At 57.7% G+C, this 56,936-nt stretch carries 53 protein-coding genes and 1 tRNA gene (2 of these 54 running past the window's edge); 31 read left to right on the forward strand and 23 right to left on the reverse strand.

The window, feature by feature from the left end; genetic code table 11:
* The 11 genes from ACXM2N_RS00510 to ACXM2N_RS00560 all read left to right on the forward strand — a co-directional run.
* Positions 1-5: the final stretch of a glycosyltransferase gene (locus tag ACXM2N_RS00510; RefSeq protein ID WP_458489000.1), read on the forward strand. 364 nt of this gene lie to the left of the window's left edge; 5 of the gene's 369 nt are visible here — the last part of the coding sequence; its start codon lies off the left edge, out of view; it ends in the stop codon at positions 3-5.
* 3 nt (positions 6-8) lie between these two features.
* Positions 9-1,106 carry a glycosyltransferase family 4 protein gene (locus ACXM2N_RS00515; protein WP_458489002.1) on the forward strand — a complete coding sequence of 366 codons (1,098 nt, stop codon included), beginning with the start codon at positions 9-11 and terminating at the stop codon, positions 1,104-1,106.
* Complete coding sequence (locus tag ACXM2N_RS00520) at positions 1,099-2,898, forward strand: ABC transporter ATP-binding protein (RefSeq protein WP_458489004.1); 1,800 nt, start codon at positions 1,099-1,101, stop codon at positions 2,896-2,898. Before ACXM2N_RS00515 ends, ACXM2N_RS00520 begins: the two co-directional genes overlap by 8 nt.
* On the forward strand, positions 2,895-3,962 hold the full coding sequence (locus ACXM2N_RS00525; RefSeq protein ID WP_458489006.1) for an aminoglycoside phosphotransferase family protein: 1,068 nt from the start codon (positions 2,895-2,897) through the stop codon (positions 3,960-3,962). Before ACXM2N_RS00520 ends, ACXM2N_RS00525 begins: the two co-directional genes overlap by 4 nt.
* Positions 3,959-4,885, forward strand: a complete 927-nt coding sequence (locus ACXM2N_RS00530; RefSeq protein ID WP_458489008.1) for a phosphotransferase — start codon at positions 3,959-3,961, stop codon at positions 4,883-4,885. Before ACXM2N_RS00525 ends, ACXM2N_RS00530 begins: the two co-directional genes overlap by 4 nt.
* A complete protein-coding gene (locus ACXM2N_RS00535; RefSeq protein WP_458489010.1) occupies positions 4,882-6,162 on the forward strand; it encodes a UDP-glucose dehydrogenase family protein in 1,281 nt (426 codons plus the stop codon). The genes ACXM2N_RS00530 and ACXM2N_RS00535 overlap by 4 nt, the downstream gene beginning before the upstream one ends.
* Positions 6,163-6,234: 72 nt before the next feature.
* A complete protein-coding gene (locus tag ACXM2N_RS00540; RefSeq protein WP_458489012.1) occupies positions 6,235-6,945 on the forward strand; it encodes an SDR family oxidoreductase in 711 nt (236 codons plus the stop codon).
* Between the two features lie 22 nt (positions 6,946-6,967).
* Positions 6,968-7,567 carry a LysE family translocator gene (locus ACXM2N_RS00545; protein ID WP_458491166.1) on the forward strand — a complete coding sequence of 200 codons (600 nt, stop codon included), beginning with the start codon at positions 6,968-6,970 and terminating at the stop codon, positions 7,565-7,567.
* 29 nt (positions 7,568-7,596) lie between these two features.
* Positions 7,597-7,920, forward strand: coding sequence for a heavy metal-binding domain-containing protein (locus ACXM2N_RS00550; protein WP_458489014.1), 324 nt, complete (start codon positions 7,597-7,599; stop codon positions 7,918-7,920).
* Between the two features lie 18 nt (positions 7,921-7,938).
* Positions 7,939-8,229: an RNA-binding S4 domain-containing protein gene (locus ACXM2N_RS00555; RefSeq protein ID WP_458489019.1), complete on the forward strand. Its 291-nt coding sequence runs from the start codon at positions 7,939-7,941 to the stop codon at positions 8,227-8,229.
* Positions 8,229-9,047: a VOC family protein gene (locus ACXM2N_RS00560; RefSeq protein WP_458489021.1), complete on the forward strand. Its 819-nt coding sequence runs from the start codon at positions 8,229-8,231 to the stop codon at positions 9,045-9,047. The genes ACXM2N_RS00555 and ACXM2N_RS00560 overlap by 1 nt, the downstream gene beginning before the upstream one ends.
* Positions 9,048-9,230: 183 nt before the next feature.
* Here the strand turns inward: ACXM2N_RS00560 and ACXM2N_RS00565 are convergent, their stop codons facing one another.
* Positions 9,231-10,109 (reverse strand): alpha/beta hydrolase, encoded by an 879-nt coding sequence (locus tag ACXM2N_RS00565; RefSeq protein ID WP_458489023.1) that lies wholly within the window; start codon positions 10,107-10,109, stop codon positions 9,231-9,233.
* 97 nt (positions 10,110-10,206) lie between these two features.
* On the opposite strand from ACXM2N_RS00565, the gene ACXM2N_RS00570 reads away from it, so the two are divergent.
* Complete coding sequence (locus tag ACXM2N_RS00570; RefSeq protein ID WP_458489025.1) at positions 10,207-10,821, forward strand: CG0192 family protein; 615 nt, start codon at positions 10,207-10,209, stop codon at positions 10,819-10,821.
* Here the strand turns inward: ACXM2N_RS00570 and ACXM2N_RS00575 are convergent, their stop codons facing one another.
* A complete protein-coding gene (locus ACXM2N_RS00575; RefSeq protein WP_458491168.1) occupies positions 10,822-12,741 on the reverse strand; it encodes a M13 family metallopeptidase in 1,920 nt (639 codons plus the stop codon).
* Between the two features lie 78 nt (positions 12,742-12,819).
* Between ACXM2N_RS00575 and ACXM2N_RS00580 the strand changes: the two genes are divergently transcribed.
* The 3 genes from ACXM2N_RS00580 (at position 12,820) to ACXM2N_RS00590 (ending at position 15,805) form a co-directional block, all read left to right on the forward strand.
* Positions 12,820-13,344, forward strand: coding sequence for a hypothetical protein (locus ACXM2N_RS00580; protein ID WP_458489027.1), 525 nt, complete (start codon positions 12,820-12,822; stop codon positions 13,342-13,344).
* The gene (locus tag ACXM2N_RS00585) at positions 13,331-14,212 is read left to right on the forward strand and encodes a PrsW family intramembrane metalloprotease (protein ID WP_458489029.1); all 882 of its coding nucleotides are present in this window, start codon (positions 13,331-13,333) and stop codon (positions 14,210-14,212) included. Before ACXM2N_RS00580 ends, ACXM2N_RS00585 begins: the two co-directional genes overlap by 14 nt.
* A gap of 267 nt (positions 14,213-14,479) precedes the next feature.
* Positions 14,480-15,805, forward strand: a complete 1,326-nt coding sequence (locus tag ACXM2N_RS00590) for an ISL3 family transposase (protein ID WP_458488980.1) — start codon at positions 14,480-14,482, stop codon at positions 15,803-15,805.
* Positions 15,806-15,909: 104 nt separating this feature from the next.
* Here the strand turns inward: ACXM2N_RS00590 and ACXM2N_RS00595 are convergent, their stop codons facing one another.
* From ACXM2N_RS00595 to ACXM2N_RS00615, 5 genes are all read right to left on the reverse strand, one after another.
* Positions 15,910-19,152, reverse strand: a complete 3,243-nt coding sequence (locus ACXM2N_RS00595) for an arabinosyltransferase domain-containing protein (protein WP_458491170.1) — start codon at positions 19,150-19,152, stop codon at positions 15,910-15,912.
* 151 nt (positions 19,153-19,303) lie between these two features.
* Positions 19,304-21,337 carry a galactan 5-O-arabinofuranosyltransferase gene (locus ACXM2N_RS00600; RefSeq protein ID WP_458489031.1) on the reverse strand — a complete coding sequence of 678 codons (2,034 nt, stop codon included), beginning with the start codon at positions 21,335-21,337 and terminating at the stop codon, positions 19,304-19,306.
* Positions 21,338-21,561: 224 nt separating this feature from the next.
* Positions 21,562-22,323, reverse strand: a complete 762-nt coding sequence (locus tag ACXM2N_RS00605; RefSeq protein WP_458489033.1) for a decaprenylphospho-beta-D-erythro-pentofuranosid-2-ulose 2-reductase — start codon at positions 22,321-22,323, stop codon at positions 21,562-21,564.
* Positions 22,324-22,336: 13 nt separating this feature from the next.
* Positions 22,337-23,752, reverse strand: coding sequence for an FAD-binding protein (locus tag ACXM2N_RS00610; RefSeq protein ID WP_458489035.1), 1,416 nt, complete (start codon positions 23,750-23,752; stop codon positions 22,337-22,339).
* Positions 23,753-23,768: 16 nt separating this feature from the next.
* Complete coding sequence (locus ACXM2N_RS00615) at positions 23,769-23,993, reverse strand: hypothetical protein (RefSeq protein WP_458489037.1); 225 nt, start codon at positions 23,991-23,993, stop codon at positions 23,769-23,771.
* 422 nt (positions 23,994-24,415) lie between these two features.
* Here ACXM2N_RS00615 and ACXM2N_RS00620 point away from each other — a divergent pair, with 422 nt between their 5' ends.
* From ACXM2N_RS00620 to ACXM2N_RS00630, 3 genes are read left to right on the forward strand one after another with little or no spacing between them, the layout of a single operon-like run.
* Positions 24,416-24,892 (forward strand): hypothetical protein, encoded by a 477-nt coding sequence (locus ACXM2N_RS00620; protein WP_458489039.1) that lies wholly within the window; start codon positions 24,416-24,418, stop codon positions 24,890-24,892.
* Positions 24,893-24,914: 22 nt separating this feature from the next.
* Positions 24,915-25,823 carry a hypothetical protein gene (locus tag ACXM2N_RS00625; RefSeq protein WP_458489041.1) on the forward strand — a complete coding sequence of 303 codons (909 nt, stop codon included), beginning with the start codon at positions 24,915-24,917 and terminating at the stop codon, positions 25,821-25,823.
* A gap of 14 nt (positions 25,824-25,837) precedes the next feature.
* Positions 25,838-26,293, forward strand: coding sequence for a GtrA family protein (locus ACXM2N_RS00630; protein WP_458489043.1), 456 nt, complete (start codon positions 25,838-25,840; stop codon positions 26,291-26,293).
* A 150-nt stretch (positions 26,294-26,443) separates the two neighbouring features.
* Here the strand turns inward: ACXM2N_RS00630 and ACXM2N_RS00635 are convergent, their stop codons facing one another.
* Both ACXM2N_RS00635 and glfT1 read right to left on the reverse strand, forming a co-directional pair.
* The gene (locus ACXM2N_RS00635) at positions 26,444-27,604 is read right to left on the reverse strand and encodes a tyramine oxidase subunit B (protein ID WP_458489044.1); all 1,161 of its coding nucleotides are present in this window, start codon (positions 27,602-27,604) and stop codon (positions 26,444-26,446) included.
* A 603-nt stretch (positions 27,605-28,207) separates the two neighbouring features.
* Positions 28,208-29,119: a galactofuranosyltransferase GlfT1 gene (gene glfT1 / locus ACXM2N_RS00640; RefSeq protein WP_458489046.1), complete on the reverse strand. Its 912-nt coding sequence runs from the start codon at positions 29,117-29,119 to the stop codon at positions 28,208-28,210.
* 133 nt (positions 29,120-29,252) lie between these two features.
* Between glfT1 and ACXM2N_RS00645 the strand changes: the two genes are divergently transcribed.
* The 4 genes from ACXM2N_RS00645 to ACXM2N_RS00660 all read left to right on the forward strand — a co-directional run bounded on the left by ACXM2N_RS00645 (position 29,253) and on the right by ACXM2N_RS00660 (position 33,003).
* Positions 29,253-30,422 (forward strand): metal ABC transporter substrate-binding protein, encoded by a 1,170-nt coding sequence (locus ACXM2N_RS00645; RefSeq protein WP_458489048.1) that lies wholly within the window; start codon positions 29,253-29,255, stop codon positions 30,420-30,422.
* 150 nt (positions 30,423-30,572) lie between these two features.
* Positions 30,573-31,292 (forward strand): metal ABC transporter ATP-binding protein, encoded by a 720-nt coding sequence (locus ACXM2N_RS00650; RefSeq protein ID WP_458489050.1) that lies wholly within the window; start codon positions 30,573-30,575, stop codon positions 31,290-31,292.
* Positions 31,289-32,152 (forward strand): metal ABC transporter permease, encoded by an 864-nt coding sequence (locus tag ACXM2N_RS00655; RefSeq protein WP_458489052.1) that lies wholly within the window; start codon positions 31,289-31,291, stop codon positions 32,150-32,152. The genes ACXM2N_RS00650 and ACXM2N_RS00655 overlap by 4 nt, the downstream gene beginning before the upstream one ends.
* The gene (locus tag ACXM2N_RS00660) at positions 32,149-33,003 is read left to right on the forward strand and encodes a metal ABC transporter permease (protein ID WP_458489054.1); all 855 of its coding nucleotides are present in this window, start codon (positions 32,149-32,151) and stop codon (positions 33,001-33,003) included. The genes ACXM2N_RS00655 and ACXM2N_RS00660 overlap by 4 nt, the downstream gene beginning before the upstream one ends.
* A 70-nt stretch (positions 33,004-33,073) precedes the next feature.
* On the opposite strand, the gene wzt is transcribed toward ACXM2N_RS00660, so the two are convergent.
* Together wzt and wzm are read right to left on the reverse strand one after the other, a co-directional pair.
* Complete coding sequence (wzt, locus tag ACXM2N_RS00665; RefSeq protein WP_458489056.1) at positions 33,074-33,871, reverse strand: galactan export ABC transporter ATP-binding subunit Wzt/RfbE; 798 nt, start codon at positions 33,869-33,871, stop codon at positions 33,074-33,076.
* A gap of 58 nt (positions 33,872-33,929) precedes the next feature.
* Complete coding sequence (gene wzm, locus ACXM2N_RS00670) at positions 33,930-34,799, reverse strand: galactan export ABC transporter permease subunit Wzm/RfbD (RefSeq protein WP_458491172.1); 870 nt, start codon at positions 34,797-34,799, stop codon at positions 33,930-33,932.
* 114 nt (positions 34,800-34,913) lie between these two features.
* Here wzm and ACXM2N_RS00675 point away from each other — a divergent pair, with 114 nt between their 5' ends.
* Complete coding sequence (locus ACXM2N_RS00675; protein ID WP_458489058.1) at positions 34,914-36,119, forward strand: aminotransferase class V-fold PLP-dependent enzyme; 1,206 nt, start codon at positions 34,914-34,916, stop codon at positions 36,117-36,119.
* A 19-nt stretch (positions 36,120-36,138) separates the two neighbouring features.
* Positions 36,139-36,462, forward strand: a complete 324-nt coding sequence (locus ACXM2N_RS00680) for a hypothetical protein (RefSeq protein ID WP_458489060.1) — start codon at positions 36,139-36,141, stop codon at positions 36,460-36,462.
* Positions 36,463-36,836: 374 nt separating this feature from the next.
* Here ACXM2N_RS00680 and ACXM2N_RS00685 read toward each other — a convergent pair whose 3' ends face one another.
* On the reverse strand, positions 36,837-37,073 hold the full coding sequence (locus ACXM2N_RS00685) for a hypothetical protein (protein ID WP_458489062.1): 237 nt from the start codon (positions 37,071-37,073) through the stop codon (positions 36,837-36,839).
* Between the two features lie 558 nt (positions 37,074-37,631).
* A complete protein-coding gene (locus ACXM2N_RS00690) occupies positions 37,632-38,582 on the reverse strand; it encodes an NAD(P)H-quinone oxidoreductase (protein ID WP_458489064.1) in 951 nt (316 codons plus the stop codon).
* 70 nt (positions 38,583-38,652) lie between these two features.
* Here ACXM2N_RS00690 and ACXM2N_RS00695 point away from each other — a divergent pair.
* A tRNA-Ser gene (locus tag ACXM2N_RS00695) sits at positions 38,653-38,740 on the forward strand.
* Between the two features lie 169 nt (positions 38,741-38,909).
* Here the strand turns inward: ACXM2N_RS00695 and ACXM2N_RS00700 are convergent.
* The 4 genes from ACXM2N_RS00700 to cobT all read right to left on the reverse strand — a co-directional run bounded on the left by ACXM2N_RS00700 (position 38,910) and on the right by cobT (position 43,452).
* Positions 38,910-40,727, reverse strand: coding sequence for an ABC transporter ATP-binding protein (locus tag ACXM2N_RS00700; RefSeq protein ID WP_458489066.1), 1,818 nt, complete (start codon positions 40,725-40,727; stop codon positions 38,910-38,912).
* A 299-nt stretch (positions 40,728-41,026) separates the two neighbouring features.
* Complete coding sequence (locus ACXM2N_RS00705) at positions 41,027-41,809, reverse strand: adenosylcobinamide-GDP ribazoletransferase (RefSeq protein ID WP_458489068.1); 783 nt, start codon at positions 41,807-41,809, stop codon at positions 41,027-41,029.
* A gap of 3 nt (positions 41,810-41,812) precedes the next feature.
* Entirely contained in the window at positions 41,813-42,367 is a 555-nt protein-coding gene (gene cobU / locus ACXM2N_RS00710) for a bifunctional adenosylcobinamide kinase/adenosylcobinamide-phosphate guanylyltransferase (protein ID WP_458489070.1), read from the reverse strand.
* Complete coding sequence (gene cobT / locus ACXM2N_RS00715; RefSeq protein ID WP_458489072.1) at positions 42,364-43,452, reverse strand: nicotinate-nucleotide--dimethylbenzimidazole phosphoribosyltransferase; 1,089 nt, start codon at positions 43,450-43,452, stop codon at positions 42,364-42,366. The genes cobU and cobT overlap by 4 nt, the downstream gene beginning before the upstream one ends.
* Positions 43,453-43,575: 123 nt before the next feature.
* Between cobT and ACXM2N_RS00720 the strand changes: the two genes are divergently transcribed.
* Positions 43,576-43,986, forward strand: coding sequence for a MarR family winged helix-turn-helix transcriptional regulator (locus ACXM2N_RS00720; protein ID WP_458489074.1), 411 nt, complete (start codon positions 43,576-43,578; stop codon positions 43,984-43,986).
* 280 nt (positions 43,987-44,266) lie between these two features.
* On the opposite strand, the gene ACXM2N_RS00725 is transcribed toward ACXM2N_RS00720, so the two are convergent.
* The 6 genes from ACXM2N_RS00725 to pdxR form a co-directional block, all read right to left on the reverse strand.
* Positions 44,267-44,857 (reverse strand): ABC transporter ATP-binding protein, encoded by a 591-nt coding sequence (locus ACXM2N_RS00725; RefSeq protein WP_458489076.1) that lies wholly within the window; start codon positions 44,855-44,857, stop codon positions 44,267-44,269.
* Positions 44,854-45,636 carry an ATP-binding cassette domain-containing protein gene (locus tag ACXM2N_RS00730; protein WP_458489078.1) on the reverse strand — a complete coding sequence of 261 codons (783 nt, stop codon included), beginning with the start codon at positions 45,634-45,636 and terminating at the stop codon, positions 44,854-44,856. The genes ACXM2N_RS00725 and ACXM2N_RS00730 overlap by 4 nt, the downstream gene beginning before the upstream one ends.
* Positions 45,629-46,435, reverse strand: coding sequence for an ABC transporter permease (locus ACXM2N_RS00735; RefSeq protein WP_458489080.1), 807 nt, complete (start codon positions 46,433-46,435; stop codon positions 45,629-45,631). Before ACXM2N_RS00735 ends, ACXM2N_RS00730 begins: the two co-directional genes overlap by 8 nt.
* Positions 46,432-47,424 (reverse strand): ABC transporter permease, encoded by a 993-nt coding sequence (locus ACXM2N_RS00740; protein ID WP_458489082.1) that lies wholly within the window; start codon positions 47,422-47,424, stop codon positions 46,432-46,434. Before ACXM2N_RS00740 ends, ACXM2N_RS00735 begins: the two co-directional genes overlap by 4 nt.
* A gap of 2 nt (positions 47,425-47,426) precedes the next feature.
* Positions 47,427-49,025: an ABC transporter substrate-binding protein gene (locus tag ACXM2N_RS00745; protein WP_458489084.1), complete on the reverse strand. Its 1,599-nt coding sequence runs from the start codon at positions 49,023-49,025 to the stop codon at positions 47,427-47,429.
* A gap of 251 nt (positions 49,026-49,276) precedes the next feature.
* On the reverse strand, positions 49,277-50,623 hold the full coding sequence (gene pdxR, locus ACXM2N_RS00750) for a MocR-like pyridoxine biosynthesis transcription factor PdxR (protein ID WP_458489085.1): 1,347 nt from the start codon (positions 50,621-50,623) through the stop codon (positions 49,277-49,279).
* 87 nt (positions 50,624-50,710) lie between these two features.
* Between pdxR and pdxS the strand changes: the two genes are divergently transcribed.
* The 5 genes from pdxS to ACXM2N_RS00775 form a co-directional block, all read left to right on the forward strand.
* Positions 50,711-51,604, forward strand: coding sequence for a pyridoxal 5'-phosphate synthase lyase subunit PdxS (pdxS, locus tag ACXM2N_RS00755; RefSeq protein ID WP_458489087.1), 894 nt, complete (start codon positions 50,711-50,713; stop codon positions 51,602-51,604).
* Positions 51,598-52,179: a pyridoxal 5'-phosphate synthase glutaminase subunit PdxT gene (pdxT, locus tag ACXM2N_RS00760; protein WP_458489089.1), complete on the forward strand. Its 582-nt coding sequence runs from the start codon at positions 51,598-51,600 to the stop codon at positions 52,177-52,179. The genes pdxS and pdxT overlap by 7 nt, the downstream gene beginning before the upstream one ends.
* A gap of 42 nt (positions 52,180-52,221) precedes the next feature.
* A complete protein-coding gene (locus tag ACXM2N_RS00765) occupies positions 52,222-53,727 on the forward strand; it encodes a succinic semialdehyde dehydrogenase (protein WP_458491174.1) in 1,506 nt (501 codons plus the stop codon).
* A gap of 207 nt (positions 53,728-53,934) precedes the next feature.
* Complete coding sequence (locus ACXM2N_RS00770; protein ID WP_458489091.1) at positions 53,935-55,689, forward strand: IS1096 element passenger TnpR family protein; 1,755 nt, start codon at positions 53,935-53,937, stop codon at positions 55,687-55,689.
* A gap of 87 nt (positions 55,690-55,776) precedes the next feature.
* Positions 55,777-56,936 carry the 5' portion of a plasmid pRiA4b ORF-3 family protein gene (locus ACXM2N_RS00775; protein WP_458489093.1) on the forward strand. The gene runs 646 nt beyond the window's last position, so the window shows 1,160 of its 1,806 coding nt (coding positions 1-1,160); its start codon is at positions 55,777-55,779; its stop codon lies beyond the right edge, outside the window.

The raw sequence follows: 56,936 nt of genomic DNA on the forward strand, positions 1-56,936 counted from the left end.
ACTAAAACATGCGCGTAGCTTATGTATGCATCGATCCGGGCATTCCAGTGTTTGGCACCAAGGGTGCCAGCGTGCACGTCCAGGAAATTATCCGCGAGTTCCTCGCCGCAGGACATGACGTCACGGTCTACGCCACCCGCGTAGGCGAGGATATTCCGGAGGATCTCAAGGATCTTCCCGTCAAGCGTTTCACAATCAAGGAGAAGGAACCAGCGGCACGCGAGCAGGCTCAGCGAGATACCTCATATGCCATTGCGGCACAGGTGCTTGCCGATGATCAGGAGTTTGTATACGAGCGCTACTCACTTTTCAGCACGGTGATCGCGAACACCGGCTTGCCAGCCATTTTGGAGGTCAACGCGCCTTTAATTGATGAGCAGGCAACGCACCGCGTGTTGGTGGACCGTGAGTACCCAGTCCATGCGTTGAAACTTCAAGTACAGTCCGCCAAGGCCACCATTTGTGTGTCTGAGCAGGTTGCACGCTGGGTGGAGCACACCACCGGGGTGTCTCATACGGTTCATGCCGTTGCTAACGGCGTGAACGTCAATCGCATTACCCCGCAGCCGGAGGCAGAGGGACTCCCCGTTGTCACCTTCGTGGGAACGCTCAAACCATGGCATGGAACCCACGACCTCCTCTCCGCAAAGTCGCTGGCGAAAACTGACTGGCACCTCCGCATCATTGGTGACGGGCCAGAACGGGAAAATCTTCTTAACCAAGCCAAGGACCTAGGCATTGATGTGGACTTCCGCGGTGCCGTGGCACCGGCAGATGTTCCTCAGCACTTGGCGGGGTCCGCCATCGGGGTGGCGCCGTACCCTAAGTCAGACGATCACTACTTCTCACCGCTGAAGGTGTATGAGTACATGGCAGCTGGCCTTCCGGTGGTAGCCACGTCTATTGGCCAGGTACCAGCCACTATTGATGGCTGTGGCCTGCTTGTACCAGGTTCCGATCCACAGTCTCTGGCTGACGCGATCGATAGGTTGGTAGCTGACCCAGCACTGAGAAAGCACCTGGCCGGTAGCGCCCGCGAACGCGCGGTGACCCACCATAGCTGGGAGTCCGTGCTGGCTCGCGCGTTGGAGCTCGCCTATGGCTAAGAAGATTGAAAAGCGCGCGGTGCAGCGCACGGTAGGGCTAGTTGCCCCGCACGTTACGCCCCACAAGAAGCTAGCCGCAGGTGGCATTATCGCGCTGCTTTTTGAGGTAGTGTTCCGCGTGTTGGAGCCATGGCCATTGAAGTTCGTGGTGGACGCGGTGTCCGTATCCCTAGGTGCGCAGCAAGGTGGTTCACCGGCGACAATGAGTTTGTTGATCTGGTGCGCCATCGCCCTGATTCTGATTGTGGGCCTGCGTGCGTTCACCAATTACTTGGCTACGGTTGCGTTTGCACTGGTTGGATCCCGCGCATCCACTTTGTTGCGCGCGCAGGTGTTTAACCACGTGCAAAGCCTGTCGCAGCAGTTCCACGCCCGTAATCGTTCTGCTGACACGGTGCAACGCATCGTGGGTGATGTAGCCAAACTACAAGAAGTTGCCGTCACCGCAGGCCTACCGCTTATCGCTAACATGATCACGCTGGCAGTCATGCTCGTTGTGATGCTGGTGATGGACTGGGTGCTGGCCATGGTCGTAGTGGTAGCGCTGATCGTCTTCCCGCTGATTTCGCGGGCCACCACGAGCAAAATTACTTCGGCATCTCGGAAGACCCGTAAGGCAGAAGGCCAGCTTGCCAATACTGCGCAGGAGTCCTTGTCTTCTATCCAGGTGGTTCAGGCCTATGGTTTGGAGGAGCATATTGCCCAGCGTTTCCTTGGCGCAAATGAGAAGTCTCTGAAGGACGGTGTGAAGGCGCGTCGTTTGGCGGCGCGGCTCGAGCGCGGCACTGACGTCATTGTGGGTGTTGCCACCGCGGCCGTCATGTTGGGTGGTGCCTACCGCGTGATGGAAGGCGCCATGACCATTGGTGATTTGGTTCTTTTCACCACCTATTTGAAGACCACCATGAAACCACTGCGCGATATGGCCAAGTACACTGGCCGCATCGCCCGCGCCGCCGCATCTGGTGAGCGAGTTGCTGATCTGCTTGATCAGGTCAATGACGTCACTAATCCGTCCAGTCCGCGTTCACTTAATGAGATCCACGGCTACGTGGAATTCAATGACGTGGAGACCATGTATGGCAAGCGCAAGATCCTGCGCGGACTGAATCTGTTTATCAAACCAGGTGAACAGGTGGCCGTGATTGGGCCGTCCGGGGCTGGCAAATCCACACTGGTGTCGCTGTTGGTTCGCTCGCAGGACCCAACGTGGGGCACCGTCAACATTGATGGGCATCCGCTCACCTCAGTCGAGTTGAGTGAGCTGCGCAGCAGCGTTTCACTCCTCCACCAGGAGGCGGTGCTATTCACCGGAACCATCATGGAGAACATCCGCATGGGGCGTTTCGACGCCACCGATGAAGAGATCATCGCCGCAGCCAAGGCCGCTAATGCTCACGACTATATCCTTGAGCTTCCCGACGGTTACAACACCGTGGTGGGCGAGCGCGGCGGCACCCTGTCCGGTGGGCAACGCCAGCGCATCGCTATCGCTCGCGCACTGCTGCGCGATGCGCCGATCGTGGTTCTGGATGAGCCAACCACCGGCCTTGATCCTCACGCCGCCAAGAAGGTGCTCGAGGCCATCGATAACCTCGTTAAAGGCAAGACCACCCTTGCGGTGACACACGATGCGGAGGTCGCTCTCCGCTCCACGCGCGTCGCGTGGTTGGAAGACGGCGCTGTGAAATTCCATGGCTGCCCATCTGAACTGCTCAAGAACAATGAGACCTTCGCTCGGTGGGTCAGCGCTAACACGAATGAGAAAGTAGAAGTAGGTGAGCCTAGATGAACACTCAAGATGTTGTCAGTAACCTCATCAATCCTGACTATCTCAGCAACGTCATCGGTACCGAAGTGCGTCCAACGAGCGTGCGTATCAAGCCAGAGACCTCCGTGGTAGCAGGTTACGAGGACGAACACCATCAACACGGCTGGGTCCGAGTGCTCTGGCCAGGATCAGCGGGCAAAGCACACAAGACCGCTTTGAGCGCGGGGAAAATCGGGCTTTCCACCACGGAGCTCGATATCGCCGGTGGAATGGTGCTGCAGTATGGGCCGGCGCTAGCGGACCCAAAGATGCTCACCTACATCAGTGGAGCCGCTATCAGCCCGCACGCCCGCGTCCTGCGCTACAACCCACAGCGCCGCTTGGTGGTGAAAAGCGGTGACCGCGTCATAAGAATCACGCAGCGCGCTGCACACTTCTCACGGCAGTCATACGACACTATCGCCCAACACGTGCCCGTCCCGGCCCAGTTAGACTCTGGTAGTCAGTCGCACCGCAGTGATCTCGAATTCTTGGGCAAGGGGGATCTCACCGACGCCCAAGCCCAGGAGGACTTCTCCTTTGCTGCCGGAGTCATCGCGTATCAGTTGCACAGCGTATCCACTTCCTGCGCACCTGAGCACAACCCTGCGGACGCGCACGTGCAGATAACGTCCCACGCTGAGCTCCTTGGCATCATGGCACCGGAATTCCTGACTCGGCTTAAGCACATCGGCCAGAATCTTCGACCACTACAAGGCCCACACGTCGTGCTTCACGGTGACCTGTCACCGGATCAGTACCTCTACGCGGATACGCTGTGGCTGACAGACTTTGACCGACTCCATCGCGGGCCAGCCGTCAAGGACCTCGGCTCTTACCTAGCCACCAGCACCCCAACCGCTGGCGCAGAATTCCTCCGTGGATACAGCTCCGTGGCGCACACCATGCCAAGCGATGAAGATATCCGCATCGCCACAGCACACTCCATGGTGCTACGCCTCATGGATCCGCTCAGGAAAGCACGGCCAACGTGGCACGAAGATATCGAAAGCAACCTCACGCAGATTGAGAAGGTCCTGTCATGAGAATGTGGCCCAGCAAAAACCACACCTTGGTTTTTGAAGACTTTGATGAGCAAGGACGCCTGCGCGCCGGGCGCATTCTTGCTGACGGCTCCAAGGAGTACGCGGAGTATTCCCGTGATAAGAAGCTCCCCGAATTAGCTCCTTCGGACGCAACTTTGCTGGTTCATCGCTACGGCAAACGCGCGGTGGTGCACCATGGTGAAGCCATTACCAAGTACACGCGACCAGGTAAGGCAGTGGACATTGCTCGCAAGTCCACCATCATTCGCAATGCCTGCCGCAACGTGGGACTAGGCGCCGCCGCCGTGACTGCAACGACGGACGGGTCTGTCACCTTCTCACTGCTGCCTGGTGCCACCTTGCACACTCTGGGTGACTGCTATGAGGGGTGGGATGAGTTCTTCCGCCTCTGGCCACAGCTTATGCACCAAGAGGTGGACGTTCCTGCCTTCACCGCGGCCGATGAGGCCGCCACCCTGCGCGACTGGATGGCCAAGGCCAGGCAGTTCGGCCGGCTGCCGGACATCGAGGCGGAGTCGGAAAGCGTGATCGAACGCCTCCACCAGGCTCCTGACCCATCTGTGCTGCTGCACCGCGATCTCTACGACAAGCAGCTGATGTGGGACGGCACAACCCTATCCGTGTTGGATCTTGACACCGCCGCGCGCGGTGAGGGCGCCCTAGACATCGGCAACGTCTTGGCTCACGTGTACTTGCGGCGCATGCAAGGCGTGATTTCACCCGAGTTCGCTGAATACCTCATCAACCGCCTTGAGAATTTCCCAGGCGTGAGTGATCACCGCCTGAATACATACTTCCTCTCTTCTGCGCTTCGACTGAGTTGCGTCTACGCTTTTAGACCGAACAGCTCATCGTGGCTAGTACGCTGGATCGACTTCACAAAAGAAAGAGCATCATCATGAAAATTACCGTAATCGGCTGTGGCTACCTAGGCGCTGTTCACGCTGCATGCATGGCAAAACTTGGTCACGACGTGCTGGGCGTGGACGTTGACTCAACCCGCGTAGATATGCTCAACAACGCCACCCCACCGTTCTACGAGCCCGGTTTTCCTGAGCTACTGGAGGAATCCATAGCCTCCGGTCGCCTACGCTTTGCCACTGAGCTGGAGCCCGCAGACGTGCACTTCATTGCCGTGGGCACCCCGCAGTCCGCGGACGGTACTGCAGCGGATATGAGTTATGTGAACTCCGCGGTGGATTCTATTGTGGCGGTGCAACCAGCAGGTTCCGTGGTGGTGGGTAAGTCCACTGTTCCTGTGGGTACCGCCCAGGGGTTGCACGCTCGCCTGGCCGAGCACGGCGCGACGTTAGTATGGAACCCTGAATTCCTCCGCGAGGGAACTGCAGTTCAAGACACCATCGCCCCTGATCGGATTGTCTATGGTGTTCCGGCTGGTGATGATCGTGGCCGCCAGGCACTTGATCAGGTTTACGCTCAGCTACTTGAGGCCAATATTCCGCAGGTCATCACTGACTTCGCCACTGCGGAGTTGGTCAAGGTGGCTGCTAATTCCTTCCTCGCAACCAAGATCAGCTTCATTAACGCCATGAGCGAGTTGTGCGAGGCGACCGGCGGAGACGTCACCCAGCTGGCGGAGGCAATTGGTTACGACGAGCGCATTGGCAACAAATTCCTCAAGGCCGGAATTGGTTTTGGCGGTGGTTGCCTGCCAAAGGACATCCGCGCGTTCTCCGCGCGTGCGGAGGAGCTGGGCGTGGGTAACGCGGTGAGCTTCCTTACGGAAATTGACGCCATCAACATGCGTCGTCGTGAACGCGTGGTGGGCCAAGTGCAACAACGTATCAGGCCTGGCCACAAGGTTGCGGTACTGGGCGCAGCGTTTAAGGCGAACTCTGACGATATCCGTGATTCGCCGGCGCTGTTTATTGCTAACCAGCTGGACCAGGCCGGTGTGGAGGTGGTTGTTTATGACCCGCAGGCCATGCCTAACATCCACCGTTTCTACCCGCACCTGACCACGGCATCCTCTGCCGAGGATGCGCTGCGTGATGCTGAAATGACCCTTGTCCTTACGGAGTGGAAGCAGTTTAAGGAGCTGGATCCCGCTGCTACCGCACAGTTGGTGGCGGGCAAGACGATCTTGGATGGGCGCAATATTCTGGATCCTGCGGAGTGGAAGGGTGCCGGCTGGGATTACATTGGCATGGGTAGGTAACGGCGCCTGATCTGCCACGTTGCCTCTCAGAAGCGGCAACGCGCGGGTGGTGGATCGCTAGAATGCTGAAGTATGACTACGGCAAAGACAGCAATTGTGACCGGTGCTTCTGCCGGTATTGGTGAGGCTACAGCAAGGGCCCTTGCGACGGACGGCTGGCACGTGATCGTGGCAGCACGCCGCAAGGAGCGGGTGGAACAGATCGCGCAGGAGATTGGCGGTACGGCCGTGACTCTTGACGTAACGGATGACGCCAGCGTGGCCGCACTAGTGGACCGCGTGGAACACTGCCACTTGTTGGTGAACAACGCCGGTGGCGCCAAGGGGCTTGACCCCATTGAGGATGCAGACCTTGAGGATTGGCAGTGGATGTATGACACCAACGTGCTGGGCACCTTACGCATGACAAAGGCACTGCTGCCTAAGCTTGTTGCTGACGAGGGGCACATCATCAACATTGCCTCCATAGCGGGCTTTAACCCATACGCTGGCGGTGCTGGCTACAATGCCGCCAAGTTTGGGCAGAGCGCAATAAACAAGGTAATGCGCATCGAGTTTGTTGACCGCCCAATTCGCATCACGGAGATCGATCCCGGCCGCGTAAAGACAGACTTCTCCCTGAATCGCTTCAAGGGTGATCAAGAGCGTGCCGACGAAGTCTATGCGGACAAGCTCAACCTCACCGCTGAAGACATCGCCGAATCCGTGCGCTGGGTGGCTTCGATGCCTGCGCACATGAATGTTGACCGCATGGTGATTACCCCGCGCGATCAGGTTGTTTAGCGGACTAGGAACCCTGCTGGTGGTGTGGTGCGCGGCTATCGCCACTCCAGGTCCTGATCTCCTGCAAATCATCCGCACTGGCACTAAGAACCGTAGTGCGGGTGTCTTCTGTGCCCTAGGTGTGATGAGCGCGCTGACCATCTGGATTAGTGCCTCACTGCTAGGTCTATCAGCGTTGATGGCTGCGAATCCGCTTATTCTTCACGCGATCCAGCTCATTGGTGGCGTATACATCGCGTGGATGGGTTTTTCGTCCGCGCGCAGCGGCTACTCCAGGCTAGGTGAACCGCCGCAGTCGCTGGAAGCAGCGGATGTGGGAAAGAAGAAAGCCTACGTGTTGGGCCTTGGAACTAATTTGTCCAACCCCAAAGCGGTGGTTTTCTTCGGGGCGATCTTTGCGCAGTTTGTACGCCCTGACGCCTCCCTGTGGTGGAACCTAGTGATCGCGGTAGTGCTGATCATTACGGGGCTGATCTGGTTCATCAGCTTTGCTATAGCTGTGCGCACAATGGCCAGAACCATTGTGAGAAATGGCGCGCTCATTGATCTGGTAGCTGGGCTGATCTTTGTAGCTATTGCTTGCGTAATGATTTATGAAGGTGTTACCGGTATCACTGCGTAACAGGCATTTACGCTCCTAGAATGAGGGCCATGATCGTAACAACAACAAACACGGTAGACGGCAAAGAGATCTCAGAATACCTACGTGTGGTCGCGGGAGAGAACATTGTTGGTATCAACATGTTCAAGGACATCGGAGCGTCATTCCGTAACCTTGTGGGCGGCCGTAGTCAGTCCTATGAGGCCGAGGTATTCAAGGCTCGTGAGACTGCGCTGAAGGAAATGGTGGATCGGGCCATTGAACTAGGAGCGCACGGTGTAGTGGGCGTGAACTTGGCATATGAGTCTATGGGTGCTGATAACGGCATGATGATGGTCACCGCCACGGGCACGGCTGTTAGGTTTGCGTCCTAGCCAGTTACACTAGTGGGCATGCAACCTACAGACGTCACTATTCGCGACCAAGAAATCAAGCTTGGTCAGTTCATTAAACTCGCCAGCCTGGTGGAAACCGGCGGTGCCGCCAAGGAAGTAATCGCAGCTGGTGACGTCACTGTTAACGGTGAAGTAGATACCCGTCGCGGTAAGAAGCTGCGCGACGGGGATGTGGTCTGCGTAGGAAATCTGTGCGCGCGAGTTGTGACGGGCGCGGATGATGATGACTACTTTGATGAGGCAACCGCAGACGATGACTTTGATCCAGAAGTATGGAGGAACATGTAATGCCAGCGTTTCAGGCTGAACAGGGTATGCCGTTTTGGATTGACCTGACCACCTCTGACATCCGTAAGTCCTCCAAGTTCTACTCTGACGTGCTTGGTTGGGAAGTAGAGGAGATCTCTGAAACGTACCGCCTGTGCCGCATCCAAGGGTTGCCAGTAGCTGGCTTGGTTGCACGCCCGGAAGACGATAACCAGCCAGACACCTGGGTTACCTACTTCCTGTCGTGGGATCTGGAGGCTGCGTGCGCCAAGGTGGAGGAGCTCGGCGGTCGTGTCCTAGTTCCTGCTACTGAGGTGGCGCTGGGTGAGATGGCCGTTGCCGTTGACACCAGTGGCGCTATGTTCGGATTGATGAAGCCGCAGGGCGAGGAATCATTCATTGCGGCCGGTGAACCAGGCACCCCTGTGTGGCATGAGCTCACTGCGGTCGCTGCGTATGACAAGGTTTCCTCCTTCTACGCTGAGCTTTTTGAGTGGGTCACGGCTGAGCTCGAGGGGCCAGCGAAGTACACCACCGCGCTTGTCGACGGCGCGGCGTTCGCAGGCATCTACGATGCCCACGGCCAGTTCCCGCCGCAGGTGCCAAGTTTCTGGCAGTCCTACCTAGGCGTGCTCTCCGTGGATGAGGCAGTGGCCAAGGTCCCAGAACTAGGGGGCGATGTTATCCGTGAGCCGTGGGAATCTGAGTTTGGTCGCCTTGCCATTATTGGCGATTCCACCGGTGCTACCGTCACCCTATGTGAAGTAGCAGAACCCGTAGAGGAAGGCAGCGAGTCTGATCCTCTGGAGGGCATTGACCTGAGCCAGTTTGGTCTTTAGCGCTTACCCCACCTCGTACTGACCTGCACCCCACTAGTTGGACTGAGCAATCGAACACCAACTAGCGGGGTTTTGTTCCACCCACAGCAGTCCGCCCTGCACTAGGGATCGTGCATGCCAGGTGGGCAAAGTAATGACCTGCGATGATGTATTATCGCAGGTCACAAGTTATTGTGGGGAGGGTTACTTGAGGTACTCCGCGATGTCTTTTACCCGCTCGCGCGCCACTTTCGGAGTGGAAATGCGGTGCTCTGACACGTACTCTTTGACGGACACACCTTCCAAAGATTCAAAGTCTGGGTAGTGGCCAGCGATGGCATCGTTGGAGGCCACCTGCATGAAGGTGGGTGGCACCGATGCCGGGAAGTCATTATCCCCACGTAGGTCTGCAGGAAGCATGGACAGATCCAAGTGCGGGAAGGTCAGCGCAAGTGAGTCAAAGTGCTCAGATGCCAGCACCGCCAACGCGCCACCGGAGGAATATCCCCACGCAGCCAGGGAAGATGGGTTCTTGTTTTCACGCACCCAAGCCGCAGCATCTGCCACGAAAGCGATGACCTCATCCAGCGTTGCCTCAGGCAGGAGAGGATAATCGAGATCCACGATGGTGGTGCCGGACAGTTCAGCGGCGCCAGCGACCTCGGGGCGCCACGCAATGTTCATTGGCTTGCCCGCGCCCTTCCACCAGCCACCTGGATGCAGGGAAATGGCCCACTTGCCGTTTGGGTTGGAGGGGATGAACACCTGAGCGTTCAGCTCTGGGATGTCTTCCACCGTGATGTTGCCAGGGTACTTAACGCCAGGCATTGCGTGATCGACCGCTGATCCCAGCATCACCATGGCGGTGTGAGTAAGACGATCCGGAAGCAGTGCATCCCACTGGTCAATCTCATTCGGATCGGATGGATCATCGGACCACGGGGGATTCTTGCCGGGGGCAGGGTAGTGCGCCTCAATGTAGGTAGACACTTGTGTGAGCTGCTGCTCTGGACTTAGCTTGCGCTCGTGTCCACCAACTTGGAAATCTTCGCGTTCACGTGCTTCAACGGTGTCGTCAGTCATGGCAACTATGGTACCCCCAAACAAAGTAGCTTTAGTCACAAAGACGGAAAGAACAACGCACGGCCACTGAGAATGAGAAAAAGAGAAAGGGGCCATTATGGCTGGTATTGCAGAAATTCAGCAGGCAACCATCACTCCTACCAAGAGCGAGTTGGCTAACAAGTGGCTGGGTAGCTACCGCGAGCTTGGTTCGTACCGTTTTGTAGACCCGCAGAATGAGGTGGGTATTGAGGTGCTGGTGGGCTATGACCTTGATGATCGCCTAGTCCAGCTTCCTGTCTCTTACCGCAGTGAGGAACTGGATCCCGCCCACACACTAGCCACGATGGAGCACTCGGTGCTGGGTACCCGCTACGTCTCCAACGCTTTGGGTGACCCGGTGGCAGTGCGCGAGTTCATCCGCACCATTGTTGAGGCTGACACCGGCGCGCAGCGTTCCGACGGCAAACCGGCCGCACTGGAGGTACAGGGCTCCGGTATCTCAGACGAGGTCACCTTAGGTGAGGTTGTTCTTCAGGAGGTCACGCGCCAGCGCGCGGTGGGCGAAGTGGAAATAGACTTCCAACCCCACCGCTTTGTTCTTCGCGTGCCACACCTGTTGGTACCGGTGGGCAACCCAGGAACAGGGCACCAAATTTCGCGTCTGCGTATCACAGGCAAGAAAGATGAAAGAGAGCTCCTCGTAGCGGAGCTCTCCTGGCTGGACGGCTAATTACCAGATGGTGACGCGGTCCTTCTCATCGATCCACATCGGGGAGTCCTCGTCCACGTCGAAGGCATCATAGAACTCGGCGATGTTACCCGCGATCACATTGCAGCGGAACTCCGCTGGAGAGTGCGGATCAATGGCCAAGTACTGAGAGGCAAGCTCAGCGCGGATCTTGGTGCGCCACACACGTGCCCACGACAGGAACAGGCGCTGAAGTCCGTTGTACTGGTGCTCAGCCAGCTCGGGATCAGAGTCCTCTGCGTCGAATGGGAGGACAGGGGAGGTCTCGAAGGTAAGGCCCTTGTCTGCTAGGTAGTTACGGTAAGCAATCACGGCGATACCTAGGCCGCCTAGGTCACCGATGTTCTCACCGAGTGTGAATTCACCGTTCACTCCGCTGGATTCCATGTTGTTGTCCTTCAACACCTGAGGGACAAGTCCATTGAACTGAGCTACCAATTTTGCGGTGAGCTCAGAGAACGCAGCACGATCCGCATCGGTCCACCAAGAGTTCAAGTTGCCGTCGCCGTCATACTGGGAGCCTTGGTCATCAAATCCGTGGCCAATTTCGTGACCAATAACCGCGCCGATTGCGCCGAAGTTCTCCGCGGCATCAGCCTCAGGGGAGTAGAACGGCTCCCGGAGGATGGCCGCTGGGAAGGTGATGTCATTGACCACTGGGTTGTAGAACGCGTTCACGGTCTGGGGAGTACAGAACCATTCGTTCTTGCGAGCTGGCTTTCCAATCTTTGCCAGCTCATAGTCATGCACGTACTCAGAACCAGCGCGGGCATTGGCAACCAAGTCCTCACCCTTGGCGGAGAACTCTAGTGAACCGTAATCGCGCCACGAGTCTGGGTAACCAATCTTGGTGCCAAACTTATCCAGCTTCTCCAGCGCGCGGCCGCGTGTTTCCTGGCTCATCCACTCAAGGTTGGTGATGCGCTCGCGGTAGGCCTCGGTGAGGTAGGAAACAAGTTCCAGCATGTCCTGCTTGGATGATGGTGGGAAGTGCTTGTCCACGAACAACTGGCCGATCTCTTCACCAACAAAAGACTCAGCCAGTGCGAGTGCGCGCTTCCAGCGGTCACGCTGCTCGGTGGCGCCGGTGAGGGTGGTGCCATAAAACTCAAAGTTGGCCCGGCCAATCTCTGGGGCAAGAAGGCCCGCGCGGGAGTTGAGGATGTGCCACTTAGCCCACAGGATGAAATCCTCTAATGGCTCAGACTCCAGCAGCCTAGAAATATGGTCTAGGTAGTCAGGCATCATGACCACGAGGCGCTGCTCTGGCAGCTTGGCGGCCGTGAGGAATGACTGAATCTGTGCTGGGAGATCGGAAAACTCCGTAGGGTTAAAGGTCTTCATTGCATCGCGTGAAGCCACAACATCCCAGTGCCCCTTGGCGATCTTCTTCTCTAGCTCCACGATGCGCGTGGCTTCCTCTGCGCCGTAGCCGATGTAACCCAGCATGCGGGCTACGTGGTCGTGGTACTTCTTCAGAGTCTCAGCGTGGGACTCCTCGCGGTAGTAGGCCTCATCTGGCAGCCCCAAACCACCCTGGTGGACGTATGCAATAGCATCATCACCAGCGGAATCCTTCTCCACCCAGAATCCAACGATGCTGCCTACACCCGTGCGGTCTAGCTGGCCTAGGCCAGCTAGGAAATCTTCGGTCGTGGTGACGTCGACAAGTGCAAAGTCAGGATCCAACACTGCGGTGCCGGCCTTTTCCACCCCCTCAACATCCATGAAGGAAGCGTAGAGCGCACCCGCGCGCGAATCCTGCGCTTCTTGCACGATCTCGTGCACATTCTCCTCGGAGAGGTCGCGCAGACCGTGGAAAGTACCATCAACACCACGATCATCGGGGATGATGTGCTTATCCAGCCACGGTCCATTTACAAAGCGGTACAGGTCAGTCATCTTCATGCACACCACAGTAGTTGCGCGGACAACCGCTGGCCACGACGTTCGCTCACAGAAAAACTTAAGATGTAACTCATGCATACCATCCGCCCCACAGCGAGAGTTGTCATCACTGTCTGCGCGATCGCCGTTGCGTTGCTGCTTGTGCCCCTGGTTGGCCGTCTCATCGTGGAGCCTAAGGATACGCAACAAGAAACAATGATCCTTGGCGGGCCGCACCAAGACGGCGGGATTAGTACGGCTCTCACCTGCTCATACGCACAGGATCTGACAAAGCCGGGCATGTACACCTGCGACGGTGTTCAAGTGGATTCCCGCATTGATCGCACCGGCAAGGACATGCGCACCACCCTCCGTAGGATAGTGCGCTCAGATCCCACAGTCGTGGGTTATCAGGCCGGAAGATTTTCGGTGGAGGACGGCATTTCTCGGCTTGAGGGAACATCGGCCTTGGGCGAGAAAATCATAGTACTCAGCCGCCCATACGGCGGTGACTTACAAGGCATGAGCATGTACGTGATGCTGAAGGGCTCAGGACTAGGACGCACAGAGGACCTCGTGCTTAGCGCGTTGAAGGAGGCGGGCGTTGACCAAGTTTAACTACTTTCTGTGGACTCTCATTGCGCTTGCACTTCCCGTTACGGCCTACTTTCTCATGAGCAGTGCAATCATGAGCCCCATTGCAACCGCCATTGGCCTAGTGTTTGCGGTGCCATATGCGGCCTTCTACTTATGGCTGTTCAAACGTAACAGTGCGTGGCTCGAGGGTAAGGCGTGGCTGTGGGCTAGCCTCCTGTGGGGTGCCGGGATCTCCCTGGTTATTGCTTTGGCCGCGGGCGCTCCGTGGGTTGGGTTGACGCAAGACCTTGGGTGGGAAATGTTCATGGCCTCGTTCGGCGGTGGCTACCCAGAGGAAATTGCTAAAGCCGTGGGCGTATTTTTCTTGCTCATGAGTTATGGATCTAGACCGTGGCACGGGTTCATCTTGGGTGCCATGGTGGGCCTAGGTTTCGAGGTAATTGAAAACATCATGTACGGCGCAACCGGAGCCGTCATGCACGTAGACAGTGACATCCACGGTGCTGTGAGCACGTGGGCACTGCGCACATTCATCGGGCCTGGATTACACGTGATGTTCTCCGCTATCGCGGGCTTCGGTATCGGATGGGCAGTCTTTGGCCAGTTCAGGGGCGGAAAGAGGATACTGATTGGTGCGGGCAGCGTACTCACAGCTTTCCTTCTCCACTTTGGCTGGAATACTCTGCATTCATCCGTAGTCGCGCAGATCATCAGTTACCTCGTGGTGGGCGGGATCGGTTACCCGCTAGTGATCTGGATGTACATCCGCACCAACCAAGAGGCTAAGAACCATGAACTCCTGCCATCAGCACCTATCCAATCGCTCAAGGATCTACAGCAGTTTAGGGCGCGGGCGTATCCGGTGAAACCGAAGCAGCAGTTACGTTGATGGGGCAAGCCGTAACAACGGCGGCGCCCTCAGGCATTCTCCGCTCCACCTGAAGTCCTTCGTTGCCACGCAATGCTTGGAGTGGGGCGGGGACAAAAAGCTAAACTCTGTGCCGTTTTTTACTAGCCTGAGCCCAATAAATGGGGTCAAAGTGGCTCTTCCGGTTTTAGAGTGCATTCAGTAGCGCGGCATACATTAGTAAACGAGCCTCTTGCGAGTAAAGATTAAGGGTGTCGAATCCAACCTCTACCGCAAGGGGCTCTACTGATGCAGTCTACTGGCAACCTCATCGCTGACACCATCTGCCGCACCGCAGAACTCGGATTAACCATCACCGGCGCAGCAGACGCAGGGTCTAGAACCATCATTGAGTGCCAAGCCCTCGACCCGATCAACGCCTGCCCACAATGCCGCCACGCCGGCGTATTCCGCGACCACACCATACGCACCCTTACCGACCTGCCAATTGTGGGTTTTCCCACCACATTAAAAGTCCGCCTGCCGCGCTACCGGTGCACCAACGACTGCTGTGACCAGAAGTACTTCCAGGCAGGACTAGCCTGTGCCTGCGACCACACTAAAGTTACTGACCGAGTCACCCGCTGGATACTCCAACGCCTGGCTATTGATCGCATGAGCATCTCAGCGACCGCCAAATCTTTAGGTATCGGTTGGGACTTGACCTGCCAGCTAGCCCTAGAGATGTGCCACGAATTGATCTACAACGATCCCCAACACCTGGCAGGGGTCAGTGTTATTGGTGTCGATGAACACAAGTGGTCTCATAACCGGCGCACACACGGCGACGGGTATGTCACCATCATCGTTGATATGACCGGGCACAACCCCCACGAGTCCACCGCAGACAAAGCACCGGCCCGATTGCTTGATGTTGTCCCAGGCCGTAGCGCTACCGCTTTAAAGCAATGGCTTTATGCTCGTGGCCAAGACTTTCGTGACAAGGTGAAAATCATCAGCATGGACGGCTTCCAAGGCTATGCCAGTGCTGCTGATGAAGTCATCCCCAAAGCCACCAAAGTCATGGACCCGTTCCATGTGGTGCGTCTTGCTGGTGACAAGGTCACTAAGTGTCGCCAGCGGCTGCAGCGTGAAACTACTGGCCGGCGTGGAATATCGACAGATCCGCTGTATCGGAATCGTAAATCCTTGTTGACCCGCACAGCGTTTCTCACCGACAAACAAAAAGACAGGCTAGAGGCACTGTTCACGTTTGATGATGATTATGCGCCGCTGCAGGAAACGTGGAAGATATACCAGCAGGTCATTGATTGTTATCAAGACGGTGATAAAAGGCGGGGAAAGAAAAACATGCGTGAGCTCATCACCACCCTGGCCAGATATACCAACACCGGGCTGCCAGAGCTGGCTCAACTCGGGCGAACCCTAGCCAAACGTAGCAAGGACATCCTGGCGTATTTCGACAAAGGCGTATCCAACGGGCCGGTAGAAGCTATCAACGGACGCTTAGAACACCTGCGCGGAATCGCCCTAGGATTCCGTAACCTCACCCACTACATCCTGCGCTGCCTGATCCACTCCGGCCAACTCGCGGACAAGATCAATGCACTCTAAAACCGGAAGAGCCGTCAAAGTTTAGAAAATTGTTCCTCTTCCTCTAAGAAACTAAAAGGTGCACCTGGTTGAAGTTCAACTAGGTGCACCTTTGGCTGTACGGGCTATTCAGTGTCGATATTCATTGGCCCTGGGTACCAGAGTCCCGAACGCGTGATGGTTTCAGTATCAATGTCTGCTACCTGTGGGACGTTGCCCTCGGAGTCACGGCGAGTAACCAGTTTCTCCAGTGAACCCCAGTCGCGGTTCCAGTCATCCTTAGAGTAGGTGGACATGAGAACTCGGTAGTTCACTGCCTCAGCCGTGCCCATGACACCGCCGCCAGCAAAGTCCTGGAATGCAGTGCCTGTAGCCTTGCCGCCGGTATCTGGGGAGATGCGGTACTCAGGGACTTCCGCAACGCCTGCGTAGTGGCCAAATGGCTGCTGGCATGGGAACTGCAGTGGAACGGACCAGTCTAGGACGGATGGGGAAGTGCCCACCACGTTGTTCAAAGTATCCAGCTGTGGCACGCGTGGTGGGGTGAAGGCCACCCAGATGTCTGGGTTCAGGTTGGCATCCACAACGTTCAGGCGCACAACGTCTGCTTCTTCTGGAATATCAGAAAGCGGAATGCGGAGGTTACGCCATGTTGGTGCTGGGCCGATGTCGTACATCTGCAACTCGCCAAGCTCCTCAACGTTGTTGCCGTTGCGCTTGCCGTACTGGAGGTTAACTTGATTGCCTTCTTCCTCAATGCCGTTGATGTCGACGTGCTCTACGCGTCCCGCTACGGATACAACCAGCAGTGGCGCATCATCGGAAGATTCAGGCAGTTCGTACCAAGAGCTGGTGGTCTCAGCGTAGTCCTGGTCCTGCTCGGTGTAGGAACCCAACACTGGGATTTGGTTTGGATCCAGCTCAAATGGCAGGTTGATGCGGGAACCGTTCACGCCTCTGTTGGCTCGAAGACCACTTTCCGTAGTGTCGTCAGTCGAGTTCGTAGAAGCCTCCGCACCATCGGCATTCTGCTCCTGCAGTATATCTGTGGACGTTGCGGTGTTAGGAATATCGGCGGTCAACTCGGATGGGATTCGATCAGGATCGAATCCACGGGAGCCCTCAGGATCAAGGGAATCTCCCAAGCTGCTTCCCACTGGGGTGAGGAAGGAATCATTGGTGTTGGTTTCAACCAAGACTTCATTAGCCAGGGCACAGGTATTGCCGGTAAGAGTGCGCAGATTGCCTAGGCCTACGGAGTAAGCCGGGTACTGGGATGCAAATCCCTTGGCAAAGCTGGCCATGGAGAAGAAAACAGTAATGGCAGCGAGCACCGCGATTGGAGCCGCAGCAACTCCAGCGAAGCGCTTAGAAATCCTACCGGTGCGAGCGTCCTCGGCGGCTTCTTCGCTTAGGCCGTCCGCTTCCGCCTCCATGTAGCGGAAGTCACCACGGAAGGACTGGATTGCGCCAATGAGAAGAACCACTAGGGCAATGCCTAGCATCACGGTGCCAGCCTCGATGCCAGCAACCTGGATGGTCTTGTCCCACCATGGGATCGAGTAGCTGGAGGTGTACCACCAGCCATTTGTTCCGGCCAGTGAGATTGCGAAGATGAAGAGCGCCACGCCCAGAAGCATGGTCTGGACCTTGCGGGAACGAAGCGCAAAGTAGCTTAGTGATACTGCGCCGAGGGCGGCAGTTACTGCGCCTAGACCCGCGAAGATACCGAAGTGGTGGGACCACTTGGTAGGGGTGAAGCACATGAAGAAGAAGGTGCCCAGCATGGTCAACGTCAGGCGCTGCGATGGCCCAAACTTAGCCGTTGGTACCCGCTTTGCGTGCAACGTTGCTGCAAACACCGCAACTAGGGCGAATAGCATGAATAGCACTGGGAAGCGACGTGTGAAGGAGCCATCAACCGTCTGCTGGAGCACGGTTTGGTAACGCACGAACTCGTGGTACCACGACAGGGCAGGGCCCTTGTCGCTGCGGACGCTGGTGGATTCTAGGACCGTCATCAGAGTCTGGTCAGAGAACACTGCGACGAGAACCGAGAATCCCAGGGCAAAGAACGGCATCAGCATGGCGAACCAGGAAGATGCCTTGGACATGCCAATGGACTGAGCGCGCTGGAACATGATGCGCAGAACACCGGATAGGCCTACTAGGAGCGCGGCCACTGCCATGAGGCCGGTAGGGCCACAGGCTAGGGTGAATGCGGCGATGACGGTGCCGATGGCTGCTGGGAACAGGCGTCGGGTAGCGATAGCACGCTCGAAGAGGACCCAAGTAGACAGTGCACCAAGGGCAATGATCGGCTCTGGGCGCAGGCCGTTGTTGTATGGCAACCAGAACGCCAAGAACATGAAAGCGGCGGACAGCACTGCTACCTTGCGACGCGCAATGCCCTTGCCCAAAATAGGCAACGCCATACGAGAAATGATGAACCAAATGCTCAGGCCGGCGATGAGCGCTGGGAGGCGCATGAAGGTGGACGCGGTGGAAATGCTGGACAGAAGAGCCAGCAGGTCATAGTACGGCGCGCCGAATGGAGATTCTGGGACACCAAACCAGCGGTAGTAGTTCGCCATGTAGGTGGAATCGTGCGATGCACGCCCCATGGTCAAGATGAAGCCATCATCTGAGGTGTTTGCACCGAAAATGTGCCAGAACAGCAGCACCGCGCCGACGCCGAAGTCGGTTGCGCGAGGCTTGAAGGCACCCTTCTCCAGCCAGCGCACGCGACCACGGCCGTCCAGGCGGTCAATGCGCCAAATGCAGTACAGGGAGATAAGGGCGAATACTGCGCCCAAGAGCATCGCCGTGAACTTCAGGATGGTTGGGGAGGATGTGAAGCGAGAGTTGATTTCCACGCTCACGTTGAAATCATCAGCCGGAGTATTCGACTCAAGCTCAGTGTAAATACCTGTCAGCTGGGGGCGCAGGTCTTCATCAATAACCTCAGCGAAGTCATCGCTACCGGATCCACCAACTACTCGCGCGGAGCTTTCCTCGTTCGTAAGCGTGACATTCAAGGCGGCATCAGGGCCAAGCTCTGCAATCTGGTCAGCGGTGAGCTCGATGAGTCGCTTAGTACGTACAACTACCTCGACGTCGCCCTCCTCATTGGCGCGAACGATCATGCCACGGGCCGTAGGACTATCCGAGTCCTTCGGCAACGTACTAACGATCATGTTTTCGCCATCGCGAAGATCATCCGCAGCAGACAGCGGAATGTCCATGGACATGGATTGAGGAGTGTAGCTCATCAGCGGAGCATTAACGCTCTCCACAGTATTGTTCTGCGGCCAGTTCAGATGGGACTGGACTTGATTCACTGGCAAGAAAGGCAACGCCACAAACATGAGCAAGCCCAGCAGGCCGGAAATGATTGCCAATTTGCCCAGCCAAGCTGGGGCTTTCTTTAGTTGCAATCGCTCATCGTGAGAGTCGTTGAGGAGATCGTCAGTTTTCGTAGCGGTAGAAGACACAATAGGCAATTCTAGTTCTTTGGGATTAGACACGCGAGATCACCACGAATGGGCCAATTTCCTGGATTTCCCAGTCGCTGGATTGGAACATTTCCGGGTTGAATTTCACGCCACGGAAACGAACGTTCGGGTTGTTTGGGTAGATATCTTCGGCGATGTCGAAGTTCCATCCCGCCTCCACGGATTCCTCGCTCATGCTTCCAGCGAGGACAAACACTTGTGGGGCGCGCCACTTGGCGTCGTCGAGGAGGCGAGTGAATTCCTCTTGAGTGGCGTTGTCTGAGTAGCTGTACTTGGCCCACTCCTCGATGGTCGCGTTGCGCTCGTCAAACTCGCCTAGCGGATTGGCGTAGTGGCTAGTGATGGCTTGGAAACCTCGGTATGGGTAGAAGGACATGAAGTCTTTTTCACTGGTGAGGATTACCGTTTCTGTGGGATCGTAGCCGTGGGAACGGATCTCCTCATCAACTTGGGCGTAGTACTGGCCAGCATCGGCTGGGTAGCGGTCTGCGCGTTCGCCAAAGCCGTCAGTCTCGGTGAACGCGAGGTCATACGAGTGCGCGTTGCGGTAAGTAATCTGCTGCGCGTATTGGATTCCGGCCAGCGCACAGACGACCACCAAGGCTGCAGTAACGACCTGGGATGTCTTCTCACTGAACGTGGTGGGGTAGAGGCGGCGGATTCCTTCAAGACGGTAGTGCGCAAGGCCCAAAAGGCCACTGGTGGCCAGAATGACGGTGATGACAACATCCAAGCGGAAGCCCAGCAGCGTTTGGCCGGCAAGAGTGAACACCATGGAGGCGATGACCCAGCCGTACACCACGATCAAAGCAACGCCTAATGCGCGAACGTCCTTATCAGAAAGGCGCATCAGGATGTGTATAACGCCAACTAAGCACAACAAGCCCACCAAGGATGCAGCAAACATGGGCAGCGGAACCTGCGTGCCTTCCATGGGGAGGTAGTGCGTGGCGGTTGCACCGGAGGTGTGCTCGCCAGAGAGCACCGCCAGAACGTAGGGGCCCCACACCGTTGCGGCGATAGCCAAGGAGCTCAAGCCGATAACGAGAAGGTGAACTAGGGGTTTGATGTTGCGGAATACAACCACCGCAATCAGGGCAGCGAGAACAACAACACTTACCGCGATGACGCCGGTGTACAGGGTGTACATGCAGGCGGCGATACCAAGGTAGACGGCGGAGCCGATCATGGCGATCTTGTCACCGTACAGGCCACGGCGGCTGACAATGATGGCTGCTGGGGCACCCAGCACGATGATCAGTGCGTACGGTTCGTCCGCAGACATAACAAGCCCAATGGCCGTGGTAGTCAGTGCGATCGCGGAGGCTACCACTACGGAACCGGTGAGGCGTTGCCACACCGGCACGAGAAGGCAGGCTGCGGCGCTGATGGTCACGATGGACCACGGTTGGTAGGCTTCCCAGCCCTCGAGGCCAAAGACGTTGGCAAAACGCCCACCCAGCCAGAACCACAGCGCTGGGTAGTACGCAGGAAGGTCCGCGTAGTTCATGTCTGTGAGTGACGCGGTGTTAGCGAAATGCGTCATGTACTGGGTGCGGAAGCCCTGATCCACGGCTACGCCGTCCAAGTACAGGCGGGTCGATGACAGTGGGATGCCGAGCGCGGACACTACCAGCATGGCTGGTGAGAAGTACGCGAAGAAGTACGTGAGCCCGCGCAGCCACCTAGGGCCAGCCACGTTGCGGCGATTATTCATCGCGTGGAAGTACACCAGCACCGCAACAGCGACGATAACGATGACGACGCTTGCGGTGGATAGGGCGCGGGTGACAAATGATCCACCGAAGGCCGGTAGGGATGTCTGCTTGAGAACAAACCATGCAGCAAGCGACAGCAACCCGCCGCCGAAGAAGGCCACGGCCATAGCGATAAAAGTACGCGGGATCGTTAGCGCATCTGGGGCAAAGACTCCCTTATCGGGCTGCTCTTTTCCTAGCCGGTTGTCCCGTGCCAGCGGGTTGAGGTCCTCGTTTGATCGCTGGTGAGCGACCACGTGTTCCTTAGTTGGATCAGTCATGCTAACTAGTTTGTCATAAGTGCATGTAAAAGTAGCTAAATGGCTCTTTGAACAGAGCAATTAATTTGGCTTCAAACTTGACTGAGAGCTGCAACTAGTGTGACTGGTGTTAAAAGGGACACAAACTTAAAAGCCCCGCACAATGAACTGCTCCCCATGAGGTGTACTGAGAAATCAGACACTTACTCATGGGGAGCAGTGCACAATGGTGCGAGGCTAAAGAACTAGAACGGCAACTTGCGGAAGATCTTCTGTGGGATCACCTTGAACGCCAGGGAAACTGGCTGGAACAGTGGGTGAACGAAGATGGCTTCCTTCTTGGCCATTACTGCGTCGACCACAGCCTTGGCCACGTCTTCCTTGTTGACGGTCAGTGGCGCCTCGCCGGCCTCCGCGGACATCTTGGTGCGCACCTGGCCTGGGCGAACAACCAGAACGTTCACGCCGAACTCACGCAGTGCTTCACCCAAGTTGACGTAGAAACCGTCCATGCCCGCCTTGGATGCGCCGTAAACGAAGTTGGAGCGGCGAACGCGCTGGCCTGCGACGGAGGATAGGGCGATCAGCGCGCCGTGGCCCTGCTGCTTGAGCTTCTTACCCAGCAGGACGCCTACGGACACTGGCGCGGTGAAGTTGGTCTGTGCAGATGCGACTGCGAGGTCGTGCTCCTGCCACAACTTCTCCTGGTCGCCCAGGGTGCCGAAGGCGACGATGGCCACGTCAACGTCACCGTCGGCGAAGGCGAGGTCGATGGTTTCTGGGTGGGACTCGAAATCGGTGGCGTCGAAGTCGATGACCTCAACTGCGCTAGCACCAGCGGCCTTGACCTGGGCTACTGCTGGTTCAATTCGTGGAGAGTCCGGCCGAGCTGCCAGGATGACGCGGGCTGGGCCCTTGGCCAGGAATTCCTCAACGATGGCCAAGCCGATTTCGCTGGTACCGCCGAGCAAGAGAATGTTTTGTACTTGACCTACTGCATTAAGCATGTGGTTTTCCTTTCTAGCGCAGCTCGAGGCGGCGGGACATATCGGATGCGAAGACGCCGGTTGGGTCGATCTCGTTGCGAGTCTTCAACCAGCCCTCCATGCCTGGGTACATCTTGTGGAAGTTCTCAGCGGAGGTACGGGACTCCTTGGCCAGGTACAGGCGTCCGCCGAATTCCATGACGCGCTTATCCAGGTCATCCAAGAACTGGTTGAGGCCTGGCTTGATTGGGAAGTCAACACACACGTTCCAACCTGGCATTGGGTAGGACAGCGGAGCCTTGTTTCCCTCACCGAACAGCTTGAACACGTTCAGCGCGGAGTAGTGGCCGGATTTCTGGATATCGCGGACGATGTCCTTGAAAGGATCAACAGCCTCGCGTGGAACAACGAACTGGTACTGCAGGAAGCCGTTGGAGCCGTAACCACGGTTCCACTCACCAATGAGATCCAGTGGCTGGTAGAACTGCGTCAGGTTTTGCACCTTGTTCTTGTACTCGCCGGACTTCAGCCACCACAGCTCACCAATGGCAATCATGGACAGCTTGTTCATGGTGAAGTTAGGGAAGATGTCCGGAACGGTCATCAGCTGCGGAGCATTGAACTTCAGTGGATCCTTAGCCAGCTTTGGTGCCAGCTCTTCCAACTGGGCAAGGGTTGCCAAGGAGCCACGGGAGATGGCGGCGCGGCCGAGCTTTGGCTCAGGCGAGATCGCATCGAACCATGCGGAAGAGTAGGTGAAGTTGGACTCGGAGCCATCAGAGTGGAACTCAACGGTCTCATCAAGGTTTGCGGTGAGGTCGCCGTCTGCAATGAAGTAGGCGGTCTCCGTCTTAGTCATCTTGATTTGAGCGCGAACGATGATGCCGGTCAGGCCCATGCCACCAACGGTTGCCCAGAACAGCTCACCGGATGGATCGTCCTCGGAGCCGTTTGGCTCGAGGTGGAGGATACGGCCGTCAGCTACCAGCAGCTCCATGGAAGTCACGTGGTTGCCGAAGGAGCCTGCGGAGTGGTGGTTCTTGCCGTGGATATCAGGGCCAATGGCACCACCAATGGTGACTTGGCGGGTGCCAGGCAGAACTGGAACCCAGAGACCATAAGGCAGTGCGGCCTTCATCAGCTGGTCAAGGGTGACGCCACCATCTACGTCAACAATGGCGGTTTCCGGGTCGATGGAGTGGATCTTGTTGAGCTTCTGCATGTCCACAACAACGCCACCGGCGTTTTGTGCAGGGTCGCCGTAAGAGCGGCCCATGCCGCGGGCGATGATGCCGCGCTTGAGGTGATCAGGCTTGTCAGCGTTGTCGTCTGCGACGAGCTTGACGGCATTGACAATCTCTTCCAGATCTGGGGTGGAGAGCACTTGCGCGGTGGTTGGGGCGGTGCGGCCCCAGCCCGTGAGCTTCTTAGCTTTAGTGTTCAGTTCCATGAGGTCCTGTCCTAGATTACAGATCGAGCATGTCCCGGATTTCCTGCGGGAGCTCTTCCTGTGAGGTGATTTGTGGTCCGTCGTAGTTTTCAAGAATCTCATACACACGTACACGCGAGGCGCTGTCGAGGAACGGGAGCTCCTCAGCCATCAGCCTGGTCATGAATTGGTTCATGGGCGTGTTGGTGTTTTCGGCCGCAATGTGGCCGGGTTCTGGTTTTTTCTTGAAAATTCCGAACATGATCACCATCCTAGTGGTCAAGACGGCCAAGTGGTGTGCACGTGCAGGCGAGGGACGCTGCTAATTCACTGACTATTTGCTGTGCTCCGTTGGGATACAGAGTAGTTGAGGTATCAGTCACATTTCGCCAGATCACGTTAAGTGGGCAGCCGTCCGCTTCTGCAAAAGGTCCCTTCACGCTTATCGACGTTCCCAGGTGGCATGTAGGCCCTGTCTACAAAAACAATCTCACGCTGCGCCGCGTCGCGGCGCAGGTCACCGAATTCCATGCCTCCGCCAATAAGGCGGTGAAAACCCGCAGGGTTTTCTTCGGTGGCACTGTGTGCGCTGACCACGTGCTTGGTGTGGGCGTCGGAAAGCAAGATCACCAAGGATTTGGGCCGGAGCTGGGGCATATTAAGAAGATCAGTAGACTGTGGGGCATGACGAAGACCGATTACCACAAGCTCGATGACACTCTCGCTGGCCAGCTCGTTCAGGCTGGTGCGGTGGCTGCCAGCGTGGCGCTGCCTGACTACGTGGCCTCAAAGTCTCTGCGTGCGGTGGCTAACGTGGGGCTGCTGGCCGGTTTGGGCTGGATCTCAGCGAAAGTCAACCTGTTAGATGACGATCCCGACAATGATCCAGACGCCATCTTTGCCAAGATTAGTGATCTTTTGGAACGCGACGATCACTCTGAAGACGAGGCGATGAAGGTGACGGATCTGGGCGGGCCTGCCAAGACGTGGGCGATCATTGGCGGTGGTCTGGGCCTTTTTGCTGCCAGCGCCCAGTTGGGTTCTGTCAGCCAAGCCGCCGTGGCAAAGCGTATGGGTAAGGCCGGAATCAAGGACCCCAATACCGTGCTGGGGCTGCTGGCCGCTGCCGGCGTATTCATTGCGTCTCGGATGCAAAAGTAGAAACGCAACTACCCTTGAAGGTATGCCATCACGAAACGCAAGCGCTGAAGTCATTGACTTAAACGCCGCACGCCGTGCTCGAAACCGTCAGCACCGCGTGCCCAATCAGCACGTGCCTGCTCCACGGCGCGAACGTGATGCCCAAACCGTCATCCTCAACGCGATCCTGTCCATCGGGCAAGAAAACATCCAGCGACACATCGGGATCAACGATTCCAAAACCCTGGAGGACCTCCGCAAGGTCATTGACATCTGCTTTGGCTTTACCAAGGAGCCCTCACCGTGGGCGTTCATTGGTGAAGGAATCCTCAATGAAGCCGACCCCATCCACTTTCATCTCAGTGTGGCCGGTGAAAGCATCAAATATCGCTACGGGCTGTGGACAATGAGTATTGATGTGGTGGACTCCATCGTCCGCGACGATTCCACGCCACAAGCGGTGTGCATTGGCGGTGACGGGGACATGCCGGATGAGCCACTGGACACGTCCAAGATCAATGAGCAGATTACGGCCGTCTCCGGCGACCTCAACGTCTTGGAGCGCGTGCGGCCCGAGGTAGCTGAGTTAATTGAGCGCTCCGGCGTCTATGATTTCCTGCCCCTGCTTCAGGCCCTTGGGTTGACCAAGCCTAACCAATCGGAGCCAAGCACCCAGAAACTTAAGGACCTTCCAGCGGAGGAAAAGCGCAAGGCCAGGGACGCATTTTGGGCCATGATTCTCAGCCTTGCCTGCATGGGGGAGGAAGAACTCACGGACGCCGTGGCAGTCTCCCTGATGAGCGCCCTCGGCTACGGCGAGCTCGACATTGAGGACATCACCGGCCTATGTGCGGAAAGCCTAGCCGTGGTGGAAACCCTGGGCTGCTACGGCGAAGATCCCCGCAGTGCTGTGGAACGCATTGACGTCTACCGCGAATTGCTGCGCAAATAGTAGACTCATTCCTCGTGTCAGGAAACAGTAACTCTCTCAAGACTCAGCTCAGCCGCTTCATTGGTGTGGGTGTCATTTCTGCGATCGTGGATTTCGGCCTCACACTCTTGCTCATGAGCTTCGGCATGGGGCGCTCGTTTGCCAAGGCCCTGGGCTGGTGCGCCGGTACGCTCACCGCGTACTTCCTGAACGCCAAGTGGACTTTCAACCAGAAGACTTCGGCTAAGTCCACTGCCGCTGTAGCCGCTCTCTACCTGTCCACCTTTGCGGTACAGAATGTACTGTTCTGGGCTCTCAAGGGGCCTCTGGAATCAATCGGCTTGGAAGGCACCCTCATGAACACGGTTGCCTTCGTTATCGCCCAAGGCGTGGCTACTGTCACAAACTTCATCGTGCAGCGCGTTTTCATCTTTAATGACAAGCGCGATCCTAACGCGGCGATTGTTGAAGAAGGCGAGGCACTGCGTTAGTGATGAAACCCCTGCTCACTGCTTGTGGCCTAGTTTTCCTAGGCTTTGGTGCTGTGGGCATTTTCATCCCATCAGTGCGATCAGTCGCTCAGGCCTGAGCATTCACGGCCAGATCAACGGTTCGAGATGAGGGAGCGATTATTGCAGACATTAGGCCATCTCCGGAACTTCCCAGAAGGTGAACGGGGTGCCTAGGTTCATTTCCAAGGCCTTGTCGTAGCAGTATTTGCCCCACGCGACATCCTCAACTGGCATTCCGCCAACGGACATGAAGATGATGTCATCGTCAGACTTGCGAATCAGGCTCTCGCCTTTATCTGCAGCGAAGATTACGTCTGCGATGTCTGCAAAAGCGTTCTCAGGTAAAAGTCCATCTCGCTGCAGCTGCATGAATTTCACGCCAATGATGCCCAAGGACTCAAAGCCATTGGGGCCGAGCTCCTCCAGCCATGTGTTGTAGAGGCCGGTGTTATCAACTACAAGCTTGACGTCGCCGGATGTGAGAAACTCATCTGGGGCGTTAACCATAGACGGCAGCGCTACGAAAGCACCCGGGTCTAACCATGCTGGATCAATCATTGGGTAGTTGGAGGAGCCAGGAGGGGCAGTTGTGGTGTAAGCGATCACATCAGCACCACGGATTGCGTCTTCCTCAGTGTCTGCAACGCGGATTGTGGTGAACTGGGGAAGCTCCCTTTTGACCCAGTTCACGAAGTCATCGATGCCAGCCTGAGATCGTCCCTTGACAACAACAGTATCCAATGCTGGGCAACCTGCCGCGAATGCTTCCAGCGCTGTCTTTCCCATGACGCCCGGCCCGATGATTGAGGCGACGCGGGCTGTAGATTTAGCCAAGTATCGTGCGCCAACACCGGATACCGCACCTGTGCGATATGCGGAGAGGAGATTACCATTCATGATCGCCAGAGGCCTACCGGAATCAGCGTCGTTGAGAACGAACGTGTGGATAGAGCGAGGTAGACCTACCTCGCGGTTCGCAATGTTTGAGCCGTACCACTTGCAACCAGCAACGTGGAAGTTGCCGCCTAGGTAGGCGGGCATTGCCATGAAGCGACGGTCTGCGGTTGGTTCTGGCATGCGTGGGTGTGGAGAATTCTCAGGGAAAAGCACCATTGATCCATGGGAATCAGCTGTTGCACCGCCCATGCGATAATCCTTTACGGCGAGTGATCGAAACATTTCGATCATGGTGTCTACGCATGCTGGCATGTCTTTAACACCGGCTTTGATCATGTCAGGCTCGCTCAGGAGAAGAGTTTCAAGACGGACGTCGTTGCTATCAATGCTCATTTCGGCCCCTAATTTCTATCGAGCTATAGATTATTACCTATTGAATGATAGTTTTACGCCCTTGTGTGTTGGTGGTCAATTATCGGGGGTAGCTTAACTATCGATCTACAGGTTTAGGGTGCCTTGAGGATTGCTTTGATTGCTCGGGCAGGCTTGTGGATTTTAGATACTAGGTAATCTCTATGCCGCTATAGGGTTTTATTGCCATCATTTTTGCTAACGGTGCAGCGATAATAACGCACTTCAGTCCCTACTTTTCCAATCTGAAATGAGGCGTGTGGCAAAAGGGAGACAACGTTGATGTGGGAGGCGTAAGTTGCAACGAGTGACCTGCAGTTTTAGGAACGCGCTTGGCGACGATGTCTCCCGTTTTGGCGCTTTCTTGATCGAACCCATAGTTTCAAGAATTAGCGCAGAGGGTGGGGGTGGTTGGAGCTAAAGGCGCGAACCTGGTTTGTGTGTCTTGAGGGGTGTTTGTTACGGATCAGATGCTGCTCTTGCCCCACCTTTGACATTCTTATTCAGGTTGTAAGGGCGTGTTTTGGGCGCCACACATGCCGTGGCGAAAGTATGGCGCTTACTGGGTATTACTGTGGGGGCGAGCTAAGGCCTCTTAAACTTCTCGCTGCGCCCCAGATTGTGCAGCTTCAGCCACTCGATGAAGCCCTTTGGGTCCTTCTTCTGGATGAGGAAGAACCAGCCAAAACGTGCGTATTCCTGCGGCAGTAGACGGCGCATGCCCGGCTGATTCATCAGGTAGCCACGGTTGCGGTAGGTAAAGAAGCGCTTGGCCTCGTTATCTGGGTACTGGGTGTGCATGCGGCCGCCCAGGATGGGCTTGAACTCGTCGGAGCCATTCGGGTGGTGGTAGGTGGTGGTCAGGCAGGTGCCAAACTTGAGCCCGGAGCGCACGAGGCGGCGGTGGTATTCCACCTCGTCGCCGCGGATGAACAGCCGATAGTCCGGCACACCAATGATCTCCATTGCCTTCGCGGAGATCAACGCGCCGTTGAACAGGGACGCGATGCCCTCAAGGAAGTCACCTTCCAGCTCGTCCACGCGACGGTGCCATGTGACGCCCTGGCGCAGCGGGAACGCTAGGAGTTCTGGGTTATTGATGTCAGCTACGACAGGGGAGATCTCATCCAATCCCTCACGCGTTGCGACGTCATAGAGGGTGGCCAGCACGTCGGTGCTGCCCGGGCGTCCATCATCGTCCGCGCACCAGATAGCGTCCGCGCCGAGTGCGAGGGCGGTGAGGAAGCCGTACGCGAAGCCGCCTGCGCCACCTAGATTGGTGTGTGACGGCAGGTAGACGCCACGCTCGCCGGCGACTTCCTGTAGAAGATCCTTGACGGCGTTCTCGTGGCCATTGTCTACGACGATAATCCACTCCACGGGGCGGGTCTGCTGCGCTACAACCTCAAGGGAGGCGCGGAGCATGTCCACGCGCTTGTGGGTAACGATGACTGCAGCGACTTTGTCGGATGCGCGAAGTGAACCGGTGTTAGACATGTGCTTATTTTCCCACAACACACCAGCATTGCGTGGATTAGCGGGGCGCGAGGCCGTGACCTGCGTTTTCACTTAGCGCTCATTATTGAAAAGGTTTGCTTTTAGCTGTGAAGGGGAGCATAATGGCCACACTATGGATACTCGTTTTCAATTAAAGCGCCCTATTGGAAAAACACTGTTGGCAGCGGCCTTTGCCGCCGGCCTATTTAGTACTGCTGCGTGCTCCGTCGAGGATACCTCCGCTACCTCCGGCGGGGACTCGGATGGCGCGCTAAACATTTACGCAACCACCGGCTACATCGCGGACGCGTTGGACAACATCGCCCCTGATGCGGAGGTGACCACCTTGGTAGGGCCAGGCGGTGACCCTCACAGCTACCAGCCTTCCACTAAGGACATTGCTGCGCTCCAGGAAGCAGACGTTGTCTTCTCCAACGGCCTTACCTTGGAGACGGGCATGGATGAGCAACTCGATGATCTTCCTAACCACGTGGCGCTCGGCGAGGAAATCCCAACAGACGGCCTGATGGCCTGGGGCGACGCCGGCCACCAGCACACCCATGGTGACGAGCACGATCACGAACATGAGGGTCACGATCACGAGGCCGCCGATGCACACGATGAGCACGATCATGAGGGTCACGATCACGAGGCCGCTGACGTTCACGATGAGCATGACCATGAGGGGCATGTTCACGAGGGCGCTGAAGCACATGATGAGCATGATCATGAGGGCCATGATCATGAGGGGCACAGCCACGGTGAGTGGGACCCGCACATCTGGAACTCCACCGATAACTGGAAGCTTGTTGTTGACGCGATTGTGAACAAGCTGTCTGAGATCGATTCCGCTAACGCTGACGAGTACAAGGCCAATGCGGATGAGTACAAGTCTGAGATTGACGAGGCCGCGGAGTATGTCCAAGCCAAGATTGATGAGATTCCAGAGGCGTCGCGCATTCTTATCACCAGCCACGATGCGTTCAAGTACTTTGGTGAGCAGTTCGGCATCGAGATTCAGGCGACGGACATTGTTTCCTCCGAGGCGGAGAAGTCAGCTGCAGAGCTGAACGAAATGGCGAAGTTTATTGCTAGCCATGAGATTAAGACCATCTTCCAAGACAACCTCGGCAATCCACAGGCCATTACCTCCCTGCAGGAAGCTGTGAAGGCTGAGGGCTGGGACGTTACGGTTTCTGATGCGAAGCTGTACGCAGGTTCCCTCGGTACGGAGGACGGCACCGATACTTACATTGGCGTGCTTAAGCACAATGCTGACACCATCGCGGATGCGCTGAAGTAACAGCGGTACGCGGTGTATGGCCCTCTCCAATTGTGGGGAGGGCTGCTTCGTTTTCACTAAGTTTTCAATAAAACCCGTAGTTCGTGAATGGGAATACGCCCTGTAATCTAGGTGTTTAAAGTACGTGCGCAGTAAGAAAGGTTCCCCATCATGGCTGATGTCCCCGCGCTCACGCTCACCGATGTCAGTGTGAGCTACGGTGACGTTCGGGCTTGCGAAGGCATCAGTTTCAGTGTCCCGCAGGGCGTAGTGGCTGGTTTGGTTGGCCCCAATGGCGCCGGTAAGTCCACGGTCCTGAAAGCGGCGGTGGATCTGGTGGCGCATTCGGGCCAGGTGGAGTTTTTTGGCCAGCCCTTAGACAGGGTGCGCAAGCGCGTTGGCTACATGCCGCAGTCGGCGGAGGTGGATTGGGATTATCCCATCACTGTTGAGCAGGTGGTGGCCATGGGGCGTTACCCAGCCTTGGGCTGGTTCAAGCGCATGGGGGCGCGGGACCGTGCCGTGGTCACGGAAGCGCTGGACCATGTGGGCCTTGTCGACGTCGCCAAGCGGCAGATCTCTGAGCTCTCCGGCGGCCAGCGCCGCCGCGTGTTTGTGGCGCGCATCCTCGCCCAAGAACCGGACCTGTACCTGATGGACGAACCGTTCGCCGGCGTGGATGTGGCCAGTGAGCACGTGATTCACCACGTGCTCAAGAAGCTGCGCAAGGCGGGGAAGACCGTGGTGATGGTGCACCATGATCTGTCCACCGTAAGTAAGCTGTGCGACGAAGTCTCCATCATCAACCGCAGCGTTGTCTCCACAGGGCCAACGAAGGAATCGTTCACCAAGGAGAACGTGAAGCAGGCGTTCGGGTTGGGGCTTTTGTGAGCATCATCGAATTCCTCTCCACGTTTGGTTACCGCCGGATCGTGCTGGGAACGGCCATGATTGGCCTTGTTGCTGGTGCGATGGGCGCATTCCTGTACCTGCGGCGGCAGTCCCTCCTGTCCGGTGTGATCGGCCATTCGGCCACACCTGGCGTGATGGGCGCTTTTCTTCTTGTCTCACTACTGCTTCCCCAGGCGGATCCACGGTCCATGCCAGTTGTTGTGGTGGGTGCCCTGATCACGGGTCTCGGTGCTGCGCTCATGGCCAACCGGATCGCTTCCACCACCCGCATCGGTATCGACGCCACTATGGCGGTCATGTTCTCCCTGTTCCTAGGTGGCGGTCTGTTGATCCTGCAGGTCATTCAGAACTCCACGCTGCCTGATAAGGGCGGTATTGAGGAGTTCATGTTCGGCAACGCAACGCGTCTTACCAACTTAGACGTGACCACAATCTTTGCTGTGGCGGTGCTAGTCCTCCTCGTGCTGGCACTACTGTGGCGCCCATTTAGCCTGATGACCTTCGACGTCGGCTTCTCCCGCTCGGTGGGGCTGCCGCTGGGGTGGCTTTCACCTCTGCTGTTTGGCCTGATCGTGCTGGCCATGGTGATTGGCATCAAAGCCGTGGGGCTGATCCTGATGATTGCTTTCGCAGTCTTTCCACCAGCAGCAGCGCGCCAGTTCACCAAGACACTCGGGCAGATGACCATTGCTTCCGCCCTCATTGGCGCGGTGTGCGGCGTGGTAGGAACCTACGTTTCTATTGCGGTAGGCGGCATTCCCACAGGCCCGACGATTGTGGTTGTGTTGGGTGTCGCTGTGGTGCTGTCCTTTGCGCTGGGAAGGTTGGTGCGTCGATGAGCTTTGTTGTTGCCGTATCCCTTCTCGCCGCAGTGGTGGCTGTTGCCTGCTCAATCCCGGGTATCGTTCTTGTCCTACGCCGTCAGGCCATGCTCTCCGACGCGCTCTCACACGCCGTTCTGCCTGGTGTCATTGTGGGCGCCTGGGCTGCCGGGACCACTGCCTCGCCCTTGTTGCTTCTGGGCGCAACAGTGTCCGGCGTCCTCGTCATCGCACTCACGGAGTGGATTCGCTCCCGTGGGCGCGTGACCGCCGATTCCGCCACCGGGTTGGTGTTTCCCGTTTTCTTTGCCGTGGGCATCATATTGCTGTCCACTGTGATGAAAGAGAGTCCGATCAACGAGTCCACGGTGCTGGTGGGGGACCTCAACATCGCGGCCATGAAGCGACTCATTATCGGCGGTTTTGATGTAGGCCCGGTGGACGCGTGGATCGTGGGTGGCGTAGGCCTCGTAACTGCGCTGGCCATCTGGTTGTTCCGCCGCCCGCTCACGGTTAGTTCCTTTGACCCCGTATTTGGCCAAAGTATCGGTCTCAGAGAACGTGTGGTCCACTACGTGATCATGACGCTCGTGGCGCTCACCGTGGTTGCTGCGTTCAATGCCGCCGGCGCCGTACTCCTGGTGGCGCTCATGATTGTGCCCGCTGCCACCGCCACAATGTTTACCAAGACCCTCGGCGGGCTGTGTGGCTTCACCGTCATCTTCGCGCTGCTGAGCTCGCAAATTGGGTTCTGGATCGCCTACCACCTCAATACCGCCACATCGCCAACCATGGCATTCGTGGGTGGAGTGCTCTTCCTCATGGGATACGGCGTGCACATGGCCCGCAGAACCCTACAGAGCACCTAAGGCTGGGTTAACTTCAGCCAGAAAAAATGCCACTTCAGTTGCGAAGTGGCAGTGAAACTTTGTGAGCACTCTAGGCTTCTTGCTCGTTTTCCATCCGAGAGAGCAGGCGACGGACATGATCGCCAGCGTCCTTACCCTCATAGGCTTCCACAACGTCTGGGATAGGGCCGGCCTGGCGGATCGTGCCGTGGTCAATCCACAGTGCGGAGTCACACAGTTGAGCGAGGAAGTCATTGGAGTGGGAAGCAAACACTAGAATGCCGGAGCGCTCAACGAGCTCCTGGAGGCGGACGCGCGCCTTGGCCATGAAGGCGGCGTCTACGGCGCCGATGCCCTCGTCGAGAAGCAGAATCTCCGGCTCGATGGACGTCACCACACCCAGTGCAAGACGAATGCGCATACCCGTGGAGTAGGTGCGCAGGGGCATGGCCAGGTACTCACCGAGTTCAGAGAACTCTGCGATCTCATCCATCTTCTGCTTCATCTGCTTGCGCGTCTGGCCGAGGAACAGGCCACGGATGATGATGTTCTCATAGCCGGAGATCTCCGGATCCATGCCCACGCCCAGATCGAAAACTGGGGCCACACGGCCACGGACATGCGCGGAGCCGCGGGTCGGTTCGTAGATGCCGGATAGCAGACGCAAGAGGGTGGACTTGCCGGCGCCGTTGTGGCCCACCAAGCCAATGCGGTCGCCTTCGCGCAGGTGAAGATTGATGTCCTTGAGCGCCTCCACCACCACGGTGTTGTCCTTGTTTCGGCCAATTGCGCCGCCGGCTGCGCCAAGGAAGGCTTTCTTCATGGAGCGAGACTTTGCATCAAAGATGGGGAAGTCAACGCACGCATTGTAGGTATCGATAGAAACCATGATTTTTCCTTTTGCTGTGTACTGGGTTGTTCCTTATGGCTGTAGGTGGTGAAACCGCCTACACCCAGTAGCTGACGCGGAAGCGCCACTGACGCATGGCGAGGAGAGTAAGGAGGACGCCACCAACAGTCAGGGCGATGACGATCCACCAGTGGTAGCTCGGCAGAGGTGCGCCAATCATGGGGGCGCGGACAACCTCAAGGTAGTGGTACAGCGGGTTCAGCTGGGCAAGTTTAGCGCGCTCGGAGATCTCGCCACCCTGCTCGTAGAGGGTCTGAGTGGTCCACACGATAGGCGTGACATAGAACAACAGCTGCGCACCGGATTCCAGCAGAGGTGCCACGTCGCGGTAGCGGGTAGCCACAATGCCAAAGAACATGGTGACCCACACACCGTTGACAACCAGCAGCGCGAAGCCCGGCAAGATGAGCAAAATATCCCAGCCCAGCGGCCGTGGGAAGATCAGCATCAAAATGACCCAAATGACCAAGTTGTGGGCGAGGAACAGGGTTTGCTTCCACACTAATCGGTACACGTGCACCGAAAGCGCCGAAGGAAGCTGCTTGATCAGACCCTCATTATCAATGAAGACTTCTGCACCTTCCTTGATGCAGCCCTGGATGAAGTTCCAGATGATCAAGCCAACCGTGACGTGCGGCAGGAAGTCTGCCAGCGGAATCTTAAAGAGCACAGAGTACAGCAGGCCAAGGGCAACGGCCATGACGCCGGTTGCGATGGTGATCCAGATCGGGCCCAGCGTAGAGCGGCGGTAGCGCTGCTTGATATCCTGCCAGCCCAATTGCAGCCACAGTTCGCGCTGGCCAAAGCCGCGCACGAGGTCATTCCACGCCATTCCGAAGGTCTTTGACTTCGAAGGCTCCGGCGTTGCCTCACCTGTGCCCAAGATGCGGGCGAGGTCTGCCTCTATGTCTTTGGATTTCGCTTGATCATGCACAAATAGTTAGCCTAGCTGGCTAAGTGCAAACATTGAATCTGACAGGCATACTATGATGAGTTAATTGTTGTGTAACGGAAGTGTCTTATGGTCTTTGATGTCGCCCGTGTTCGAGGTTTGTACACCTCGCTCAGTGATGGTTGGACCTACCTGAACGCCACCGGCACCCCGCAGGTACCGGAGCAGGTATCAGGCGCGGTAGCTCGCTGTTTTCGCAGTTCAACCGTCTTGGAGCCAGTAGCATTCGGTGTGGAGGACGCCGCGGGTTCTCACTCTCGTGTGCACTCTGCACACCTGCCGATGGCTAGTCGACACATCGCTTCGGCCCGCCGGGCTCTTGCAGACCTGTGTGGAGTTGGCCCAGATTGTGTGATTTTGGGCCCGTCTTTGGAAGTCCTCTACGCACAATTGTCTGAGGCAGTGCGCCCCTTGATGCGGCGCGGTGCCACGTTGGTCACCTCCCGCGCTGACAAGCTGCGCATCACAGGGGACTATGAGCAATCCTTTGCTGAGTCCGATCTAGGGACTGGTGAGGTTCCAGCATTCCAGTTTGAAAAGCTTGTCGACGGCGCCACGCGCCTCGTCACCATCTCAGCAGCCCACCGCACGGTGGGCAACATAAACCCAGTGGAGGAGATCGCTGAGATTGTCCACCGTAAGTCCCGCGCATGGGTAGTGGTGGATGCCAGTGGCATAGCAGGTATTCGCTCTGTGCAGCTCGACGATTTAGGCGCTGACATCGTTGCACTAGATTGCGCTGCCTTTGGCGGCCCCGATATTGCGGCGCTGGTCTTCCGCGACGAGCGCATGTTCCCACGGGTGAACGCGGATGCCTTCACAGAGAAAGTATCACCGGGCCTGGCTGGTGGCGTGGACGCTGTGGTAGACCACATCGCATCGCTGGATGAAAGCGCCCGCGGTACGCGGAAGAAGCGCTTGGCATCGAGCGTGGCAGCGGCTGGCAACTACATGCACTACCTGGGCGGTTACCTAGTGGACTCGCTCTCTGCGCTGCCAAGCGTTCACGTCTTTGGCGTTTCTGGTGAGGCTGCGGCTGGTTCAACCGTGGATCGTATCCCCGTTGCCACCTTCTTTATTGGCCACGTCCCTGCGATCACCATCCACCGCCGTCTCATTGAGCATCACCTGGTGACCACAATGTTGGAATCGGATCCACTGCTCCGCGCCATGGGTATTTCCGATACCCGCGGTGTCATTAGCGTTGGCCTTGGACCCTACAACACCACCCATGACGTTGATCAGCTCGTGCGCGTAGTTGCTTCCTTGGCGTAGATGGCAAAAGGGAGACGTCGTGAGTGTTCGCAGTAGTAAAACCGCAGGTCGCGATTTCCCAAAAGCGCAACGTTGTCTCCCGTTTGCCGTGGGATGCGCGATGATCACAGCGTTGAGTGGCTGCGGCAACTACGTGGATGCCCATGCCGAGGGAATCTCCGCCGTTTCCCGCGCTCCGGACGGCGGATACTCCTACCACGTTTACTCATGTGAGGATTACAAAACTGGAGGCTCAAAAGTCCTCGCCTCAGAACGCGCAGCCCGCATCGAAGACCTCCAAAAGGCCCTATTGATGCTAGAGCGCGGATCATCTGACACCCCAGCCCCCGAACCGTCGAGGTAACCTACCGACGACAACACTGCAGACTCAGAATCTCCCGCCACACCTTCCTCAACAGAAGCAGAGACTGCACACGAGGAAGAACCCAAGCAACCCCCACAGCAAGGATTCTTCGGACACCTTCGTGGCCTATTTTCCTAGCCAGTGTCGAATGATCTCCTGGGCGTGACGCAACGCCTCCCCATCCGAATTACCTGACCGAGATGCAGCATCTATGGCCGATGCCATCACCCGCGCTGACTTCCCACACGGTCAAGTTGGAAAGACTAAACGGGTAAGAACCTTTAAAGGTGCTTACCCGTTTAGTCTTTTATCGTGTCTCAGAACTCTTATTTAGGAAAGCGCATTACACCTGTTGAACAGGAACTTCTTTGTACCTAAACAATCGCAGCAATTTGAGCTGCAAAGACGCTCATTTTAATATCCGCACCTGTCTGCTCGCGGAACTCTTTAGACGCCTCAGACCAATCCCCTTGTTTAGCAAGAGCTACTACATTTTTCATTCGCTCCTGGAGGAAGAATTCGCGAGCTGATTTATCCAGCAGATAAGTTTGAACAAATCGAGCAGAGTCCTGTGCGGCTTTGGGGGCAGGAACAAATTTAGAAAGACTCATTTGCTTAGGCCCACCTCGTTGCGCACCATGCTCCCGCGCCGGCAAGTGCAGCAGCAGCTGGGACTTTAAGCCTTAGTTTGGTGACCATGAAGAATTAGCCTTTCAAAAAGGAGAGCTAGATTTCGGAGGAGGGCTGCTCTCAAATTCCGTAAGGAACAATCGAAAACAGGTAGCTATGAAAATATAAACCTGCATTTAAATTCATAGCATCGATACGGTAACACCTATCGGATAAATTTTCAGCACTTATACATTCTGGGCCCCCTTAGGGGAAATACGTATAAGCCTCATCCAACTATGGAAAACCCGGCAGAGAATTAGGCAGTCGCTTAATGTCGCCGCTTTTTCTTTGCCCTACGGGCGGCACGATTCAAGCCAGCAGGGGTGGCTGAACGTCGCGCATTTTTCTCCATAAGCTCGGCAAACTCACGCACCGCAAGCGCTAACTCCTGGTGCCCATCACTGACATAGAACTCGCGCCTCGCGGATCGCGCACCTGGCCGGCAGCACTCCGCTACTGGGCAGGTGCGCGATAACCCCAGCTAGGGGGTTCAGTGATTAGTCGACGGTCAGGACAATCTTGCCGGTGACCTCGCCACTGTCGAGCATTTCGTGTGCTTTCTGCGCCTCGGCGAGGGGCAGGGTGGCGTGGATCTGGTGCTTGATGGTGCCGTCGGCAAGCAATGGCCAGATGTTTTCCACCGTGGACGCGCAAATGTTTGCCTTATCCTCGAGGTCACGGGCGCGCAGCGCCGTGGCGGAGATCGTACCGCGCTTGGCTAGGAGCTTGCCAATATTGAGCTCACCCTTCACACCGCCCTGCATACCGATGGTGACTTGGTGCCCGTCCTTTGCCATCGCAGTGACGTTCTTATCCAAGTACTTTGCACCAATGATGTCGAGGATGCGGTCCGCCTTGTTCTTAAGAACCTCCGCGAAATCTTCTTCCTTGTAATTGATGAGAATGTCCGCTCCCAAGGCCTTGCATGCATCCAGCTTCTCCTGGGAACCTGCGGTAACAGCGACGGTCGCGCCGATGTGCTTAGCCAGCTGAATGGCAAAAGTGCCAATACCGCCCGCGCCACCATGGATCAAGAACGTGTGCTCAGGCTTGATATCAGCCAGCATGCCAAAGTTGCTCCACACGGTGGTGGCCACCTCAACGACGGCCGCGGCTTCCGCAAAAGAGTAGCCTTCTGGAATTGGCATGCATTGACCTGCAGGAACAGCTACGTACTCGGCGTAACCACCACCCGCGAGCAGACAAGCGACCTCATCGCCTTCCTTGAAGTCAGCGGACTTGGACGCTGCCACAATGCCCGCGCACTCAAGGCCAACGATCTCAGATTCACCCGGTGGTGGTGGGTAGTGTCCGGCTGCCTGCAGGATATCTGCGCGGTTGACGCCGGCGGCCTTAACCTTAACCAGTACCTCGCCCTCTTTCAGCTGTGGCGTGTCCACCTCTGTGAGCTCGAGTTTTTTGTCCTCATTTACCAAAAATGCTTTCATACCCCTCTAGGTTACGGATTTTTGGGTGCTTTGGGGTACAATTCTTCTCGTTGCTATTCGTAGCAACGCTGGAGGTGTGTCAGAGCGGCCGAATGAACTGGTCTTGAAAACCAGCGTATGGAAACATACCCAGGGTTCAAATCCCTGCGCCTCCGCCACAAACCCCGTTCCTTGTGAGCGGGGTTTTTGCGTGCTTTACCGCTGGTCATGGCTTTTAATGTTCCATAGCTATAGGGGCTAGAGGGTGCCCACGGGTGCCTGAAACGCCCATAAAATGCCCACTAATGCCCACGCAAAACGCGAGAGGATGAGCTCTCGCGTGAGCGCTTAGACCAGCGCGGCTGCTTCGTCTTTGCTCTCCTTCTCGGCCGCGTGGACGAGTAAAGCGTAGGCGCCGTCGTAGGCCATGAGCTCGTCGTGGGTGCCGCGCTCTGCGATGCGGCCGCCGTCGAGGACAACGATCTGGTCGGCGTCGCGGACGGTGGACAGGCGGTGGGCGATAACCAGGCGGGTGGTGTTGGACTCAAGCACTGCTTCCTGGATTGCGCGCTCGGTCTCGTTATCGAGTGCTGAGGTGGCCTCATCCAAGATCAGGATTTCTGGCTTGCGCAGCAGGGTGCGTGCCAGGGACAGGCGCTGCTGCTCACCGCCGGAGAAGCGGTAGCCGCGGGAACCGACCACGGTGTCTAGGCCTTCAGGCAGGTCCATGACCAGCTTCTCGACGTTCGCGGTGCGCAGCGCGTCCCAGATGTCCTCATCCGTTGCGGTTGGGTTAGCAAACAGCATGTTCTCCCGGACCGTGGCGTGCAGGAGGTAAGTTTCCTGGGACACGACGCCGATGCGTGCGGCACGCTCCTCGGCGGAGAGGTCGCGTAGATCCACGCCACCGATGGTGATGGAGCCGGAGGTGGGGTCAGCAAGGCGAGCCAGCAGGGTTGCGGCGGTGGACTTGCCGGAGCCGGTGTGGCCAACTAGCGCGGTTGTGGTGCCCTCAGGAATCTCTATGGTGATGTTTGACAGGGCGTTGTCTTGCGCACCTGGGTAACGGAAGCTCACGTCCTTGAACTCGATGGAGTTGTCCTTGACGTGCTCGTCCAGCGGATTGTCGGTTTCCTCCACGTCAGGGACAAGGTCTAGGTATTCGAAGATGCGGCTGAACAGTGCCATGGAGGCTACCCACTGGGCGCCCACATTGAGCAGTCCGGTGACCGGGCGGAAGATCTGGGTCTGCAGGGTAGAGAAAGCGATCAGGGTGCCGATGGTCATGCCGCTGCCGGTGGCAGGGAGGCCTGCTACCAAATAGATGAGCGCTGGGATGATGCCGAAGATGACCTGCATGCTTGCCATGCGCCAGCGGCCGGCCAGCTGAGACTCGAGCTCCAGCTTGATCAGCGCTTCAGATACTTCATGGAAGCGGTCAAACACGCGATCCTGTGCGCCGGAGGTCTTGGTCAAACGAACGCCGGACACGGATAGGTTCTCGCTAATGGTTTGCTGGAGCTCCGCCTGAGCACGCTGGCGCTTTTCTGTAATGCGGCGGCGCAACAGTGCGGTCTGGCGGGTGAGCCAGATAGCGGGTGGCAGGGTAACGAGCGAGAGCAGGGACAGAGTTGGGGACAGTGCGACCATGGCGATGATAGTTGCAATGGTCATGGTCACGTTCGAGGCGATAGAAGTCGCGGTGGTGGTGACCACGCTGCGCATGCCGGCGATGTCATTGGTGAGGCGAGACTGCACGTCGCCGCCGCGGTTGCGGGTAAAGAATTGCAAGCTTTGGCGTTGCAAGTTGCCGAATACCTTCACACGCAGGGTGTGCATGATGCCTTGACCCACGGTGGTGGATAGGTAGGTCTGGACAACGCCGATGCCCTGGGTGAGGATCACGAGCCCGATCATGCCTCCTACCAGCCACAAAAGCTGTGGGACATCTTGGTTGGGGATGGCCTCATCCACTGTATGGCGGACCAGGAATGGCTGCACCACGGTGAGCCCGGAGGTGGCCACGATCAGGCCTACGATAATAAGAAGGGTTGCAGCGTGAGGCTTAAATAAAGCTGCGATGCGGGAGAACTCTACTGGTGAGGCCTCAAGCTGCTCGATATCTTCTGGACGTTTCTGGGGTGATTCATTCATAGGAGTACGCATAAGTAATGCTCCTTTACTTCATAAGTCTTCTTCCTTGGATTGCTCCTTGGGGATAGCTGTGGAATTGAGGCTGCTTGCAGCTTCGTGTACGAGGGCCGTGCGCCCGACGCTTAGCGCTTGTAGTTCTATAGAATGCGCTTGGTAGTCCCTGTAGTTACTTCACGTTATTCTTAACCGCAGTCTGAGTTGTTTTATTCCCGGCCCGCAGAGCATGCTTTGCCGCGGTTACAGAGATAGCCCAGTCTGGTGATACAAAATCTGGCTACACAAGGCAGGGAACCGTGAGAAAAACTCCACCCCTAAAGGCACAGTGCTAGAGCAATAGCGCTGGTAGTAACGGTGAGCTCATTGACGGCGCCGTACATGTCCCCGCTGAGACCACCGAAGCGGCGCACCAAGGTCTTCGACCACACTAGCGTCACGGCCTGCGCAGCCAGCACAGCGCAGGCTGCGGCCAGTGCGCTCCACGGGGAGACCGCGCTAAAGCACGCTGCAGCGCAGCCGGTGAGCACTACCAGCCAGAAAGCGACGGTGGCGGGGCGGGTGCAGCCAGCGAACAGTGCACCGAAGCCACCCTCATGGGCTGGTGGAACGCCGGGGCGGGTGGCAATGACTACAGCGATGCGTCCAGCCGCGGAGCACAGCGGAAAGCCAACCATGAACGCCCACCATGTTGAAGCGGATGACAGTGCCGCCACCTGGCATAACAGGGTGAGCCCTAGGGTAACCACACCCATGGCGCCGGTATCAGGCTGGCGCATGATCTCGAGCGCACGGGTGGCGTCGCGCCCATCTTTCATGCTGCCCAGCGCCGCGAGCCCGTCAGCGGTATCCGCTAGGCCATCCAGATGCATAGCGCCGATGAGCAGCTGCATGACGGCCACGCCCACTGCCGCCGCGAGCAGGGAGTTACCAGAAATTGCAAAAACAGTGGCACTCACCGCGCCACCGGCAAGGCCCACCAGCGCGCCCACCACAGGGAACCAGAAAATGGCGCGCCGGGCGCGATCCCTAGTGATCTCTAGCGTTGGCGGTAGCGGAACGGTGGTAAACAGGCCGGCACTCACAAGAAAGCTATTCATTGTTTACTTAATCTTCCATGGGATTCCGGCGATGCAGAAAAACACGTGATCGGCACGCGCTGCCAGCGCGGAATTTACCAGCCCCATCTCGTCGCGGAATTTCCGGCCAGCGAAGGTGGAGGGCACCACGCCCTGACCCACCTCATTGGTTACGGCCACCACATTTCTTTCCGACGCCGCCCACGCCTCAGCGAGGGCCGCAACCTTCGCCCGCAGGGCTTCTTCCGCGCTGGGATTCTCCTCCCATGCGCCCACATCATCCATGGCGCGGGTGAGCCACGCGGTGATGCAATCGACCAACAAAAATGCGGGTGATTGGGTGCCCAGTGCGGCTGCTACATCGTCCGATTCCTCCACGTTCCAGTATTTAGGGCGCCGTTGTGCGTGCAGGGCAATACGCTCCTGCCACTCGGGATCGTCAGGGTACGGGCGGGAGGTGGCCAGGTAGTCAACAGCTTCGGCTTGGTGGGCCAGCTGCTCTGCGAGCTTGGATTTTCCAGAACGCACACCGCCAATGATGAGGATGCGGCCCGGGAGATCGGTGAGATTGGGGATCATGCGTCAATCCGTCCAGAGACACCGGAGGACTCAAAGGTGGACATATCGCGCAGCACCCGCGCACCGCAGCGAATGACGGACAGGGCCACCAGTGCGCCACTACCTTCACCTAAGCGCATACCCAAATCCACCAGCGGCTCCTTCTCAAGGTGCGCGAGAGCTACCTGGATACCGGGCTCACAGCCTGTATGACCAGCGATGAGGTAGTCGCTGGCGTGGGGCGCTAAGCCGACGGCAATCAGCGCAGATGCGCAGCTAATCACGCCATCAATGACAACGGGGACTGCGCGGGCGGCGCCCCCGATCATGAAACCGGCCATGCCCGCTAGCTCCAGCCCGCCCACTTTGGATAGAACGTCTAAAGGATCATTCGGGTTGGGGGAGTTTACTTCCAGCGCCTGTGCTACTACCTCTACCTTGCGGGCCAGCATGTCATCAGGGGAACCGGCGCCACGGCCGGTGGTCTGGTGTGCTTCCTTTCCCGTGATGGCCGCAATCACGGCAGCGGCCGCCGTGGTGTTGCAGATCCCCAGCTCGCCGGTGAGCAGGATGTCAGCGCCGCCATCTACCGCCTCATTCGCCAGGGCAATGCCCACCTCAACTGCGCGTTGTGCCTCGTCGCGGGTCATGGCCGGGCCCTGTGTCATGTCCACGGTGCCGCTGCGGACGCGGTGCCGGCGCAGGCCGGGCGCGTCGGGAACGTCACTGGCAATGCCGATGTCGATAGGCCAGACCTGGGTGCCCGTCTCACCGGCAAGCGCGTTGACGCCCGTGCCGCCGTGGCACATATTCACCAGCTGCTGCGCCGAAATCTCCTGCGGCCACGGGGACACGCCTTGCGCATAGACGCCGTGGTCAGCGGCAAAAACGCCCAGAACCCCGCTCGATGGTAGTGCGGGGCGAGGATTATCCTGAATGGCTGCCAACTGGTTACCCACGGTCTCCAATAACCCTAGGGAGCCCGCCGGCTTGGTGAGCCTTGATTGGCGCTGTTCAGCGCGTGCGCGTGCTTGGCTGTCCACGGGAGTAACAGCGTGGAGGGTTGTCTCCAGCAGCGAATGAGTGGGCACGAAGCCTTCCTTCATGTAACAACAATGTAATGGATGAACATATGATACGCCCTCCGATAAAGGGTGACGGCGAATTTGGCTGGCATTTCCGTCAGCTTTCCTAGAGTAACTTCACCTTTTGCGCGGTAGGATTGGCTCATGGCCAACAAGGACTTTGAGATCGCAGAAATGATGAGCCAGATCTCTCGCAGGATTTATCGCCGGAGTAGGCAACTTCCCATCGCTCCGCACCAATCCCGTGCGCTTCGGCTCATTGCCCACGGCGATGTCCGGCCTGCCCGTCTGGCGGAGGCGCTGGGCATTACTCCTCGCGCTGTCACCGACGTGGTAGATGCGCTTTCCGATGCCCGCCTAGTAACCGTTGGCCAAGATCCTACCGACCGCCGTGCCAAGGTGATCTCCATAACCGATACCGGACTCAGGCACCTTGAGGATGTTCAAACTGCACGCGCGGACATTGCCAGCGAACTCCTTGATGTCCTAGATCCAAAGGAGAAAGAATCCCTAGCCGCTGTGCTGAAGAAGATTATGGAGAATGCTGGCGCGTAGCGTCCTTGTTTCCCGTCAACCGTGGCAAACGGGAGACGTCGTCGTGATGGGTGTTTGTAAAACCGCAGGTGGTTGGTTTCGGGGCCGGCTGGTTTTGCTAACGTTGTCTCCCTTTTGCCACCGTGGCCGTGTTTGAAGTCCCGTGTGATGTTGTGTGGGGGCGTTGTGGGCTGGAAATGGCAAACGGGAGACGTCGTCGTGATGGGTGTTTGTAAAACCGCAGGTGGTTGGTTTCGGGGCTCGGTGGTTTTGCCAACGTTGTCTCCCTTTTGCCACCGCTTTATGTGGCATCCAAGGTAATTATCCTGCTGCATAATCTGCTCAGCAGTGCCTCGTCGTGTGAAATGATAAGAATTCCGATTCCCTTCTTTTGAGATATGTGCAGCATATCCCGCCAGATTTCAGCCTGAGCGATACCATCCACCATGGTGGTGATCTCATCGGCGATGATGAAACGCGTGCGATCATCAAAAGCGCGGGCGATGCACAGGCGCTGAAGCTGGCCGCCGGAGACTTCGTGTGACCTGCGGTCAAGCCACTCATCCTGAATCCCAAAAGTTTGCTTGAGCTGCTCAACGTCACCGTGCACGTGCTGGAGCACTTTTCGCAGTGGCCAGCGCGGATTCACGGCCTTTTCTGGGTGCTGATGGATCATTTGAACGGGGTTGAACGCTGCCCGGTCAATGCCAGAAACCGAACCGGTAGTTGGCTCAGAATACCCCGCTAGGATCTTGGCAAAGGTGGTCTTGCCCTGGCCGGAGGGCCCAGAGAGGCCCACGACTTCGCCGGGGTGCAGGGAGAAGGACACGTCCTGAAACAGCGGGGCGGAGCCGGAATAACAAAAACTCAGGCCGGAAGCGCGAAGAGTCATGCGTTTACCTGCCAGTTCACTGGCTGCGCAGCCCACAGAGCGCGGGAGTATTCGTGGCACGATGACGGGGAATTCAGCAGCATTGCGGGGGTAAAGGTGTCGATGATGCGCCCGTCTTTGAACACGGCAATGCGATCGGCCATCTCCATGGCCAGTGGGACGTCATGGGTGATCATGAGGATAGCTGCGCCCTTATCGTGCAAGGCAGTAAAGGTCTCCTTGACCTTCTGCAGTGATTCGTTATCAATGCCGGGTGTGGGCTCATCAGCTATCACGAGCTCAGCGTCAGACGCACCGAAGGAGATGGACGCCAGCAGCACGCGGCGCCGTTGCCCGCCGGAGAGCTCGTGTGGGTAGCGGTGGTAGAGGTCGCGGATTCCATATGAATCCAGTACGTCATGTACATCCTGTGAGGGATAGGAAGTGTGGCCAGCGCGGCGGAGGAACTCACCGATGGTCATGGTGGGATCTAGGTTGTTCACTGATTGCGGGATAAAGCGCAGTTCATTGCCGCGCAGTGATTTCGTGTATGAAGAATCAAGTGGCGCACCGTGGTAGGTGATGCTGCCGGACATGGTGGCATCGGGTGGTAGCAGGCCCATGATGGCGTGAGCGAGCAGGGACTTTCCAGCACCGCTTTGGCCCACCACGGCCATGAACTCCTCTGATGTGAGCTCAAGAGAGCACCCCGCGACGGGATGAGAGACGGCGTGGCCAAAGAGTCCGCGTGGTTTGGTGAAGGTGACGGACACGTCGTTTACTGACAGCAGGCTAGACATGGTGGCCCCCTTTGAGGTTTTCGCCCACGCGGTCAACTAGGCGTACCACCACGATCAGGCAGATGGTGGGTAGGAGCACCAACCACCATTGGCCAGCGCTGATGTTGCGGAGGCCTTCGGAGAGGATGATGCCCAGTGATGGGGTTTGCGGGGACAGCCCGAATCCCAGGAAAGTAAGGGCGGATTCGTGCAGGATCACGTGTGGGAACATCAATAGCATGCCCACCAGTGCCTGCGGGATGATGATGGGTACGAGGTGATGCCATGCGATCTGAAGACGACTCATCCCTTGGCTGCGGGAGAACGCAATATAGTCTGAGCTGCGCACTTTCAGCACTTCGGCGCGGATGATGCGGGCTAGGGAAGGCCAGTGCGTGAGCCCTACGGCAATCAGGATTCCTTTCATGCCGCCGCCGGCGAGGAATGCTAGCAACACCATGAACACGAGGTGTGGCATGGAAATAAATAGGTCAATAAACCACCCGACGGTGGCGTCGAGCCACTTGTTGCCCATGCCCGCCAACACCCCCATGATCACAGCGATGACGGTGGACATCGCTGCCGTTGCGGCACCTAGTGCCAGTGATAAGCGCAGGCCAACCATGGTGCGGGTGAGCATGTCGCGGCCCAGCCAGTCCGCACCGAATGGGTGCTCAAGAGAGGGCAGAGCGTTGCGCGTGGCCACGTTGGTGGCCAGCCCGGATGCAGGCAGCAGCAGTGATGCCAGCGCAATCACAACAATGACGGTGCCGGCGGCGAACAGGGAGCGCGCGAGAGGGGTGGCCTGACGTAGTTTCATGACTCCTCCTTGGCGTCGCCTCTCGAGCCGGCGAGGGTGCGGGTGTCCACGCGGGCGGTGATGATGTCGGCAAGCAGGTTGCCAAAGAACACGAACAGGCAGGAGACCATGACGGCGCCAAGAAGGAGCGGAAGATCGCCGCGCAGGCCGGCCTCGGTCATGACGGAGCCTAAGCCGTGGTAAGAGAAGACCACCTCGGCCAGAGCTGAGCCCCCGAAGAGCTCAGAGAAGAACGAGCACTGCAGCACGATTACTGGGATGACGGTGTTGCGGAAGCCGTGATCGCGAAAGGTGCGCCACGGTGACTTTCCGCGTGCGGTAGCAAAGGTAGCTACCTCGGATTCCAGAAAATCCACCATGGCCTGGCGCGAGTGCAGCGTGGCCTGCGCGATGCCTAGAAGGGTTACGGCAACGCAGGGGAGGATGAAGTGTGAAAGGCGGTTGGCAAGCGTGACATCTTCTGAGAACATTCCCACGGGTTGAGACAGGCCGATGGGGGCGATGCCAAGTAGCACGCCAAAAATGATGAGAAGCACAAGGCCCACCACGAACGTAGGGGTGGACGCGAGCGTGTAGGCCAACCATGAAATCACACGGTCAAGGTGCGTGCCACGGTGGTGTGCGGCGAGGCAGCCGAGGGCGTACCCAAAAATGCCGGACAAGATCCACGAGACCATCATCAGCAGCAATGAGTTGATAAAGGCGGTGGTGATGATGCCCAGCACCGGGGCTTGGTAGATCTGGCTGATTCCAAAATCGCCGCTGATCAGGGCGGTGAGCCAGGCAAGGTAGCGCATGTGCCAGGGCTCATTGAGTCCCCAGCGTTGTTCCAACGCTGCTAATTGAGCATCTGTGGCACCCATCGCGGGGTTCAGGTAGGCGGTGACGGGGTCGATCGGAGAAAGTGACACCAACGCGAAGGTCAGGAAACTAAGCCCTAGCAGCAGGCTGACCAGCCGGAGGGCGCGGATTCCGATACGCGTTGCCAAAGCTACTTAATCTTCCAATCGGTGACGTTGCCAAACAGCTGCCAGCGCGCGCCGTGGGCATGAATCGGCTGCTCACCCACGTCAAGGTGATCGGAGATGAAGAACACGTTGTCCTGGCGTACCAGCCAGACGATCGGATTGTCGCCAGGCGTGGCAAAGCCGGTTGTTCCGTCCCACTGGGCGTCCTTGAGGGCTTGCAGGTCACCGGTCAACTTGTAGTCGCGCAAGTGGTTGTTGACGGTTTCGTTGTCATAGCTGGCCATGTTGTTATACGCCACGCCGATCTGGTCGCCGGAGTATAGCTGGTACATCAGCGCTGGCGAGTGGCTGCCATCGCCCCACATCACGGCGTTGGTCTTGCCGTCTTGGTAGATCTCATCCCACGTGGTGCCCTTAGTGGTGATCCCAATGCCCAGTTCCGCTGCCTGCTCCGCTACGGCAAGCGAGAGGTCATTGCGCACTTGGTCGTCGGCCGAGTACATGAGCGTGAAGGTGGCCTCACGGCCATTCTTATCGACGGTTCCATCACCGTTGGTGTCAGCCCACCCTGCATCGGCGAGGATCTGCTTCGCCTTGTCGGCGTCGCCCTTGCCATCTTCGCTGACGACGGCGTCGTCACCGATGAACCACGGCGTCCCGTCGAACGCCGTGTACGCAGGCTCGCCGTGCCCGGCGAGCACGAGATCCACCAGCTCCTGCCGGTTGATACCGTAAGCGAGAGCCTTGCGGATAGCGGGGTCAGCGGTAACATCATTGCCTGCATCAACGCGATTGCCCACGGTTGTTGAGGTGCTGCCCGCCGGAATGGTTGGAAGCACAATGCCGCGGGAATCCATGGTCTCAAAGGCGTGCTGTGTCATTCCCTCTATCTGCTGGTCTGCAGCGGAATTGGGCACCAGCACCATGTCCACGTCGCCTGCCTTGGCCGCCGCTAGCGCGGTGTCCTCGCCGGAGAGAAGGAAGGTGAGCTTTCTTATCTCCGGTTGGTGCGGGTAACCGGGGTTAGCCGTCAGTATCAGCTGCTCGCCCTTCCTATACTCAGCTACTTGGTAGGGGCCGGAGGTTACCGGATTAGCGGAGTACGTCTCCTTGTCGTAAGAATCCTTGGGAACAATGCCAATGGTGGTGAGGTCTGAAAGCAGCAGGGAGTTCGGCTCGGTGAGAGAAATGGTGACGGTGTTGCCTTCTGCGTTTACGGAGTCCACGTAGCTGAGATCGAAGGCAACGCCGTCTTCTTTGAGCATGGTGATGGTGAATGCTACGTCCTCGGCTGTGATTGGCGTGCCGTCGGAGAACTTGTAGCCATCCTTGATGGTGAACGTCCAGGCGGTGTTGTCTGCGTTTGGTTCCCAGCTCTCGGCCACATCGCCGGTGAATTTTAAGTCCGTGTCTTGCTTGAGAAGGGAGACGTGTGTCAGGCGGATCTCGCCGTGTTTTCCCCACCCCTTGGCGGGATCAAACTCGCCGCTGTCCACCTCACCGAACGCGAGGACAATGCCGTCATCCGGTGTTGGTGCGGGGCGCGGTTCCGGGTGCGCGCAGCCTGTGAGCAGGGCGGCGCTGATTGTGACTGCGGTGAGAGCTGCTGCTAAACGGTGCACGGGATGCTCCTTGGAATGAATATCTAATACTCAATTGGTTGTTTGAGTATTTGCTGAATTCATTAAACTCCCCGCAGCGAGAGGTAGTCAATTGACCGCGTGAGAAAATCCTCCGGTGTGGGGTGCCGTCCTTTGGTGGCTACATCCTCAAATCTTGTACGTATTTGTTCCCAATCTTGGTCATCATCTGCGGTTTCTTTATTGGTGAGGGCTGGGCGTGGGTGCTGATTGGAGGTGTCTCAACCGCGTGACTAATCAAGAGCGTTCATAATCACGCCCATGGCGCGGCGGAAATCTGCGTCGCTTAAGTGGGCGAAGCTGATCACTCGCTTTGCGGTGTCTTCTACGTGTTGGCAGCTTAAGTTGTTGCGGCTGAGTGCGGCGTCGAATTTCGCTTGATGTGCTGGTGTGGGAAAGCTTAGGAGATAGTCCACGCCTGCGTGGCGAGTGCTGATCCCCGCGGCATGGAGTGTGGGGAGCAACTGACTATCGATGATGCGGGCGCGGGTACGCAGTGTTGAGTGCACGCTTTTGGTGTGTTTGCGCACGTAGCCACCGCTCAGGAGGTGGGCGATGGCGCGTTGGGTTACCTGGGCGGCGGGCATGCCTAGGACTGATCGGGCGTCCAGGAGGCGGTTGGTCAGTTGTGGCTGGGCAATAACATAGCCGGTGGACAGAGCGGGGCTGAGCAGCGTGGAGAACGTGCCTAGTACGATCACAGTCGCACTGCCGGTGTGTGCGGATAGCGCGTGCAGAGTTGGTTGCGGCGCCGTGCGATAGCGCAGCTCGGCGCAGTAGTCGTCCTCAATAATGATGGTGCCCGTGCGCTGTGCCCACGCCAGCAGGGCGGCTCGTCGCGGCGCGGGTAGCGGGCCGCCGATGGGGTATTGGTGCGTGGGGGTGACGAGCAACGCGTCTAAGTCACAAGGTAGCTGTGCGGGGTCTATGCCGTGCTGGTCAATCGGGCACAGTACCAGCTTGTGGCCCAGCATGGTGATGATGCGGCGCAGGCCGGGCTGCCCGGGGTCCTCCACGCCCACGCGGAGCTGGCGGCTACCTAGGGCGGTGAGGATGAGCAGGAGCCCCTCACGGGAACCGCCGGTGACCAGCACATTATCCACATCGGTTGGGGTGGCTCGTGCTACACGGAGGTGTTCTGCGATCGCGTGGCGCAGCTCGGGTTCGCCGGCTGCGGCCAGTGGGGTGACTGGCTGGCTTGCGGCCTCGCGCCACGCGGCGCGCCAAGCGGTGGGGCGCAGCTGCCCGGCGTGCGCGGAGGACGGTGCGAGGGAGAGCACGGGGGTGCGTCGTCGAGAAGCGGCCGGTGGAAGTGCCGGGGAGTGTGTGGGCGGAAGTAGGTCCGGGTGGATGCGCGTTGGTGCGCCTTGGGAGGACAGGACGTACCCCTCCGCGGCGAGCTGCTCGTAGGCGGTGGTCACGCTGCCCCGAGATATCCCCAAGGTGTGGGCCAGTTCGCGGGTGGAAGGAAGCGGGTCGTCCGGCGCCAAAACTCCTTGGTGGACGAGGCGGTGGATTTCCGCGATGAGCTGCGCGGGAAGGGAGGTGGATCCGTCACGGGACACGGTGATCGGTAGCATCGCGGGGCACACCTCCTAAACTGGTCTAAAGAATTAAAACATAACTGGCTCTAGTTATTGTCCAGTTGGCGGTGTTGTGTGGAACACATGACACAGAACAAGAACGAAACAGTGAACAAGGGCCTAGCCCAAATGCTGAAGGGTGGCGTGATCATGGACGTCGTCACTCCAGAGCAAGCCAAGATTGCAGAAGACGCTGGCGCCGTCGCCGTCATGGCGCTTGAGCGTGTGCCGGCGGATATCCGCGCGCAGGGTGGTGTGGCCCGCATGTCAGATCCGGACCTGATCGAGTCCATCATTGACGCAGTATCCATCCCCGTCATGGCCAAGGCCCGCATTGGCCACAGCGTGGAAGCAAAGATCCTCGAGCATCTGGGCGTGGATTACATTGATGAGTCCGAGGTCCTCTCGCCGGCCGACTACGTCAACCACATTGATAAGCGCGACTTTGACGTGCCCTTTGTGTGTGGTGCCACCAACCTGGGTGAGGCGCTGCGGCGGATCAACGAGGGCGCGTCCATGATTCGCTCCAAGGGCGAGGCCGGAACAGGTGACGTCTCCGAGGCCACCAAGCACATGCGCACCATTCAGGGTGAGATCGCCCGCCTGCAGGGCCTGTATGTCACGGCACCGGATGAACTCTACGTGGCGGCCAAAGAACTCGCAGCGCCATATGAGCTGGTGGAATACGTGGCCAAAAACGGCGAGCTGCCAGTAGTTTTGTTCACCGCTGGTGGCATTGCAACACCAGCAGACGCGGCGCTGATGATGAACCTCGGCGCGGACGGAGTGTTCGTGGGCTCCGGCATTTTCAAATCCGGCAACCCAGCAGCACGTGCGGAAGCAATCGTGCGCGCCACCGCCGCATGGAACGACATCGCTGTTGTTGCCGAGGCCTCCCGCGGACTCGGCGAGGCCATGGTGGGCATCAACGTGGCTGACCTTCCCGCACCACACCGCCTTGCGGAGCGTGGATGGTAACCATTGGCGTGCTTGCGCTGCAGGGCGGGGTGCGAGAGCACGCGGATATGCTCACCGGCCTCGGTGCGAACGTCCGCCTCGTCCGCACGGTCAGGGATCTTGACGGCCTCCACGGCATCGTCTTGCCCGGCGGGGAATCTTCCACCATCGATCGCCTGCTTCGGATCTTTGGGCTTTTCGACCCCCTCCGCGCCGCCATCGGCGCGGGCTTGCCCACTCTCGCTACCTGCGCGGGGCTCATCACCCTCGCGCAGGAGGTGGAGGACCCCGCGCCGGGGCAGCGAAGCCTTGGCGTGCTGCCGGTGAGGGTGCGTCGTAACGCCTTTGGCCCGCAACGGGATTCCGCGGTGGAGCATATCCGCACCACGCTAGGTGAAGTGACCGCGGCCTTCATTCGTGCGCCGGAGGTGGTGAAGCTCCTCGATGGGGATGTAGAGGTGCTAGCCACAACCGAAGACGGTCGCATCATCGGAGTCACGTACGGCGCCATCACGGCGGTGAGTTTCCATCCGGAACTGACTGGGGATGTCACGGTGCATCAGGTCCTCTTGAACCACGCCGCCACCGCCTCCTAGTCGAGGTCAGATCCTGCGCAATCTGCAGTAAGCGTCACGCGTATCCGCGGTGGCCTGCCTCTACTGGGATTGCGCAGTTTCGCTACGATGGTGCCCATGACCGAAGAGAATACGGTAAGTACAGAGTTTGTGGAGGCTACTGAGGATGATGCCTATCGGGCATTTGAGGTAGCGCGCACGGGGCAGAAGGCGTGGGCGCACACACCGATTGCCAAGCGCAAGGAGATCTTCCTGCGCTACCACGATCTGATCCTGGCCCACCGCGATGAATTGCTGGACCTTATTCAGAAGGAGACGGGCAAGTCCCGAGCGTCCGCATTTGATGAGGTCATGGATGTGGCCATCACATGCCGTCATTACTCCTATCGGGCGGAGAAGCTGCTGAAGCCCAAGAAGGTGCGCGGCGCGCTTCCGGTGGTTACCCACACCGTGGTACAGCGCGCGCCAAAGGGCGTGGTGGGCATTATCGCGCCGTGGAATTATCCCCTGGTAATGGCTGTTTCTGATGCCATTCCGGCGCTGCTGGCCGGCAACTCCGTGGTGCTGAAGCCTGACCTAAAGACCCCGCTCACGGCACTGCGCGCGCACGAACTCCTGCTTGAGGCAGGGCTTCCTGCCAGCGTCTTCCAGATCGTTCCGGGGCCCGGTTCCACAGTCGGCCAGGTGATTGTTGGGGAGTGTGACTACCTCATGTTCACCGGCTCCACCGCCACCGGCCGCACGCTCGCCGCGCAGGCGGGTGAACGCCTGATCGGTTTCTCCGCCGAGCTTGGTGGTAAGAATCCGCTGATCGTCCTCCCTTCCGCTGACGTGGAAAAGGCAGCTCGTGGCGCTATTAACGCTTGCTTTAGCAATACCGGACAGCTGTGCATCTCCATTGAGCGCATCTACGTCCATAGTGACATTGCCAGCCAGTTCATCAGCCGCTTCCGCGAGCTCACGGAGAATCTTTCGTTGGGTTATGACTGGGGCGATGACGTGGGCTCGCTGATCTCTACCGATCACCTGAAGCACGTGCACGCCTTTGTTGAAGATGCCAAGGCTAAGGGCGCCACAGTTCTCACCGGCGGTCACGCGGTGCCGGACGTGGGTGAGAAGTTCTACGCACCCACCATCCTCACCGATGTGAGTGAGGATGCTGACCTCTACCGCAGCGAAGTCTTCGGCCCGGTTGTCTACATTGAGGTGGTTGGCAGTGTTGAAGAAGCAATTGCCAAGGCCAATGACACAGACTACGGCCTGAACTCCTCCATTTGGGGCGCGGAGAATGAGGCTCGTGAGGTTGCGTCACAGATTGAGTCGGGGACCGTGAACATCAACGAGGGGTTCGCCGCGGCGTGGGCTTCCCTGGATGCCCCGATGGGCGGTTGGAAGAGCTCCGGCGTGGGGCGTCGTCACGCCGACGAAGGCCTCACCAAATACACGGAGTCCCGTTCCGTGGCCGTGCAACGCTTCGTTCCCATCGCCGGCCCCGCCGGCGTGGACAAGCAGAAGGTAGCGGACGTCTTGTCCACCGCACTGAAACTAGGCAAGAACCTCCTGCGTTAAATCGCAACAAGTTGGGGCCAGAATCTTTGGTGATTTTGGCCCTTCGTTGGCTAAGGGGGCACACGATAGCATCCACAACGGGGCAGCGGAATGCCCAGTAGTGAAATCCTATGAATCTGTGGATAACTTTTGGCTCGCTGGTTGGTTATTCACAGGGTTTTAAAGTGCCTGCTTGACGCCACTTTTGTAGCGGTTACATTCGGGGGCATGACATCAGTAACTATCACCATTGACCTTGAAACCACACCCGGTGAGCCACTGTGCTCCCGCGTGATTGACATGCCGTTGAAAGCAAACATGCTCGGATTCCACTGGATCATCCAATCCTTGATGTGTTGGGACGATGATCAGGAATACGAGTTCACCGCCTCCTGCCACGACCGCGAGGGCAATAACTCACAAAAGGCCCCTACGGTCATCGGTGGCACTGCAGGCCTTCCGCCGCATGAAGTGACCGTAGGCGACGTCTTGTGCAACCGTGGCGACAAACTGATCTACACCTACGGTGATTGGAAATTCCTCATCACCGTTACCGCAACGGGTGGCCGCCAGCGTAAGCATGCGAAAATGCTAGAGATGAAGGGCCCAAGCCCTATCCAGAACAGCCGTCAGGCTCCGGGCGGGTGGGGCCACATGTGGAAAACGCTGACCAAGCTCTACCACGCTAAAACTATGCAGGGCCAGCATGTCATCTACAACAAGATGAGCAAGAAAGAACGCGCAAGCGTTGATTTCTTGGGCACGGTGCATGACGCCTATGAGCGCGCTGCAGAGCGGAACGAGGTTGGCCTTGCCGATTTCCAGAAAATGCTGCCAAAGGTAGAACTTTTCCCACGCACCCCTGAGGCCAAACCGGGATTCATGATTCTTTTTAATCGCTACGTTTCAGAGGACACCATCAAGATGATTTTGGGAGGAGTTAAGGAAATGGCACGAGAAGGCGTCAACCGTCAACTGATCCAGAAATTCCTCAATGACAATATCCTCACAGAAGACACTAACGCAGAAGAATATCTTGAGAGCCTCGCTGACTACTGCGGCCTTGGGGATCCGTATTCCGACGACGAGCAAACAGGCCAGCTGACTCCCGATGCCTTGAACAGGATCATCGGGCGAAGCCGCAACGCGTGGGATGTGGTGCTGAACGTGGTCAGGCTGCTTTCCCCACACCCTCAAGTAGCCACAGCGATGGAACGCGCCACCCAGCGCTACCAAGCAACTGATCTCACCGCAGCGGAAGTGGAGCGAATGGTGGAGCCACTGCGCGAGTGTCTGCGCATTGTTGGCAGTGATGAAGGCCGAACCGCACTGAGCCGCCTAGCGGAAGTGAAATGGAAAGCATTCAGCGAAATCATTGGCCACAAGTTCAACAATGAGGAAGCAAGGAACCACTGCCTCATCCCGTACCTGCGGATGCCCCTTTACTTTGGGCTCATGGAATACAAGGATCAGCGCGGCCGCGTGCAGCTCACGCAGTACGGTAGGAAAGTACTGGCAGAATCGGACTTCAGCATGGACGAGGTGGAGCGAGCACGAGCAAACAGAGAGCTGTTTGAGCAGCTCGTCACCCAGATCCCGCACGGGGATGGGCCCCTCGTCACCTACATGGTGGCAAACCTGGGAATCTTTTTGGCACTTGATGACTTACAAGAATTAACGTCAGGCAGCAGAAGCACTGCGGTGCGAATGTACGATGACACACTGAGCGCCCTAGCGGAAGGCCTCAACATTGAGGAATTTGGTGGCATGGCAAACGCACATGCATTCTCCTCCAGCGTCATGCACCTGTTGGAATTCTCTGGATTCGTGGACGTTGATCTGGACGCAGGAACACAGTGGCTCAACTCCGCTGGAGCTCGATTCTTCTGCAAGTGCCTACGCGAGCTCACCTACCACCGAGTAGTGAACGGGCTACACGATGCCGCATATTCCACATTCGGCTACGAGTCACTGGCATCCTAACTCCGGTGCGGTTGTGGCAATGAAAACACTAGGTAAAGGGCAGGCGGAAGCTTTAATCTCTCTAGCTAGAACCGCTACAGTGGGAACATGTCTTCTGTCACCATCTCCGTAGAACTGACTGGAATTGAACCAGCGCCACGCTGCATGCGTACGCTTGAGGTGCCGTTGGAGGCTAATCTCTTTGGCCTACATAATGCCATCCAGGCAGCGTTTGGCTGGGAGAATGCGCACCTCTACCAGTTCAGCGTGCCCATCTTGGCGGAGGATGGGCCACGCATCATGTCGCGCTTCCAGGATGATTTTGATGATGTTGACGTTGCCGCCGACGAGGTCCTGGTGGGAGACTACCTGAAAAACTTAGGTGATCAGCTCACGTATGTGTACGACTTTGGTGACTGGTGGGAACACACCATCACCGTGGTCGGGGTAGGCGGGCGCCAGCGTAAGCGCGCCAAATTGGTGACGATGCAAGGTCCAGCCCCCATTGAGGATTGCCGCACCGCGCCGGGTGGTTGGGCCGGCGTGTGGAAGGCTATTAGTTCCTTGTATGAGACCCGCAGCTTTGCGGATTTGCACGAAGCGTATGAGCGTCTAGATGCTGACGGCAAGGATATTGTTGATTGGCTAGGCGGCCCAGAGGCGGCCTACTGGTACGCCGCTGACCGTATTGACTTGGACGCGCGTGCCTTTGCCAACGATCTGAAAAAGGTAGATCTCTTCGCTCAGGAATGGCAAGGTATTGATCCGGAGAACCTAGGATTCGCCGTTGATGGGATTGACACTCTCGATCCCGAAGTAGCAATGTCCGTGGCCAAGCTCGCCGAGAAGGCTAACTATCTAGTTCAGCGCGGTGTTGATCCGCAGAAGATCATGGATCGCCTGGCGGATGTGCCACTGGACAAGGCCTCTGATCCCGATATCGTATTCGAAGGGCTCGAGGCTGACGCCCACCTTGAGGACATTGATGGGCTAGAAACAAATCCTCTGGATGATCCGTACGTGTCCCGGCTTGATGGGGCTGTGCTGGACAAGATCGTGGATGAGACCAGCACGGGCATTGAAGTCGTGCTGCGCGTAGTGGAGGAGCTAGCACCGTTCCCAGAGGTAGCAAGGGTTCTGAAGGATGGGTTGGCCAACTACCCGCTCCCAGAGCTGGATTACAAGGAGATTGAGCTCTTTGTAACGCCAATCCGCGAATGCCTGCGCATTATTGGCGGCGATGAGGCCAGCAATACCCTAGATGAGTT

The sequence above is a fragment of the Corynebacterium sp. ZY180755 genome (genome assembly GCF_054331495.1).

Excerpts from the sequence above, each read along its gene's own strand:
- ACXM2N_RS00725 (WP_458489076.1), bottom strand. The coding sequence starts at position 44,857 with ATGACTCTTCGCGCTTCCGGCCTGAGTTTTTGTTATTCCGGCTCCGCC.
- ACXM2N_RS00560 (WP_458489021.1), top strand. The coding sequence starts at position 8,229 with ATGCCAGCGTTTCAGGCTGAACAGGGTATGCCGTTTTGGATTGACCTG.
- ACXM2N_RS00540 (WP_458489012.1), top strand. The coding sequence starts at position 6,235 with ATGACTACGGCAAAGACAGCAATTGTGACCGGTGCTTCTGCCGGTATT.
- ACXM2N_RS00770 (WP_458489091.1), top strand. The coding sequence starts at position 53,935 with ATGACATCAGTAACTATCACCATTGACCTTGAAACCACACCCGGTGAG.
- ACXM2N_RS00570 (WP_458489025.1), top strand. The coding sequence starts at position 10,207 with ATGGCTGGTATTGCAGAAATTCAGCAGGCAACCATCACTCCTACCAAG.
- ACXM2N_RS00625 (WP_458489041.1), top strand. The coding sequence starts at position 24,915 with ATGCCATCACGAAACGCAAGCGCTGAAGTCATTGACTTAAACGCCGCA.
- ACXM2N_RS00595 (WP_458491170.1), bottom strand. The coding sequence starts at position 19,152 with ATGTTTGTGGCGTTGCCTTTCTTGCCAGTGAATCAAGTCCAGTCCCAT.
- ACXM2N_RS00530 (WP_458489008.1), top strand. The coding sequence starts at position 3,959 with ATGAGAATGTGGCCCAGCAAAAACCACACCTTGGTTTTTGAAGACTTT.
- ACXM2N_RS00515 (WP_458489002.1), top strand. The coding sequence starts at position 9 with ATGCGCGTAGCTTATGTATGCATCGATCCGGGCATTCCAGTGTTTGGC.
- ACXM2N_RS00610 (WP_458489035.1), bottom strand. The coding sequence starts at position 23,752 with ATGGAACTGAACACTAAAGCTAAGAAGCTCACGGGCTGGGGCCGCACC.
- ACXM2N_RS00580 (WP_458489027.1), top strand. The coding sequence starts at position 12,820 with ATGCATACCATCCGCCCCACAGCGAGAGTTGTCATCACTGTCTGCGCG.
- glfT1 (WP_458489046.1), bottom strand. The coding sequence starts at position 29,119 with ATGTCTAACACCGGTTCACTTCGCGCATCCGACAAAGTCGCTGCAGTC.
- ACXM2N_RS00550 (WP_458489014.1), top strand. The coding sequence starts at position 7,597 with ATGATCGTAACAACAACAAACACGGTAGACGGCAAAGAGATCTCAGAA.
- ACXM2N_RS00705 (WP_458489068.1), bottom strand. The coding sequence starts at position 41,809 with ATGAATAGCTTTCTTGTGAGTGCCGGCCTGTTTACCACCGTTCCGCTA.
- ACXM2N_RS00600 (WP_458489031.1), bottom strand. The coding sequence starts at position 21,337 with ATGACTGATCCAACTAAGGAACACGTGGTCGCTCACCAGCGATCAAAC.
- ACXM2N_RS00575 (WP_458491168.1), bottom strand. The coding sequence starts at position 12,741 with ATGACTGACCTGTACCGCTTTGTAAATGGACCGTGGCTGGATAAGCAC.
- wzt (WP_458489056.1), bottom strand. The coding sequence starts at position 33,871 with ATGGTTTCTATCGATACCTACAATGCGTGCGTTGACTTCCCCATCTTT.
- cobT (WP_458489072.1), bottom strand. The coding sequence starts at position 43,452 with ATGAAGGAAGGCTTCGTGCCCACTCATTCGCTGCTGGAGACAACCCTC.
- cobU (WP_458489070.1), bottom strand. The coding sequence starts at position 42,367 with ATGATCCCCAATCTCACCGATCTCCCGGGCCGCATCCTCATCATTGGC.
- ACXM2N_RS00555 (WP_458489019.1), top strand. The coding sequence starts at position 7,939 with ATGCAACCTACAGACGTCACTATTCGCGACCAAGAAATCAAGCTTGGT.
- pdxT (WP_458489089.1), top strand. The coding sequence starts at position 51,598 with ATGGTAACCATTGGCGTGCTTGCGCTGCAGGGCGGGGTGCGAGAGCAC.
- ACXM2N_RS00645 (WP_458489048.1), top strand. The coding sequence starts at position 29,253 with ATGGATACTCGTTTTCAATTAAAGCGCCCTATTGGAAAAACACTGTTG.
- ACXM2N_RS00590 (WP_458488980.1), top strand. The coding sequence starts at position 14,480 with ATGCAGTCTACTGGCAACCTCATCGCTGACACCATCTGCCGCACCGCA.
- ACXM2N_RS00735 (WP_458489080.1), bottom strand. The coding sequence starts at position 46,435 with ATGAAACTACGTCAGGCCACCCCTCTCGCGCGCTCCCTGTTCGCCGCC.
- ACXM2N_RS00720 (WP_458489074.1), top strand. The coding sequence starts at position 43,576 with ATGGCCAACAAGGACTTTGAGATCGCAGAAATGATGAGCCAGATCTCT.
- ACXM2N_RS00620 (WP_458489039.1), top strand. The coding sequence starts at position 24,416 with ATGACGAAGACCGATTACCACAAGCTCGATGACACTCTCGCTGGCCAG.
- ACXM2N_RS00535 (WP_458489010.1), top strand. The coding sequence starts at position 4,882 with ATGAAAATTACCGTAATCGGCTGTGGCTACCTAGGCGCTGTTCACGCT.
- ACXM2N_RS00660 (WP_458489054.1), top strand. The coding sequence starts at position 32,149 with ATGAGCTTTGTTGTTGCCGTATCCCTTCTCGCCGCAGTGGTGGCTGTT.
- ACXM2N_RS00605 (WP_458489033.1), bottom strand. The coding sequence starts at position 22,323 with ATGCTTAATGCAGTAGGTCAAGTACAAAACATTCTCTTGCTCGGCGGT.
- ACXM2N_RS00635 (WP_458489044.1), bottom strand. The coding sequence starts at position 27,604 with ATGAGCATTGATAGCAACGACGTCCGTCTTGAAACTCTTCTCCTGAGC.
- ACXM2N_RS00690 (WP_458489064.1), bottom strand. The coding sequence starts at position 38,582 with ATGAAAGCATTTTTGGTAAATGAGGACAAAAAACTCGAGCTCACAGAG.
- ACXM2N_RS00730 (WP_458489078.1), bottom strand. The coding sequence starts at position 45,636 with ATGTCTAGCCTGCTGTCAGTAAACGACGTGTCCGTCACCTTCACCAAA.
- pdxR (WP_458489085.1), bottom strand. The coding sequence starts at position 50,623 with ATGCTACCGATCACCGTGTCCCGTGACGGATCCACCTCCCTTCCCGCG.
- ACXM2N_RS00700 (WP_458489066.1), bottom strand. The coding sequence starts at position 40,727 with ATGCGTACTCCTATGAATGAATCACCCCAGAAACGTCCAGAAGATATC.
- ACXM2N_RS00685 (WP_458489062.1), bottom strand. The coding sequence starts at position 37,073 with ATGAGTCTTTCTAAATTTGTTCCTGCCCCCAAAGCCGCACAGGACTCT.
- ACXM2N_RS00525 (WP_458489006.1), top strand. The coding sequence starts at position 2,895 with ATGAACACTCAAGATGTTGTCAGTAACCTCATCAATCCTGACTATCTC.
- ACXM2N_RS00520 (WP_458489004.1), top strand. The coding sequence starts at position 1,099 with ATGGCTAAGAAGATTGAAAAGCGCGCGGTGCAGCGCACGGTAGGGCTA.
- ACXM2N_RS00675 (WP_458489058.1), top strand. The coding sequence starts at position 34,914 with ATGGTCTTTGATGTCGCCCGTGTTCGAGGTTTGTACACCTCGCTCAGT.
- ACXM2N_RS00650 (WP_458489050.1), top strand. The coding sequence starts at position 30,573 with ATGGCTGATGTCCCCGCGCTCACGCTCACCGATGTCAGTGTGAGCTAC.
- ACXM2N_RS00615 (WP_458489037.1), bottom strand. The coding sequence starts at position 23,993 with ATGTTCGGAATTTTCAAGAAAAAACCAGAACCCGGCCACATTGCGGCC.
- ACXM2N_RS00565 (WP_458489023.1), bottom strand. The coding sequence starts at position 10,109 with ATGACTGACGACACCGTTGAAGCACGTGAACGCGAAGATTTCCAAGTT.
- pdxS (WP_458489087.1), top strand. The coding sequence starts at position 50,711 with ATGACACAGAACAAGAACGAAACAGTGAACAAGGGCCTAGCCCAAATG.